We start from the raw sequence: 53,877 nt of genomic DNA on the forward strand, positions 1-53,877 counted from the left end.
GCGAGTTCATCGCCAGGCGCCTGCCGGTGTTCGGCATCTGCCTGGGCCACCAGATCCTGGGCCTGGCCAGCGGCGGCGTCACCAGCAAGATGAAGTTCGGCCACCACGGCGCCAACCACCCGGTGCAGGACCTGGATACGCGCCACGTGATGATCACGTCGCAGAACCACGGCTTCCAGGTGGACGAGACCAGCCTGCCCGGCAACGTGCGCGTGACCCATCGCTCGCTGTTCGACGGCACCGTCCAGGGTATCGCCCTGACCGACGCGCCGGCGTTCAGCTTCCAGGGCCACCCGGAAGCCAGCCCCGGCCCGCACGACGTGGCGTACCTGTTCGACAAGTTCATCGCCATGATGGGCGCGACCAACGAGTAAGGAGTGAGGCGTGAGGTGTGAGGGGGGAACCCCTCGGTCCACGCACTCGGCTCGGAAATACCTATGTGACGCCGTTTCGGGTTTGACCGTGAACGGGGTCTTGCATTCGATAGCGATACAAGGAGGGTGGTGTCAGGTTGAAGCTGCGCGGGGTACGCCTCACGCCTCACACCTCACACCTCACACAAATGCCCAAGCGTACAGACATCAAGACCATCCTCATCATCGGCGCCGGCCCCATCGTCATCGGCCAGGCGTGCGAGTTCGACTACTCCGGCGCCCAGGCCTGCAAGGCGCTGCGCGAAGAGGGCTACAAGGTGGTGCTGGTGAACAGCAACCCGGCCACCATCATGACCGACCCCAACATGGCCGATGTGACCTACATCGAGCCTATCACCTGGCAGGTGGTCGAGAAGATCATCGACAAGGAACGCCCTGATGCGATCCTGCCGACCATGGGCGGCCAGACCGCGCTGAACTGCGCGCTGGACCTGTGGCGCAACGGCGTGCTCGACAAGTACAAGGTCGAGCTGATCGGCGCCACGCCCGAGGCCATCGACAAGGCCGAGGACCGCCAGAAGTTCAAGGCGGCGATGGACAAGATCGGCCTGGGCTCGGCCCGCTCGGCCATCGCCCACACCCTGGAAGAAGCGCTGGCGGCGCAGGCCAATATCGGCTTCCCGGTCATCATCCGCCCGTCGTTCACCATGGGCGGCTCGGGTGGCGGCATCGCCTACAACATCCAGGAGTTCCTCGAAATCTGTACCCGCGGCCTGGATCTGTCGCCGACCAAGGAACTGCTGATCGAGGAATCGCTGCTGGGCTGGAAGGAATACGAGATGGAAGTCGTGCGCGACCGCGCCGACAACTGCATCATCGTCTGCTCGATCGAGAACCTGGACCCGATGGGCGTGCACACCGGCGACTCGATCACCGTGGCCCCCGCCCAGACGCTGACCGACAAGGAATACCAGATCATGCGCAACGCCAGCCTGGCGGTGCTGCGCGAGATCGGCGTCGATACCGGCGGCTCCAACGTGCAGTTCTCGGTCAATCCGGCCGACGGTCGCATGATCGTGATCGAGATGAACCCGCGCGTGTCGCGCTCGTCGGCGCTGGCCTCCAAGGCCACCGGCTTCCCGATCGCCAAGGTCGCCGCCAAGCTGGCGGTCGGCTACACGCTGGATGAGCTGAAGAACGAGATCACCGGCGGCAAGACCCCGGCATCGTTCGAGCCGTCGATCGACTACGTGGTCACCAAGGTGCCGCGTTTCGCCTTCGAGAAATTCCCCCAGGCCAACGACCGTCTCACCACCCAGATGAAGTCGGTGGGCGAAGTGATGGCGATCGGCCGCACCCAGCAGGAGTCGCTGCAAAAGGCGCTGCGCGGGCTGGAAACCGGCATGTCCGGCTTCGACGAGATCACCACCGACCGCCAGGCCATCGAATCGGAACTGGCCGCGCCCGGCCCGAACCGCCTGTGGTACGTGGCCGACGCGTTCCGCATCGGCCTGACGCTGGACGACGTGCATCGCCTGTCCAAGATCGACCCGTGGTTCCTGGCGCAGATCGAGGACATCGTGCTGATCGAGAACGGTCTGCGCGGTCGCACCGTGGACAGCCTGAGCCGCGACGAACTGTGGAAGCTGAAGCGCAAGGGCTTCTCCGACCGTCGCCTGGGCGCGTTGCTGGGCTGCGACCAGAACGCGGTGCGCAAGGCGCGCCACGCCGTCGGCGTGCGCCCGGTGTACAAGCGCGTCGATACCTGCGCCGCCGAGTTCGCCACCAACACCGCCTACATGTACTCGACCTACGAGGAAGAGTGCGAATCGCAGCCGACCAACGCCAAGAAGGTGATGGTGCTGGGCGGCGGTCCGAACCGCATCGGCCAGGGCATCGAGTTCGACTACTGCTGCGTGCACGCCGCGCTGGCGCTGCGCGAGGACGGGTACGAGACCATCATGGTCAACTGCAACCCGGAAACCGTCTCCACCGATTACGACACCTCCGACCGCCTGTACTTCGAGCCGCTGACGCTGGAAGACGTGCTGGAGATCGTCGAGGTCGAGAAGCCGTTCGGCGTGATCGTGCAGTACGGCGGCCAGACCCCGCTGAAGCTGGCGCGTGCGCTGGAGGCCAACGGCGTGCCCATCATCGGCACCAGCCCGGACATGATCGACGCCGCCGAGGACCGCGAGCGCTTCCAGAAGCTGCTGCAGGACCTGGGCCTGCGCCAGCCGCCCAACGCCACTGCGCGCAACGAGAAGGACGCGCTGGCGCTGGCCGCGCGCATCGGCTACCCGCTGGTGGTGCGCCCGTCCTACGTGCTGGGCGGCCGCGCGATGCAGATTGTGCATAGCGAGGAAGACCTCACCCGCTACATGCGCGAGGCGGTGAAGGTATCCAACGACAGCCCGGTGCTGCTGGATCGCTTCCTCAACGACGCCATCGAAGTGGACGTGGATGCGCTGTCCGACGGCCAGCAGGTCATCATCGGCGGCATCATGGAGCACATCGAACAGGCTGGCGTGCACTCGGGCGACTCCGCCTGCTCGCTGCCGCCGTACTCGCTGTCCAAGGAATTGCAGGACGAGCTGCGCCGCCAGACCGTGGCGATGGCCCGCGCGCTGAACGTGGTCGGCCTGATGAACGTGCAGTTCGCCATCCAGGGCCAGGGCGAGAACGCCGTGGTCTACGTGCTGGAAGTGAACCCGCGCGCCTCGCGCACCGTGCCGTATGTGTCCAAGGCCACCGGCATGTCGCTGGCCAAGATCGCCGCGCGCTGCATGGCCGGCCAGAGCCTGGCCAGCCAGCAGGTCACCGCCGAGGTGATCCCGCCGTTCTTCTCGGTGAAGGAAGCGGTGTTCCCCTTCGTCAAGTTCCCAGGCGTCGACACCATCCTCGGCCCGGAGATGAAGTCCACCGGTGAGGTGATGGGCGTGGGCGACACCTTCGCCGAAGCCTTCGTCAAGAGCCAGCTCGCCGCCGGCGTGGTGCTGCCCGCCAGCGGCAACGTGTTCATCTCGGTGCGCGAGAGCGACAAGGCCGGGGCCGTCGAGTGCGCGCGCATCCTGACCGGCCTGGGCTTCAAGGTGATCGCCACCCGCGGCACCGCGGGCGCCATCGCCGCCGAAGGCATCGCCGTCACCCCGGTGAACAAGGTGACCGAGGGCCGGCCGCACATCGTCGACATGATCGTCAACGGCGAGATCGCCATGATCGTGAACACGGTGGACGAGCGCCGCCAGGCGATCCAGGACAGCTACTCGATCCGTCACGAGGCGCTGAAGGCCAAGTTGCCGCTGTACACCACCATCGCCGGCGCCAAGGCGGCATGCGTGGGTCTGCGCGACCTGGGCGAGATGCGGGTCTACGACCTGCAAGGCTTGCACCGCCTGCTCGAAGCCTGATACCGTAACCCGGTGCAGCCGCCGTCCCTTCGTAGACGGCGGCTGTCCTTTTTCCTGACCGCAGCCGGTCCCGCCAAAGCGGAGGGCGGAGCGGGGAACAGTCGGCCAAGCGCAGTCTTGGCCCTTTGATTTTGCGGGGCGCCGGGTGGCGGCCCGAGGGAGTGAACGATGATCAAGATTCCGTTGACCGTGCTCGGCGCGGAAAAGCTGAAAGCCGAGCTGCAACGCCTGAAGAGCGTGGACCGGCCGGCGGTGATCGCGGCGATCGCCGAAGCGCGCTCGCACGGCGACCTGTCCGAGAACGCGGAATACGATGCCGCCAAGGAAAAGCAGGCCTTCGTCGAAGGCCGTATCGCCGAGCTGGAGGGCAAGCTCTCCAACGCCCAGGTGATCGACCCGCGCGATCTGGCGAACACCGCCGAAGGCCGCGTGGTGTTTGGCGCCACCATCGACCTGGAAGACCTGGACGCCGCCGCCAAGGTCACCTACCAGATCGTCGGCGACGACGAAGCCGACCTGAAGGATGGCAAGATCTCGGTCTCCAGCCCCATCGCGCGCGCGCTGATCGGCAAGTACGCCGGCGACATCGCCGAAGTGGTGGCGCCGGGCGGCATCCGCGAATACGAAGTGCTGGACGTGCGTTATCTGTGAGGCCGGCAACGGCCCCGTTCCAACCCGACTGACCTTGCGTGGCGATTGACATGGCCAACGGCTTCAAATCCATCTTCACGGTGCTCTGGATCGGCGGATTGTGGGTGATCGGCGTGATGGTCGCCCCCATCCTGTTCAAGTCGCTGGACAACCGCGTGGCGGGGCAGGTGGCGGGGCAGCTGTTCCGCGCCATCGGCTGGGTCGGCATCGTGGCCGGCATTTACCTGTTCGTGTACTGGCTGTGGGCCGAAGGGCTGCGTGCCTTCCAGGAGGCGAAGCTGTGGCTGGTGATCGGCATGCTCGCCTGCACTCTGATCAACCAGTTCGCGGTGTTCCCGATCATCGCCGGCATCAAGCCCGGCATCTCGCAGGCGGCCACCGGCATGTTCGGCGGCGGCCTGGAGCAATGGCACACCATCTCGGCGCTGATCTATCTGGTGCAGTCGGTGTTCGGGGTGATCTACGTCTGGCGCGACGCGCGCTGAGCGGCAAGCCGGGCTCGGGTGTTCGTTGCGGAAGATGCAACCTCGTATTGGCGGGGCGCCCTGGGCGGGTACAAGAAAAAAGGACGGCCTCGGCCGTCCTTGTCGCGCGGATCCGCAACCGGGATCAGCCGTTCTTCTTCTTGGCCTTGGGCAGCGCGATGCGCGGCTTGTCCAGGCTGGACGGGCGATAGACGATCAGCAGCTTGCCCAGGTGTTGCACCGGGGCGGCGCTCAACTCGTCGCAGATCTGTTGCAGGAACTGCTCGCGCTGTGCGCGGTCATCGCCCAGCACGCGGATCTTGATCAGTTCGTGCGCGTCCAGGTTGATAGCGATTTCGCGGACCACCGCTTCGGTCAGGCCGTTGTTGCCGATCATGACCACGGGGTTCAGGCTGTGGGCCAGGCCGCGCAGGTATTGGCGCTCGACCGGGGACAGTTCGATTTTCATAAGGGTGCTTGGTTTTTCTAAAACCCGGATTTTACTTGAATTTACCGGCCCGGGCGGCGCGTTTTCCGTAGTGTTTTGAATTGTCTGTCTGCCCCCGATTGGGCCGGCATGATGTCGTGAAGAAAGGATAGGCCGATGGCCCGCAGCAAATCGAGCAACGCCTGGTTGCAGGAGCACGTGAACGATCACTACGTGCACATGGCGCAGAAGGACGGCTACCGCGCGCGCGCCGCCTACAAGCTGCTGGAGATCAACGAGAAGGACCGGCTGATCCGTCCCGGCATGTGGGTCGCTGACCTCGGCGCGGCGCCCGGCAGCTGGTCGCAGGTGGCGGCCAGGCTAGTGGGCGACAAGGGCCGCGTGTTCGCGATGGACCTGCTGGAAATGCCGTTCATCCCCGGGGTGGAATTCATCCAGGGCGACTTCCGCGAGGACGAAGTACTGGCGCGCTATGCCGCACTGCTCGGCGAGCGCGAGGTGGACCTTGTGATTTGCGACATGGCCCCCAATATCACTGGCAATGCCGTGACCGATCAGGCCCGCAGCATCTACCTGTGCGAACTCGCCCTCGCGTTCGCGCAGGAACACTTGAAACCCGGCGGCGATTTCCTGGTCAAGGTATTCCAGGGTTACGGCTACACCGAATTCATGGCCGCCATGCGGGACACCTTTGCCCAGGTCGTCACCCGCAAACCCAAGGCATCGCGCGACCGCAGTGCCGAGATGTACTTGTTGGGAAAGCAGAAAAAGGGCTGAGGGGATTGCTGTCGATCATCTTTCGCATTCGCGTCCAAAGGTCGATTCGCCCTAGAATGCACATCGTGATTTCGCGCTCGCGCAAGGAGTAAGCCGTGAACAATCTCGGCAAGAACATCGCCATCTGGCTGATCATCGGTCTGGTGCTGATGACCGTGTTCCAGCAGTTCACCAAGCAGCAGGATACCGCTGGGCAGGTGCCGTACTCGCAGTTCATGAAGGACGTGGAGACCAACCAGGTCACCGACGTCACCATCGAGGGCAATCTGCTGCGCGGCTACATCATCCGCGGGCAGCGCACCGACGGGCAGAAGTTCTCCACGCTGGCGCCGTTCGACTTCCGCATGGTCGATACGCTGATCAAGCACAACGTGAAGTTCGCCTCCAAGGCCGAGGAAGAACCCAGCATGCTGATGAATATCTTCATCAGCTGGTTCCCGATGATCCTGTTGATCGGCGTGTGGATCTTCTTTATGCGCCAGATGCAGGGCGGTGGCCGTGGCGGCGCGTTCAGCTTCGGCAAGAGCCGCGCCAAGATGCTGGACGAGAGCAACAACGCGGTGACCTTCGCCGACGTCGCCGGCTGCGACGAGGCCAAGGAGGAAGTCACCGAGATCGTCGATTACCTGCGCGATCCTTCCAAGTACCAGAGCCTGGGTGGCCGCATGCCGCGCGGCATCCTGATGGTCGGCTCGCCCGGCACCGGCAAGACGCTGCTGGCCAAGGCCATCGCCGGCGAAGCCAAGGTGCCGTTCTTCTCGATCTCCGGCTCGGACTTCGTCGAGATGTTCGTCGGCGTGGGCGCGGCCCGCGTGCGCGACATGTTCGAGAACGCCAAGAAGAACGCGCCCTGCATCATCTTCATCGACGAAATCGACGCGGTCGGCCGCCAGCGTGGCGCCGGCCTGGGCGGCGGCAACGACGAGCGCGAGCAGACGCTGAACCAGATGCTGGTGGAGATGGACGGCTTCGAGGGCAACTCGGGCATCATCGTCATCGCCGCCACCAACCGTCCCGACGTGCTCGACCCGGCGCTGCTGCGTCCGGGCCGCTTCGACCGCCAGGTGGTGGTGCCGCTGCCCGACATCCGCGGCCGCGAGCAGATTCTGGGCGTGCACATGCGCAAGGTGCCGATCTCCAACGACGTGGACGCCACCATCCTGGCGCGCGGCACCCCGGGCATGTCCGGCGCCGACCTCGCCAACCTGGTGAACGAGGCCGCGCTGTTTGCCGCGCGCCGCAACAAGCGCCTGGTGGACATGGACGACTTCGAGTCGGCCAAGGACAAGATCTACATGGGGCCGGAACGCCGCACCATGGTGATGACCGAGGACGAGCGCCGCGCCACCGCGTACCACGAGTCGGGCCACGCCGTGGTCGCCGAGCTGCTGGAAGGCACCGACCCGGTCCACAAGGTGACGATCATGCCGCGTGGCCGCGCGCTGGGCCTGACCTGGCAACTGCCGGAGCGCGACAAGTTCTCGCTGTACAAGGACCAGATGCTCAACGAGATCACCATCCTGTTCGGTGGTCGCGTGGCGGAAGACCTGTTCGTGCACCGCATCTCCACCGGCGCGTCGAACGACTTCGAGCGCGCCACCCGCATGGCGCGCGACATGGTCACGCGCTACGGCATGAGCGACAAGATGGGTCCGATGGTCTACGGCGAGAACGACGGCGAGGTGTTCCTCGGCCGCTCGGTTACCACGCACAAGAACGTGTCCGAGGCGACCATGCAGCAGGTCGACGCGGAAATCCGCCGCATCATCGACGAGCAGTACGCGCTGACGGTGAAGCTGCTGGAAGGCCATCGCGAGAAGGTCGAGAAGATGACCGCCGCGTTGATGGAATGGGAAACCATCGACCGCGACCAGGTGCGCGACATCATGGAGGGCCGCGATCCGCGCCCGCCGAAGTATCCGCCGCCGCCGCGTCCGCAGGCGCCTTCCGACCAGCCCAGCGGCGACGCGCCGAGCGCCACCACCACGCCGGCCACCGAAGGCTGATCGGTGGCCTGACCCCCAAGGCGGCCCTCGGGCCGCCTTTGCTTTTTCGAGACCAATCCATGCAAACCCTGCAATGCGGCCGCTTTGCGCTGCCGCTGTCCCGGCCGCTGGTCATGGGCATCATCAACGTCACCCCCGATTCGTTTTCCGATGGCGGGCGCTACGATTCGGTGGCGCGCGCCGTGGCCCACGCCGAGCGGCTGGTGGCCGACGGCGCGGACCTGCTCGACATCGGCGGCGAATCCACCCGGCCGGGCGCGGCGCTGGTGACCGAGGACGAGGAAACCCGGCGCGTGGTGCCGGTGCTGGCCGCGCTGCAATCGCTGAACGTGCCGTTGTCGGTGGATACCCGCCGCCCCGCGGTGATGCGTGCCGCGCTGGAGGTCGGCATCGATCTGATCAACGACGTATCGGCGCTGGAAGGGGAGGGCGCGCTGCCGCTGGTGGCCGCCTCGCCGGCGGCGGTATGCCTGATGCACAAGCAGGGCGAGCCGCAGACCATGCAGAGCGAGCCGCACTACGACGACGTGGTCGCCGAGGTGAGCGCCTACCTGGCGGCGCGGCGCGACGCGGCGCTGGCATGCGGCATCGCGCGCGAACGCATCGTGCTCGATCCCGGCTTCGGCTTCGGCAAGCTGCTGGAACACAATGCCGCGCTGTTCCGCGCGCTGCCCGACATCATCGCGCAACTCGGCTGCGCGATGCTGGTCGGCGTCTCGCGCAAGACCATGCTGGGCCAGATCACCGGCCGTCAGGTCGACGAACGCCTGGCCGCCAGCCTTGGCGCCGCCCTGGTGGCGGCCCAGGCGGGGGCCCACATCGTGCGGGTGCACGATGTTCGGGAAACAGTGGATGCATTCAAGGTGTGGGCCACCTTAAAATAGTCGCCAACCTTTCATTTACTTTGCATAGGAGTGGCGGGATTCATGACTCGCAAGTATTTCGGCACTGATGGTGTCCGTGGCCTGGTCGGCGAACACCCGATCACCCCTGACTTTGCCATGAAGCTGGGCTACGCCGCCGGGCGCGTGCTGGCCGCCTCGGAAAAGCGCCAGCGCGGTGAGCACGCCGCGGTGCTGATCGGCAAGGACACCCGCGTCTCCGGCTACATGCTGGAGGCCGCGCTGCAAGCCGGCCTGAACGCCGCCGGCGTCGATGTGCACCTCACCGGCCCGTTGCCCACGCCGGGCGTGGCCCACCTGACGCGGGCTTTGCGCCTCTCCGCCGGGGTGGTGATCTCCGCTTCGCACAATCCCTACTACGACAATGGCATCAAGTTCTTCGGCGCCGGCGGCAAGAAGTTGCAGGACGAAGTGGAGCTGGCCATCGAGGACGCCATCGACGATCCGCAACCGTGCGTGTCGTCCAAGCAGCTGGGCAAGTCGTGGCGCGTCAACGATGCCGACGGCCGCTACACCGAGTTCTGCAAATCCACCTTTCCCAACGAGCTGGACCTGCGCGGCCTGAAGCTGGTCATCGACTGCGCCCACGGCGCGACCTACCACGTGGCGCCGCAGGTGTTCCACGAGCTGGGCGCGGACATCATCACCATCGGCAATCAGCCGAATGGCTTCAACATCAACGAGGAATGCGGCGCCACCCATGTCGAGCTGCTGCGCAAGACCGTACTGGCGCAGGGCGCCGACTATGGCATCGCGCTGGATGGCGACGGCGACCGGCTGATCATGGTCGATGGCGACGGCACGGTGATCGACGGCGATCTGTTGATCTATGTGCTGGCGCAGTATCGCCAGGCGCGCGGCACGCTGGTCGGCGGTGGCGTGGTCGGCACCTTGATGACCAATCTGGGCGTCGAGAACGGCCTGAAGGCCCAGGGCATCGCCTTCGAACGCGCCAAGGTGGGCGACCGCTATGTGCTGGAGCGCTTGCAAGCGCGTGGCTGGATGCTGGGTGGCGAGGGTTCGGGCCACATCCTCAGCCTGGATCGCCATACCACCGGTGACGGCATCGTCTCTGCGTTGCAGGTGCTGGAGGCGATCATCGAGCAGGGCAAGACGCTGTCGGCGTTGACCCAGTCGCTGGTACTGTCCACCCAGGTGCTGAAGAACGTGCGCATCGCCAAGGGCTTCGACGCGATGGCGTCGGCGGCGATCAAGGAGTCGGTACAGCAGGCTGAAACCGCGATGGGTTCGTCCGGGCGGGTGTTGTTGCGTGCTTCGGGCACCGAACCGGTGATCCGGGTGATGGTCGAGCACGTCGATCGCGGCGTGGCCGACGATTGGGCGCAGCGCATCGCCAGCGTGGTGACCAGCGAGGCGGATACCGAATAGTCCACCGCTTGCCCGGGCAAAACGAAACGCCACCGCATGCGGTGGCGTTGTCGTTGGTGGCTCAGCCGGCGCAGCCGCAGTCGGCGTTGTCCAGCCCGCAACTTGCTGCGTCGCCGGCGGTGGCGTAGCCGTCGCGCTTCCACCAGTCGAGGCCGCCGATCAGTTCCTTCACCTTGAAGCCGAGTTGCGCCAGCCTGTAGGCGCCCTTGGTCGAGGCGTTGCAGCCGATGCCATCGCAATAGCTGACATAGAGCGCCTCGCGGTCCAGCGCGCCGGTGGTGGCCGTATCCATGGTGCGGTGGGGCAGGTTGACGGCGCCGGGGATGTGCTCCTGCGCGTAGGCGCTGGGCGAGCGGGCATCGATGACCACGATGCGCTCGCCGGCGCGGAGCGCCTCGGACAGATCCCAGGCGTCGATTTCGTAGGCGAGCTTGTCGGCGTAGTGCTGGAGTTGGGCGTTCATGGTGCGCTTGCGAGTGGTTGTCGAGCGCTCAATGTAAAGCCGGGGTGGCGGCGGCAGGCAGACACAGATTTCGTGCGAAGGGCCAGGACAGTTGGATGGCCGATAGGGAAACGGCCCCGCAGGGCCGTGTGTATCAGTGTCGATTCAGCCAGCCGACCACTTCGGCGCTGGTCGGCACCCGCCCGCAGCTGACGATGTACCCGTCCACTTCGATTTCCGGCGGCGCCGTCACGTGGGCGGCGCGGATGTGCGCGGCGTCGTGCACCATTTCCAGCTCGACCTGGGCACCCATGGCGCTCAAGGTTTGCCGCAGGACGACTTCGGCGCGATGGCAGACCTTGGTGTTGGGTCCGTAGAGCGTGACTTTCATGCTGCCCTCCTCGGTGCGTATCGCATTGTTCACCATACGCCCGGCCGGGAGATGCCGCACCTTCCGCCGACGACCGAACGGGGTCGGGACACCAGGTTCGGGTTTTGCAAACGGACAGGGCACCGCCGTGGCGATGCCCTGTCCGGATGCGGCGGCTCGGCTCAGCCGAACTTGCCGGTGATGTAGTCTTCGGTGGCCTTCTTCTTCGGCGTGGTGAAGATGCTGTCGGTGGGGCCGACCTCGATCAGCTCGCCCAGGTACATGTAGGCGGTGTAGTCGGACACGCGCGCCGCCTGCTGCATGTTGTGGGTGACGATGGCGATGGTGTAGTCCTGCTTCAGCTCGTGCACCAGTTCCTCGATGTGCGCGGTGGAGATCGGGTCCAGCGCCGAGGTCGGCTCGTCCAGCAGCAGCACTTCCGGCTTGACCGACACCGCGCGCGCGATGCACAGGCGTTGTTGCTGGCCGCCGGACAGGCCCAGGCCCGACTGCTTGAGCTTGTCCTTCACCTCGCCCCACAGCGCTGCCTTCTGCAACGCCCATTCCACCCGGTCGTCCATGTCGGACTTGTTGAGGTTTTCGTAGAGCTTCACGCCGAAGGCGATGTTGTCGTAGATCGACATCGGGAACGGCGTCGGCTTCTGGAACACCATGCCCACCTTGGCGCGCAGCATGTTCAGGTCCACGCCGGAATCGAGGATGTTGCGGCCGTTCATGTTGATCTCGCCCTCGGCGCGCAGCTTGGGATAGAGGTCGTACATGCGGTTGAAGGTGCGCAGCAGGGTGGACTTGCCGCAACCGGACGGGCCGATGAAGGCGGTGACCTTGCCCTCGTCGATGTCCAGGTTGATCTGCTTGAGCGCGTGGAAATTGCCGTAGTAGAAGTTCAGGTTGCGAACGGCGATCTTCGGCTGCTTGTTTTCTGCGGTCATTGCTGGGTCTCGGTAGCGGGTTCGGGGCCGATCAGTTCTGCGACGGGTTGCGCACCAGGGTGCGCGCCAGGATGTTGATGCCGAGGACGAAGACGCCGATCAGCAGCGAGCCGGCCCAGGCCAGCGCGTGCCAGTCTTCGTACGGGCTCATCGCGTATTGGAAGATCACCACCGGCAGGTTGGCCATCGGCTGGTTCATGTTGGAGAAGAACTGGTTGTTCAGCGAGGTGAACAGCAGTGGTGCGGTTTCGCCGGAAATGCGCGCCACCGCCAGCAGCACGCCGGTGACGACGCCGGCCTTGGCCGCGCGCAGCGACACCAGCAGCACCATCTTCCATTGCGGCGCGCCCAGCGCGTAGGCCGCTTCGCGCATCGCGTTGGGCACCAGGCGCAGCATGTTCTCGGTGGTGCGCACCACCACCGGGATCACCAGCAGCGACAGCGCGAACGCGCCGGCCCAGCCGGAGAAGTGTCCCACCTGGCGCACGTACACCTCGTAGATGAACAGGCCGATCACGATCGATGGCGCGGACAGCAGGATGTCGTTGATGAAGCGGGTGGTGGGCGCCAGCCAGCCGCGATGGCCGAATTCGGCCAGGTAGGTGCCGGCCAGGATGCCGATCGGCGTGCCGATCAGCGTGCCCATCCCGGCCATCGCCAGGCTGCCGACGATGGCGTTGGACAAGCCGCCATGGCTGCCCGGCGCGGGCGTTTCCAGGTACAGCAGCGCGGGGGTGAGGCCGCCCAGGCCGTTCTTCAGCAGGGTGTAGAGAATCCACAGCAGCCAGAACAGGCCGAAGGCCATCGCCAGCAGCGACAGGGCCAGGCTGATGTAGTTGACTAAGCGACGACGGAAATAAAGGTTCATGGTCTGAGAGCCTGTTCAAGATCTTTTCGCGACAGCGTTCGGGGCAGTGCCGGTGTGCAGCAAGGCGCAGGACGCGCGGCGGTATGGATACCGTGAGCGGCGTGCAACGCCGTCGCGTGCCGGCAATGCCCCGAACCCCTCGGGCCGGGCCGGAAAAAGGTCATCCACTGCGTTGTACTCCTTGGAAATAACCGGTTATTACCTGCGTCGCACGCCTTGCGCCTGACCTTTTTCCGGCCTGGCGCTGCCGTGAAAAGATCTTGAACAGGCTCTGAGCTCCGTTCAGGAATTGGCGCCTTCGTTGCGCTGCAACCTGAGCAGCAACAGCTTGGAGAGCGAGAGCACGATGAAGGTGATGACGAATAGCAGCAGGCCCAGCTCGATCAGCGCGCCGGTGTGCAGCTCGCCGGTGGCTTCGGTGAATTCGTTGGCCAGCGTGGCGGCGATCGAGGTGGCCGGGTCGAACAGCGACTCGATCGAACGCTGCGCATTGCCGATGACGAAGGTGACCGCCATCGTTTCGCCCAGCGCGCGGCCCAGACCCAGCATCACGCCGCCGATCACGCCGTTCTTGGTGTACGGCAGCACCACGTTCCACACCACCTCCCAGGTGGTGCAGCCCAGGCCGTAGGCCGATTCCTTGAGCATGGCCGGTACCACCTCGAACACGTCGCGCATCACCGAGGCGATGAAGGGAATCACCATGATCGACAGGATCAGGCCGGCGGTGAACATGCCGATGCCCATCGGCGGGCCCTGGAACAGCGGGCCCAGCAGCGGGATGCCCTCGGTCCAGCCGGAGAGCTTGGGCTGGATGTTGTCGGCGAACCAGGGAGCGAAGATGAACAGGCCCCACATGCCATAGATGATCGACGGCACGCCGGCCAGCAGCTCGATCGCCATGCCCAGCGGGCGGCGCAGCCATACCGGCGACAGTTCGGTCAGGAAGATGGCGATGCCGAAGCTGACCGGCACGCCGATCAGCAACGCGATGAACGAGGAGAGCAGGGTGCCGACGATGGAGTTCAGGCCGCCGAACTGCTCGGTCACCGGGTTCCATTCCCCGTTGAGCAGGAAGTGGAAGCCGAATGCCTTGAGTGCCGGCATGGCGCCCCAGATCAGCGAGGCAATGATGCCGGCCAGCAGGACCAGCACCAGGAAAGCGAAAAAGCGGGTGGAACCGCGGAAGATCTGATCTTGGGTTTTCTGCGCGCTGAGGCGCTGTTCTTGCGATGTCATTCATCGTCTCCGGATTCATCTCTGGGGGCCGGGCGGCCCGCAAGCGTGTGCGCGGCAGCATACACCGTGGCGGGCGTGCTGAGAGCCCATGGAGCCGGCCCGATCCGGCGCTTCCGGCCAGTGCGGCGCTGTCGCGTTCGCGTGGTCGGGCACGTGCCGATCATGGCGGTTCCTAGCGCAACAGGAGCCGCGTGGGCTCCTGTCGCAAACCGCTGCCAACCGGGGTATCGGTCGGCCGCGGTCGATTGCCTTACTTCCAGACCGGGCTGTTGCCGGAATCGGTGATCTGCTTCCACGACGCGCGGATGGTGTCCTTCACGTTGGCGGGCATCGGCACGTAGTCCATGTCCAGCGCGACCTTGTCGCCTTCCTTGTAGGCCCAGTCGAAGAACTTCAGCGCTTCGGTGGCCTGGGTCGGCTTGTCCTGCTTCTTGTGCATCAGGATGAAGGTGGCGCCGGTGATGGGCCAGGCATCCTTGCCGGCCTGATCGGTCAGCACCACGGCGAAGCCGGGGGTGGCGGCCCAGTCGGCGGACGCGGCGGCGGCCTTGAACGAGGCGTCGTCCGGGTTCACGAAGGAGCCGGCCTTGTTCTGCAACTGGGTGTGGGTCATCTTGTTCTGCTTGGCGTAGGCGTATTCGACATAGCCGATGCCGCCCTTGATGCGCTGCACGTACTGCGCCACGCCTTCGTTGCCCTTGCCGCCCACGCCGGTGGGCCATTGCACGGAGGCTTCGTTGCCGACCTTGCTCTTCCAGTCGGCGGAAACCTTCGACAGGTAGTTGGTGAAGATCCAGGTGGTGCCCGAGCCGTCGGCGCGGTGGACCACGGTGATGGCCTGGTCGGGCAGGGTCACGCCCGGGTTGGCCTTGGCCAGCGCCGGATCGTTCCACTTCTTGATCTTGCCCAGGAAGATGTCGGCCAGCAGCGTCGGGGTCAGCTTCAGGCTGCCCGGCTTGATGCCCTGGACATTGATGACCGGCACCACGCCGCCCATCACGGTCGGGAACTGGGTCAGGCCACCCTTATTCAGTTCCTCGGCGGTCAGCGGCTTGTCGGAAGCGCCGAAATCGACGGTCTTGGCCTGGATCTGCTTGATACCGCCACCGGAGCCGATCGACTGATAGTTGAGGCCGTTGCCGGTCTTGCCCTTGTATTGTTCAGCCCACTTCGCATACAGCGGGTAGGGGAAAGTCGCACCGGCGCCGGTGATGTCGGCGGCGTTAGCATGGGCGACGGTCAGGCCGGCGGTCGTGCCGATGATCACGAGCAGATTGCGCGCGAACGTCATGGTCGGGTTCTCCAAGTATGAAAGGCGGTCGGTTGACACGCTGCGCATGCTATCGGCGGTGTGTTTCCGAAATATTACAAGTGCCCGGTTTTGCAACCGGGCTGAAATCTTCCGGCCGCCGGGCGGCGGGCCGCGGTTTGACGGAGGAATAGCGTGAGCCTAGAATCCACAGCTTTTGCGAACAGGATGCCTGCACGGATGCCCAAGCAAACCGTCATCGGCAACTGGAAGATGCATGGCAGCATCGGGCAGATCCGCTCGGTGGTGCCGGAGCTGTTGCGGGCCGGGCTGGGAGCCAATGTCGCGCTATGCGTGGCCTATCCCTACCTGGCGCTCGCCAAGTCGATGCTGAGCGAGGCCGAATCGGCGATCCAGCTGGGCGCGCAGGATGTCTGCGAATACCATATCGGCGCGTATACCGGCGAAGTCTCGGCCGGCATGCTGGCCGACGTGGGCTGCGAGATGGTGATCGTCGGCCACTCCGAGCGGCGCCGTTTTTTCGGCGAGACCAGCGAGACCGCAGCGCGCAAGGTGCGGGCGACGCTCGATGCCGGCTTGCTGCCGGTGTACTGCGTCGGCGAGACGTTGCAGCAGCGCGATCAAGGCATCGCGCGCGACATCATCGCAGAGGAATTGCAGGTGCTGGCCGGCGTGCCGACCAGCCTGTACGCGGTGGCTTACGAGCCGTCGTGGGCGGTGGGGACCGGGATCGTGGCCACGCCCGAGCAGATCGCCGAGATGCATGCCTTCATCAAGCAGACACTCGATGTGCGTACACGGGTGCTGTATGGCGGTAGCGTCAAGGGTGGCAATGCGGCCCAGGTGCTGTCCGTGGACGGTGTCGACGGCGTGCTGGTCGGGGGCGCGGCACTATCTGCAACCGAGTTTCTTGAGATATGTCATGAGGCCGGCTAAGGCTCTGTGGCATTGCAATAACCCCTTTACGGCGCTAGAATGCGCGCCTGTCTGAAGAGAGAAGATGGAACTGATTCATAGCCTCGTTTTGGTCCTCAATGTGGTGTCCGCCCTGGCGGTCATCGTGTTGGTCCTGATGCAGCACGGCAAGGGTGCGGACATGGGCGCTGCCTTCGGTAGCGGTTCTGCCGGTAGCCTTTTCGGTTCGTCGGGTTCGGCCAACTTCCTGAGTCGCTCCACGGCTGTCTGTGCCACGCTGTTCTTCGCAACCTGCCTCGCCCTGGTGCTCATCACGTCGCCGCGGCAATCCGCCTCCCTCGGTGTCATGGGCGATGTCAAGCAGGATGCCGCGGTTCAGCAACCGGCGTCGGCGCCCGCCCAGAGCAAGATTCCCGAATAAGCTCATCCTCGCTGTTCAGATTGCAAACAAAGCCGACATGGTGAAATTGGTAGACACGCTATCTTGAGGGGGTAGTGGCTGCGGCCGTGTGAGTTCGAGTCTCACTGTCGGCACCATATTCAAAAAACGCCGGGTTTGCCCGGCGTTTTTGCGACCAATAAACATAACAATAACTTTCAGTAGTTTTCCTGTCGTTGTCATAGAAACTGTCGGGGATCCGAATGCTGCAGAACTACTTCCCCATCCTACTGTTCCTGGTGGTGGGTATCCTGGTCGGCGTGCTGCCGATGTTGCTTGGCTGGGGGGTGGGCAAAGTGCTCGGTACCAACCGGCCCGACGCGGCAAAACTCTCCCCTTACGAGTGTGGCTTCGAAGCCTTCGAAGATGCGCGCATGCAGTTCGACGTGCGCTATTACCTCGTCGCCATCCTCTTCATCCTTTTTGATCTCGAAGTGGCCTTCCTGGTGCCTTGGGCCGTGGTGCTCGACGACATCGGCATGTTCGGGTTCGTGTCCATGATGATTTTCCTCGCGGTTCTCGTGGTCGGGTTTGTGTACGAGTGGATGAAGGGCGCGCTGGAGTGGGAATGATGGAAGCTCAAAGCCTCGAAAAAGGATTTATCACCACCACGGTCGATACCGTGGTCAATTGGACCCGTACCGGTTCGCTGTGGCCCATGACCTTTGGTCTGGCCTGTTGCGCGGTCGAGATGATGCACGCGGGCGCCGCGCGCTATGACCTCGACCGATTCGGCATCGTGTTCCGTCCCAGCCCGCGTCAGTCCGACCTGATGATCGTTGCCGGCACGCTGTGCAACAAGATGGCGCCGGCGCTGCGCAAGGTCTACGACCAGATGCCCGAGCCGCGCTGGGTGTTGTCGATGGGCTCCTGTGCCAACGGTGGTGGCTATTACCACTACTCGTATTCGGTGGTGCGCGGCTGCGATCGCATCGTCCCGGTGGACGTTTATGTCCCGGGCTGCCCGCCGACCGCCGAGGCGCTGCTCTACGGCCTGATCCAGTTGCAGAACAAGATCAAGCGCACCAACACCATCGCTCGTGGCAAGACGCTTGCCGCGGCGCGCGCGTGAGGTAGTCGTTCATGGCAATCACGCTCAATACCCTCGTCGATCAATTGCGCGCCACGCTGCCCGAGGCGGCCATCGGCTCGCTCAAGGTGGCGCTGGACGAAGTCACCGTCGAGATCCCCGCGGCCGAGTGGCCCGCGGCTTCGCTGATCCTGCGCGACCAGCTTGGTTTCGAAGCCTGTGTCGATGTCTGTGGCGTCGACTACAGCGCCTACCAGGACGGCCTGTGGGAAGGCCCGCGCTTCGCCGCCGTCTACCAGTTGCTGTCCTACGCCCACAACGTGCGCCTGCGGGTGCGCGTCTACTGTCCGGACGACGATTTCCCGGTGATCGCCTCGATGGTCGACGTCTGGCCGGGCCTGAACTGGTACGAGCGCGAGGCGTTCGACCTGTTCGGCATCGTGTTCGAAGGCCACCCGGACCTGCGCCGCATCCTCACCGACTACGGTTTCGTCGGCCACCCGTTCCGCAAGGACTTTCCGGTTTCCGGCTATGTCGAGATGCGCTACGACCCCGAGCAGGGTCGGGTGATCTACCAACCCGTGACCATCGAACCGCGCGAAGTCACACCGCGCATCATTCGCGAGGAGAACTACGGTGGCCGCTGAAATCCGTAACTACACGCTGAACTTCGGTCCGCAGCACCCGGCCGCGCACGGTGTGCTGCGCCTGGTGCTCGAACTCGACGGCGAAGTGGTCGAGCGCGCCGACCCACACATCGGTCTGCTGCACCGTGCCACCGAAAAGCTGGCCGAGACCAAGACCTTCATCCAGTCGCTGCCGTACATGGACCGCCTCGACTACGTGTCGATGATGGCCAACGAGCACGCCTACGTGATGGCGATCGAGAAGCTGGCCGGCATCCAGGTGCCGATCCGCGCGCAGTACATCCGCGTGATGTTCGACGAGATCACCCGCATCCTGAACCACCTGCTGTGGATCGGTTCGCACGGCCTCGACTGCGGCGCGATGACCATCTTCCTGTACGCCTTCCGCGAACGCGAAGACCTGATGGATTGCTACGAGGCGGTATCCGGCGCGCGCATGCACGCCGCCTACTACCGCCCGGGCGGGGTCTACCGCGACCTGCCGGACACCATGCCGCAGTACCAGGCGTCCAAGGTGCGCAACGCCGCCGCGATCAAGAAGCTGAACAGCAACCGCGAAGGCTCGCTGCTCGACTTCATCGAAGATTTCACCAACCGTTTCCCGACCTACGTCGACGAATACGAAACCCTGCTCACCGACAACCGCATCTGGAAGCAGCGTACCGTCGGCATCGGCGTGCTGACGCCGGAGCGCGCCAAGGCCCTGGGCCTGACCGGCGCCATGCTGCGCGGCTCTGGCGTGGAATGGGATCTGCGCAAGAAGCAGCCGTACGAAGTGTACGACCGCCTGGACTTCGATATCCCGGTCGGCAAGAACGGCGACTGCTACGACCGCTACCTGGTGCGCGTGGAAGAGATGCGCCAGTCCAACCGCATCATCAAGCAGTGCGTGGACTGGCTGCGCAAGAACCCCGGCCCGGTCATTGTCGACGACCACAAGGTGGCGCCGCCTTCGCGTCTGGACATGAAGTCCAACATGGAAGAGCTGATCCACCACTTCAAGCTGTTTACCGAAGGGATGCACGTACCCGCCGGCGAGACCTACGCCGCCATCGAGCATCCCAAGGGCGAATTCGGCATCTACATGGTGGCCGACGGCGCCAACAAGCCTTACCGCCTGAAGATCCGCGCCCCCGGTTTCGCGCATCTGGCCGCCCTCGACGAGATGGCGCGCGGCCACATGCTGGCCGACGTGGTGGCGATCATCGGCACGCAGGACATCGTATTTGGGGAGATCGACCGCTAATGCTTACCCCGGAATCCCTCGCGCAAATCGACCGGGAACTGACCAAGTACCCGGCCGACCAGCGTCGCAGCGCCACCATGAGCGCCCTGCGCATCGCGCAGGTCGAGCATCGCTGGCTGAGCAACGAACTGATCGAGTTCGTCGCCAACTACATCGGCATCCCGCCGGTGGCCGCCTACGAGGTCGCCACCTTCTACAACATGTTCGACCGCAAGCCGGTCGGCCGTCACAAGCTCACCGTCTGTACCAATCTGCCCTGTGCGTTGTCGGGCGGCGCGGACGCCGGCAAGTACCTGCAGCAGAAGCTGGGGATCGGCTACGGCGAGACCACCGCCGACGGCCGCTTCACCCTGATGGAAGGGGAGTGCATGGGCGCGTGCGGCTATGCCCCGGTGATGCTGGTGAACAACCACAGCATGTGCAATCACATGACGCCGGAAGCGATCGACAAGAAACTGGCGGAGCTCGAATAACATGACCGTATATGTGAAGGGCGTCGTGTTCGAGGGCGTCGATTTCGACGATCCGAACAGCTGGAAGCTGGACGCATACGTGGCGCGCGGCGGTTACGCGGCGCTGAAGAAGATCCTGCAGACCGGCATGACGCAGGACGAGATCATCGCCGAGATGAAGACCTCCAGCCTGCGCGGCCGTGGTGGCGCGGGCTTCCCCACCGGCCTGAAGTGGTCGTTCATGCCGCGCAATTTTCCGGGCCAGAAGTATCTGGTCTGCAATACCGACGAGGGCGAGCCGGGCACCTTCAAGGACCTGGACATCATCGTCAACAACCCGCACGCGCTGATCGAAGGCATGATCATCGGCGGGTTCGCGATGGGTATCACCGTCGGGTACAACTACATCCACGGCGAGGTGTTCGAAGCCTATGAGCGCTTCGAGGCCGCGCTGGAAGAAGCGCGCGCCGCCGGCTTCCTCGGCGACAACATCCTCGGCACCGATTTCTGCTTCCAGCTGCACGGGCACCATGGTTACGGCGCCTACATCTGCGGCGAGGAAACCGCGCTGCTGGAATCGCTGGAAGGCAAGAAGGGCCAGCCGCGCTTCAAGCCGCCGTTCCCGGCGAGCTTCGGCCTGTACGGCAAGCCGACCACCATCAACAACACCGAGACGTTCGCCTCCGTACCGTACATCATCCGCGAGGGCGGCCAGAAATTCCTTGAGCTGGGTAAACCGAACAACGGCGGCACCAAGCTGTTCTCGATCTCCGGCCACGTCAATCGTCCCGGCAACTACGAGATCCCGCTCGGCACCCCGTTCAGCGAACTGCTGGAAATGGCCGGCGGCATGCGCGGCGGCAGGAAGCTGAAGGCGGTGATCCCGGGCGGTTCGTCCGCGCCGGTGCTGCCGGCCGACATCATGATGGACTGCACCATGGATTACGACGCCATCGCCAAGGCCGGCTCCATGCTGGGCTCGGGCGCGGTGATCGTCATGGACGAGAGCGTCTGCATGGTCAAGGCGCTGGAGCGCCTGTCGTACTTCTATTTCGAAGAATCGTGCGGCCAGTGCACGCCTTGCCGCGAAGGCACCGGCTGGCTCTACCGCGTGGTCCATCGCATCGAACACGGTCAGGGCCGTCCGGAAGACCTGGACCTGCTGTTGTCGGTGGGGGCCAATATCGCCGGTCGCACCATCTGTGCGCTGGGCGATGCCGCGGTGATGCCGGTCCAGGGGATGCTCAAGCATTTCCGCGCCGAATTCGAACACCACATCGAACACAAGAACTGCCTGGTTCGCGGCTACTAAGCCGCGGAAGGTGGTTCCTGGGTTCGTCGAAGACTTTGCAATTGGGATCGAATCGATATGCTCGAAATCGAAATCGACGGTAAGAAACTGACAGTGCCGGGTGGCAGCACGGTGATGGACGCGGCGAATTCCGTCGGCGTGCACATCCCGCATTTCTGCTACCACAAGAAACTGTCGATCGCGGCCAACTGCCGCATGTGCCTGGTCCAGGTGGAAAAAGCGCCCAAGCCGCTGCCCGCCTGTGCCACGCCGGTGACCGACGGCATGAAGGTCTACACGCACTCCGACATGGCCGTGAAGGCGCAGAAGGGCGTGATGGAATTCCTGCTGATCAACCACCCGCTGGATTGCCCGATCTGCGACCAGGGCGGTGAATGCCAGTTGCAGGATCTGGCGGTCGGCTACGGCCAATCGTCGTCGCGCTACGAAGAAGAAAAGCGCGTGGTGCCGAACAAGAACCTCGGCCCGCTGATCTCCACCGACATGACCCGCTGCATCCATTGCAGCCGTTGCGTGCGTTTCACCGAGGAAATCGCCGGCTACCAGGAGCTGGGCATGCCCGGCCGCGGCGAGCACACCGAGGTGATGAGCTTCATCGGCAAGACGGTGAATTCGGAAATCTCCGGCAACGTCATCGACCTGTGCCCGGTGGGCGCGCTGACCAGCAAGCCGTTCCGCTACAGCGCCCGTACCTGGGAATTGTCGCGCCGCAAGAGCGTCAGCCCGCACGACGGCCTCGGCGCCAATCTGGTGGTGCAGGTCAAGGATCACCGCGTCAAGCGCGTGCTGCCGCTGGAGAACGAAGCCATCAACGAATGCTGGCTGGCCGACCGTGACCGCTTCAGCTACGAGGCGCTCAACAGCGAGGAACGCCTGACCAAGCCGCTGATCAAGCAAGGCGGCGTGTGGCAGGAAGCCGACTGGCAGAGCGCGCTGGAATACGTGGCCAACGGCCTGAAGGACATCGTCGATGCGCATGGCGCCGGCAGCATCGCCGGCGTGGCCACCGAGCACGCCACCGTCGAAGAGCTGTACCTGCTCAAGCAACTGTTCGCCGGGCTGGGCAGCCACAACGTGGAAACCCGCCTGCGCGCGGCCGATCACGGTCTGAAGACCGCCGGCGCCACCTGGCTGGGCCAATCCATCGTCGACGTGGCGACCGCGGAGGCGGTGCTGGTGATCGGCTCCACCCTGCGCAAGGAACAACCGCTGCTGGCGCAACGCCTGCGCCAGGGCGTGAAGAAGGGCCTCAAGCTGTCGGTGGTGAACCCGCATGCCGACGACCTGCTGACCGCGCTGGCCGGCCAGGTGGTGGTGCGTCCCGACCAGCTGGTCGAAGGCGTGCTGGCCGTGGTCAAGGCCGTGGTCGACGCCAAGGGCGTTGCCGCACCGGCGCAGATCGACCTGAGCGGCGTCGAAGCCGACGACGCGGCACGTGCCATCGCCGCTTCGTTCGCCGACAAGGAAAAGACCGCCATCGTGCTGGGCAACGTCGCGCAACAGAACCCGCGCTACGCCGAGTTGTACGCCGCCGCCGCCGCGCTGGCCGAACTGACCGGTGCCAAGCTGGGCGTGCTCGGCGCGGCCGCCAACTCGGTCGGTGCGCAACTGGTTGGCGCCACCGGCGCCGGCAACGTGTTCGCCGAGCCGAAGAAGGCCTATGTGCTGCTGAACACCGAAGTGGAATTCGACGTTGGGGACAGCCTCCAGGCACTGCGCGCGGTGCAAGGCGCCGCGATGGTGGTGGCGTTGTCGTCGTTCGGCAGCTGCGCGCTGGAACACGCCGACGTGATCCTGCCGGTGTCGCCGTTCTCCGAGACCTCGGGCACCTTCGTCAACATGGAAGGCAAGGCGCAGAGCTTCAACGGCGTGGTGCGTCCGCTGGGCGAAACCCGTCCCGCCTGGAAGGTGTTCCGCGTGCTGGGCAACCTGCTGGGCCTGGAAAACTTCAACTTCAACAGCTCGGAAGAAGTGCGCGACATCGCGCTGGCGGGCGATCTGGCCGCCAAACTCTCCAATGCGCTGGCCGCGCCGGTCGCCGTCAAGGCGCAGGCCGCCTCGGGCGTGGTGCGCCTGGGCGAAGTGCCGATCTACCAGGCCGACCTGCTGACCCGCCGTGCGCCTTCGTTGCAGGCCACCGTGGATGGCGCTGCCCCGCAACTGAAAGCCAATGCCGCTACCCTGGCCAGGCTGGGCCTGTCCATCGGTGGTCAGGCGCTGGTCAAGCAAGGGCAGGGCGATGCGCAACTGGCGGTCGAGCTGGACAACGGCCTGGCCGACGACGTGGTGCGCGTCCCCGCTAACCACCCGCTGACCCGTGCACTGGGCGCCTTTGTCGGCCCGGTCGACGTGACCCAGGCATAAGGACGAGACCAAGATGGAACTGTTGCAAAGCTATCTCGGCACCGAGCTGGGTTACGTGGTCTGGACGCTGCTCAAGATCGTCTGCATCGTCGCGCCGCTGATGGGCGCGGTCGCCTACCTCACGCTGGCCGAACGCAAGGTGATCGGCTTCATGCAGATCCGGATCGGCCCGAACCGCGTGGGCCCGTTCGGCCTGCTGCAACCGGTGGCCGACGGCGTGAAGCTGCTGCTCAAGGAGATCATCTCCCCCAGCGCGGCCAGCGGCGGCCTGTTCTTCCTGGCGCCGGTGTGGGTGCTGGTGCCCGCGCTGGCCGCGTGGGCGGTGGTGCCGTTCTACCCCGGCTTCGTGCTGGCGGATGTGAACGTCGGCCTGCTGTACGTGATGGCCATCACCTCGATGGGCGTCTACGGCGTGATCCTGGCCGGCTGGGCCTCCAACTCCAAGTACGCTTTCCTGGGCGCGATGCGCGCCGCGGCGCAGGTGATCTCCTACGAACTGGCGATGGGCTTCGCGCTGGTCGGCGTGATCATGGTGAGCGGCTCGCTCAACCTGTCCGACATCGTGAACCAGCAGGGGCACGGCATCGGCGGCGGATCGATCCTGTCGTGGAACCTGATTCCGCTGCTGCCGCTGTTCGTGGTGTATTTCATCGCCGGCGTGGCGGAAACCAACCGCGCCCCGTTCGACGTGACCGAAGGCGAATCGGAAATCGTCGCCGGCCACATGATCGAATACTCGGGCATGAGCTTCGCGCTGTTCTTCCTGGCCGAATACGCCAACATGATCCTGGTGTCGGCGCTGGCTTCCACGCTGTTCCTGGGCGGCTGGCTGTCGCCGTTCCCGGCGAGCTGGGCCTTCATCGGCGCGCCCAGCTTCATCTGGTGGGTGCTCAAGGTCGGCTTCCTGCTGTTCTGCTTCCTGTGGTTCCGCGCCACATTCCCGCGTTACCGCTATGACCAGTTGATGCGCCTGGGCTGGAAGATCTTCATCCCCGTCACCCTGGTGTGGATCGTCTTGATCGGCGCGTGGATGCAGACCCCGCTGTCGCTGTGGAAGTAAGGAACCGCCACATGGAACGAATCAATCATTTCTTCAAGACCTTCCTGCTCGTCGAGCTGGTGAAGGGCCTGATGCTGACCGGGCGCCATTTCTTCCAGCGCAAGATCACCGTGCAATTCCCGGAAGAGAAGACGCCGCTGAGCCCGCGCTTCCGCGGCCTGCACGCGCAACGCCGCTACGCCAACGGCGAGGAGCGCTGCATCGCGTGCAAGCTGTGCGAGGCGGTGTGCCCGGCGATGGCGATCACCATCGAGTCCGACCAGCGCGATGACGGCACCCGCCGCACCACGCGCTACGACATCGACCTGACCAAGTGCATCTTCTGCGGTTTCTGCGAGGAAGCCTGTCCCGTCGACGCCATCGTCGAGACCCACATCCTCGAATACCACGGCGAGAAGCGCGGCGACCTGTACTACACCAAGCCGATGCTGCTGGCGGTGGGGGACAAGTACGAAGCCGAGATCGCGGCGCGCAAGGCCGCCGATGCCCAGTATCGCTAACCGCCAACGGATGAAGTCATGACCGAAGTGCTTTTCTATGTCTTTGCCGCGGTACTGCTGATCGCCGGGCTGTTGGTCATCACGGCCAAGAACCCGGTGCACGCCGCGCTCTACCTGGTGTTGTCGTTCTTCACCGCAGCCATGCTGTGGATGCTGATGAAGGCCGAGTTCCTCGCCGTGTCGCTGGTGGTGGTCTACGTCGGCGCGGTGATGGTGCTGTTCCTGTTCGTGGTGATGATGCTGGACATCAACTTCGAGGAACTGCGCAAGGGCTTCTGGAAGTTCGTGCCGCTGGCCGCTCTGGTGGCCGCGATCATGGCGGCCGAGATGGTGGCGATCCTGCTGCACCCGGCCGCGCAGATCCCCGGTGCGCAACTGGTCGAGCCGCCCCCGGGCTACAGCAACGTGCACGAGCTGGGTCGCCAGATCTACACCACGTACTTCCTGCCGTTCCAACTGGCCGCCGCGCTGCTGCTGGTGGGCATGGTGGCCGCCATCGCGCTGACGCTGCGCAAGCGCAAGAACAGCAAGTACCTGAACCCGGCCGACCAGATCAAGGTGAAGCGCAACGACCGCGTGCGCATGGTCAAGATGTCGGCCGAAGCCAAGCCCACCTTCGAGCAACCGAAGGCGGACGGCGAGTCGCAGAGCTGAGAGAGAAGATACCGTGCTGACACTCAATCATTACCTGGTGCTGGCGGCGATCCTGTTCGCGATCTCCGTGTTCGGCATCTTCATGAACCGCAAGAACCTGATCGTGCTGCTGATGGCGATCGAGCTGATGCTGCTCGCGGTCAACATGAACTTCATCGCTTTCTCGCAGTTCCTCGGCGATTCGGCCGGCCAGATCTTCGTGTTCTTCATCCTGACCGTCGCGGCTGCGGAATCCGCCATCGGCCTGGCGATTCTGGTCGTGCTGTTCCGTAACCTGCGCTCGATCAACGTCAAAGACCTCGATCACCTCAAGGGTTAACCGGAAAATCTACGGGTATACGCAATGGACATGAAAACAATCTACCTGCTGATTCCGCTCGCCCCGCTGTTCGGCGCGATCATCGCAGGTCTCTTCGGCTGGGCCATCGGCCGGCGCGCGGCGCACTGCGTCACCATCGGCGGCGTCGCGGTCTCGTTCGCGCTGTCCGCCTACGTGCTGAACCACCTGCTGTCCGGTGGCGAGGCGTTCAACGGCACGGTCTACACCTGGCTGACCATCAATGGCGTCGACTTCAACGTCGGCTTCCTGGTGGACAAGCTCACCGCGATGATGATGTGCGTGGTCACCTTCGTCTCGCTGATGGTGCACATCTACACCATCGGCTACATGCAGGAAGACCCGGGCTACCAGCGCTTCTTCAGCTACATCTCGCTGTTCACCTTCTCGATGCTGATGCTGGTGATGGCGAACAACTTCGTGCAGCTGTTCTTCGGCTGGGAAGCGGTGGGCCTGGTGTCCTACCTGCTGATCGGCTTCTGGTTCAAGCGCCCGACTGCCACCTTCGCCAACCTCAAGGCGTTCCTGGTCAACCGCGTCGGCGACTTCGGCTTCCTGCTCGGCATCGGCCTGGTGCTGGCCTACTTCGGCAGCCTGGACTACGCCACCGTGTTCGCCAAGGCGCCGGAGCTGAAGGACACCACCATCACGCTGATGACCGGCCATACCTGGTCGCTGATGGCCGTGACCTGCATCCTGCTGTTCGTCGGCGCCATGGGTAAGTCGGCGCAATTCCCGCTGCACGTGTGGCTGCCCGACTCGATGGAAGGCCCGACTCCGATCTCGGCGCTGATCCACGCCGCGACCATGGTCACCGCCGGCATCTTCATGGTGGCGCGCATGTCGCCGATGTTCGAACTGTCGGATACCGCGCTCAACTTCGTGCTGGTGATCGGCGCCATCACCGCGCTGTTCATGGGCTTCCTCGGCATCATCCAGAACGACATCAAGCGCGTGGTCGCGTACTCGACGCTGTCGCAGCTCGGCTACATGACCGTGGCGCTGGGCGTGTCGGCCTACTCGGTCGCCGCCTTCCACCTGATGACCCACGCGTTCTTCAAGGCGCTGCTGTTCCTCGGCGCTGGCTCGGTGATCATCGGCATGCACCACGACCAGGACATCCGCAACATGGGCGGCCTGCGCAAGTACATGCCCATCACCTGGATCACCTCGCTGCTGGGCTCGCTGGCGCTGATCGGCACGCCGTTCTTCGCCGGCTTCTACTCCAAGGATTCGATCATCGAGGCCGTGGAGTTCTCCACCCTGCCGGGCGCCGGCTTCGCGCACTTCGCCGTGCTGGCGGGCGTGTTCGTCACCGCGTTCTATTCCTTCCGCATGTACTTCCTGGTGTTCCACGGCAAGGAACGCTGGATGGAGAAGGGCCATCACGATCATCACCATGACGATCATGGCGACGATCATCACCATGGCCTGGGCCCGAACGACAAGCCGCACGAGTCGCCGTGGGTGGTGACGCTGCCGCTGATCCTGCTGGCCATCCCCTCGGTGGTGATCGGCTATCTGGCGATCGAGCCGATGCTGTACGGCGGCTTCTTCGACGGCGTGATCAGCGTGAACCACGAATCGCACCGCGCGATGGAAATGATGAAGGAAGAGTTCCACGGCCCGCTGGCCATGGTGACCCATGCCTTCAGCACGCTGCCGCTGTACCTCGCCATCGCCGGCGTGGCCGCCGCCTACGTGTTCTACCTGGTGAAACCGTCCATCCCGGCCGCCATCGACCGCTTCTTCAGCGCCATTGGCGTGCGCAAGGTGCTGGAAGAGAAGTACTACATGGATCACCTGTACATCAACGGCTTCGCCGCTGCCGGCCGTGCCGTGGGCACCGTGCTGTGGAAGGTGGGCGACGCGCTGCTGATCGACGGTCTGATCGTGAACGGCGCGGCCAAGCTGGTCGGCTTCGTCTCCAGTGCCGTGCGTCGGGTGCAGACCGGTTACATCTACCACTACGCCTTCGCCATGATCATCGGCGCCCTGGGCTTCATCACCGTGTGGCTGGGCGCCAGACTGGGCTGGTTCGGCCCCGAGGTGTTCCAGTGGGTGGTGGGTCTTCTGTATCCGCAAGCCTGATCGCGGCATTGAATCGATAACAAGCAGGTAGATTATGACGGGACAACTTCTGAGCTACGCGATCTGGGTGCCGATTGTGGCCGGCCTGATCGTGCTTGCCACTGGCGGCGACAAGCACGCCGGGATCCAGCGCTGGCTGGCGCTGATCGGCGCCTTGCTGGGCTTTCTGGTCACCCTTCCGCTGTATGCGGGCTTCGATGTGGAAAGTGCCGGGATGCAGTTCGAAGAGCTGCGTCCGTGGATCGAGACCTTCAACATCAACTACCACCTGGGCGTCGACGGCCTGTCGGTGTGGTTCGTGATCCTCAACGCCTTCACCACGCTGATGGTGGTGCTGGCGGGCTGGCAGGTGATCGAACGCCGCGTGGGCCAGTACATGGCCGCCTTCCTGATCATGTCGGGCCTGATCAACGGCGCCTTCGCCGCGCTGGATGCGATCCTGTTCTACGTGTTCTTCGAAGCGATGCTGATCCCGATGTACCTGGTGATCGGGATCTGGGGCGGCCCGCGCCGCGTGTACGCGTCGATCAAGTTCTTCCTGTACACCTTCCTGGGCTCGCTGCTGACGCTGGTCGCCTTCGTCTACCTGTACTACCAGGCCGGCCACAGCTTCGACATCCAGGCATTCCATCGCCTGCCGCTGGGCATGACCGCCCAGGCGCTGGTGCTGGTGGCGTTCTTCTTCGCCTTCGCGGTCAAGGTGCCGATGTGGCCGGTGCACACCTGGCTGCCCGACGCCCACGTCGAAGCACCCACGGGCGGCTCGATGGTGCTGGCGGCGATCACCCTCAAGCTGGGTGCGTACGGCTTCCTGCGGTTCGCGCTGCCGATCGCGCCGGATGCCTCGCGCGAATACGCCTGGGTGTTCGTGCTGCTGTCGCTGATCGCCGTGGTCTACATCGGCTTCGTCGCGCTGGTGCAGACCGACATGAAGAAGCTGGTGGCGTACTCGTCGATCTCGCACATGGGCTTCGTCACCCTGGGCTTCTTCATGTTCGCCCGCGGCACCGACCTCAACTCGTTCGCCGTCGAAGGCGCCATCGTGCAGATGATCTCGCACGGCTTCGTCTCCGCCGCGATGTTCTTCTCGATCGGCGTGATGTACGACCGCGTGCACAGCCGCAAGATCGCCGACTACGGCGGCGTGGCCAACAAGATGCCGATCTTCGCCAGCTTCTTCATGCTGTTCGCCATGGCCAATGCGGGCCTGCCGGGCACCAGCGGTTTCGTCGGCGAGTTCTTCGTGGTGCTGGGTGCGGTGCAGGTGAACTTCTGGTACGCCGTGCTGGCCGCCACCACGCTGATCTTCGGCGCCGCCTACACGCTGTGGATGTACAAGCGGGTGATCTTCGGCGACGTGGCCAACCAGCACGTGGCCGAACTGTCCGACGTGAACAAGCGCGAGTTCCTGGTGCTGGCGATCCTCGCCGTCGCCGTGCTGGGCATGGGCCTGTATCCGAAGCCGTTCACCGACCTGATGCACTTCTCGGTCAACGACCTGATCTGGCATGTATCGCAGACCAAGCTGCCCCAATAACGCATTGAAAGAATCAAAGGGTTGAAAGCATGACCTGGACCAGTCTCAACGCCTGGGTGGCGGCACCGGAAATCTTCCTGTTCTGTGCCACCTGCGCCATCCTGCTGCTCGATCTGTTCGTCAGCGATGCCAAGCGCGGCTTCACGCATTGGCTGTCACTCGCCGTGCTGGTCGTGACCGGCGCGCTGCTGGTGCGCGGCTACCACGCGGCGCCGCAGTACGCCTTCAGCCACATGTTCGTCGCCGATCCGCTGGCCACCCTGGCCAAGGTGGGCATGGTGGTGGGCGTGGCGCTGGTGCTGATCTACGGTCGCAGCTACGCGGCCGATCGCGGCATCTTCAAGGGCGAGCTTTATTCGCTGGCGCTGTTCTCGCTGCTGGGCATGATGGTGATGGCCTCGGCGATCAACCTGCTCACGCTGTACGTCGGCCTGGAACTGCTGTCGCTGTCGCTGTATGCGCTGGTCGCGCTGCGCCGCGATTCGGTGGAATCCACCGAGGCCGCCATGAAGTACTTCGTGCTGGGTGCGCTGGCGTCGGGCATGTTGCTGTACGGCATGTCGATGCTCTACGGCGCCACCGCCAGTCTGAACGTGCTGGAAATCAGCCAGCGGCTGATGGTCGAGCAGAGCGGCAACCCGTTGCTGGCCACCTTCGGCCTGGTGTTCGTGGTGACCGGCATCGCCTTCAAGCTGGGCGCCGTACCGTTCCACATGTGGGTGCCCGACGTCTATCAAGGCGCGCCGACCCCGATCACCCAATTAATCGGTTCCGCGCCCAAGCTGGCGGCGTTCGCCTTTACCATCCGCCTGCTGGCGCAGGCGATGGAAGGCTTCACCCCGGAATGGCGTTCGATGCTGGTGGTGCTGGCCGTGCTGTCGCTGGCCATCGGCAACCTGACCGCCATCGCCCAGACCAACATCAAGCGGATGTTCGCCTACTCGACCATCTCGCACATGGGCTTCCTGTTGCTGGGCATCCTGGTGGGCAACGTGGTTGGTTACTCCGCCGCCTTCTTCTATGCCGTGACCTACATGCTGACCGCCGCCGCCGGCTTCGGCGTGGTGATGCTGCTGGCGCGGCAGGGCTTCGAGGCCGACCGCCTCGACGACTACAAGGGTTTGGCGCGTACTCATCCTTGGTTCGCCGGCATGTTGCTGCTGGTGATGTTCTCGATGGCCGGTGTGCCGGTGTTCGTGGGCTTCTTTGCCAAGCTGGCGGTGCTGAAGGCCGTGGTTGACCTGGGCATGGTGTGGCTGGCGGTGTTCGCGGTGGCGATGTCGCTGATCGGTGCCTTCTACTACCTGCGCGTGGTCAAGCTGATGTATTTCGACGAGCCGGAAGGCGCCGCCGCGCCGTTGTCCGGCTGCATGTTCACCCGGGTGGTGCTGTCGCTGAATTGCCTGGCGTTGCTGGGCATCGGCCTGTTCCCGAACGATCTGCTGCTGCTGCTGACCAACGCGGTCGAGTTCTCGTTGCCCATCTGACATGGTCGAACTGTATGTGCTGTACGGATTGGCGGTCGTGGCCGCCAATCTGCCTTTTCTGACCGAGCGCATCTGCTTCGCGGTGCAGCCCTCATCGGGCCGCAAGGCGTTCGGCTGGCGGGCGCTGGAACTGGCGGTGCTATACCTGCTGGTCGGCGCCCTGGCGTTGGCACTGGAGCAACGGCTGTCGCCGATCCATGCGCAGAAGTGGCCGTTCTACGTCACCACGCTGTGTCTGTTCGTGGTGGCGGCGTTCCCGGGCTTCGTCTGGCGCTATTTCTGGCGCAAGCCGGGGCTCTGAAAGTTTTTGCGCAAAAGCTTGCCAAGGCAGGCCGGAGCGGCTAATATTCGCGCTCTTCGACAGGCACGTAGCTCAGCTGGTTAGAGCACCACCTTGACATGGTGGGGGTCGTTGGTTCGAGTCCAATCGTGCCTACCAACGAATACAAGGAATCAGACGATGTTCCGAACTCGCACTACTACCCAAAGATAACCCGGGTAGCCGTGCGCTGGTCAGAACCAGTCGATTCGATAAAAGTGCGGCCCAGGCCGCACTTTTTTTTTGCCCCGCGGGGCGACAACTTCATATTCCAGATACAGGTGGCCACGATGCCAGTGATTACGCTTCCCGATGGTTCGCAACGCCAATTCGATGCGCCGGTGACCGTGGCTGGCGTGGCCGCGAGCATCGGCGCCGGCCTGGCCCGCGCCGCACTCGCCGGCAAGGTGGACGGCAAGCTGGTCGATACCAGCTACCTGATCGACCGCGATGTGCAGCTGGCCATCGTCACCGAGCGCGATGCCGACGGGCTGGACGTCATCCGCCACTCCACGGCCCACTTGTTGGCCTACGCGGTGAAGGAGCTGTTTTCCAGCGCCCAGGTCACCATCGGCCCGGTGATCGAGGACGGCTTTTACTACGACTTCAGTTACGAGCGCCCCTTTACCCCGGAAGACCTCGACGCCATCGAGAAGAAGATGTTCGAATTGTCCAAGAAGGACATCCCGGTCGAGCGCTACGAGCTGTCGCGCGACGACGCCGTGGCGTACTTCAAGGGCATCGGCGAAGCCTACAAGGCGGAGATCATCGAGAGCATTCCGCAGAACGAAGTGCTCAGCCTGTACCGCGAGGGCGATTTCACCGACCTGTGCCGCGGCCCCCACGTGCCGTCCACCGGCAAGCTCAAGGTGTTCAAGCTGATGAAGGTGGCTGGCGCCTACTGGCGTGGCGATTCCCGCAACGAGATGCTGACCCGCGTCTATGGCACGGCCTGGGCGAAGAAGGAGGATCTCGACGCCTATCTGCATCGCCTGGAAGAGGCCGAGAAACGCGACCACCGCAAGATCGGCAAGGCGCTCGACCTGTTCCACATGCAGGACGAAGCGCCCGGCATGGTGTTCTGGCACCCCAAGGGCTGGAGCCTGTGGCAGTCGGTGGAGCAGTACATCCGCCGCCGCCTGGCCAAGGCCGGCTACCAGGAAGTGCGCACGCCGATGATGATGGACCGCTCGCTGTGGGAGAAATCCGGCCACTGGGAGAACTACCAGGAAAACATGTTCATCACCGAGTCGGAAAAGCGCACCTACGCCGTCAAGCCGATGAACTGCCCCGGACACATCCAGATCTTCAGCAGCGACCTGCGCTCCTACCGCGACCTGCCGTTGCGCCTGGCCGAGTTCGGCGCCTGTCACCGTAACGAGCCGTCCGGCGCGCTGCATGGCCTGATGCGGGTGCGAGGCTTCACCCAGGACGACGCGCACATCTTCTGTACCGAAAATCAGCTGATCGACGAAGCCAGGATCTTTCATGCGCTGGCGATGAGCGTCTACGACGACTTCGGCTTCGAAGGCATCGCCATCAAGCTGGCGCTGCGTCCGGACAAGCGCGCCGGCAGCGACGAAGGCTGGGACAAGGCCGAGCATGGCCTGCGCGAAGCGCTGCGCGCCTGCGGCGTGGAATGGGAAGAACTGCCGGGCGAGGGCGCTTTTTATGGCCCGAAGATCGAATACCACATCAAGGACGCCATCGGTCGTTCCTGGCAATGCGGCACGCTGCAGCTCGATTTCGTACTGCCCGAGCGCTTCGGCCCCGAGTACGTGGCCGAGGACAATTCGCGTCAGCGTCCGGTCATGCTGCACCGCGCCATCGTCGGTTCGATGGAGCGTTTCCTCGGCATCCTGATCGAGAACTTCGCCGGTTCCTTCCCCACCTGGCTGGCCCCGGTGCAGGCAGTGGTGATGAATATCTCCGAATCGCAGCGCGAATATACGGATCAGGTGGCGCAAACGTTGCGCCAGGGCGGCCTGCGGGTGGATGCCGACTTGAGAAACGAGAAAATAACCTATAAAATCCGCGAACATAGCTTGCAGCGCCTGCCGTACCAATTGATTGTCGGCGAAAAGGAAAAAGCTGCGGGCCTGGTGGCCGTGCGTAGCCGTAGCGGCGAGGATCTCGGACAGATGACGGTGCAGGCGTTCCTGGAGCGCGTGCAAGCCGAACACCCGGGGACCTGACCGCGCTCCAGCGCACGGTTTTTCTTTTGTCTGATTTGGAGAATAGCGATAGCTGCTCAGGATAAAGAGCCGCGGATCAATGGTGAGATCACCGCGCGCGAAGTTCGTCTGCAAGGGCTGGATGGTGAACAGCTCGGTATCGTGAGCCTGGCGCAAGCCATGGCACTAGCCGAAGAGGCGGAAGTCGATCTGGTCGAGATCGCTCCCACCGCGACGCCCCCCGTGTGCCGCATCATGGACTACGGCAAGTACAAGTACGAAAAGTCCAAGAAGGAACACGCGGCCAAGCAGAAGCAGAAGCAGATCCAGGTCAAGGAAGTGAAACTGCGCCCTGGCACCGACGAGAACGACTACCAGGTCAAGCTGCGCAATCTGGTGCGCTTCCTGGAAGAAGGTGACAAGTGCAAGGTCACGTTGCGGTTCCGCGGCCGTGAAATGGCCCACCAGGAAATCGGTCTGGCCCAGTTGAAGCGGGTCGAGAGCGATCTGACCGAACTGGCCGTGGTCGAGCAGTTTCCCAAGCTGGAAGGCCGTCAGATGGTGATGATGCTGGCGCCGAAGAAGAAGGCCTGATTTCCGGCCTTCGAAGATTTCAGCGGGGTGGCGACAGCCCCCGCCAAGGCCGCAAGGCCGGTTGTCGCACAAAAGCGTGGTGCCAGGCTTCAAGTTCCGGTTGTTCGGACGCCTGTCGCCAGATCCAACTCATACGGAGCATTTTTCCATGCCCAAGATGAAAACCAAGAGCAGCGCCAAGAAGCGCTTCAAGGTTCTCGGCGGCGGTGGTGTAAAGCGCAGCCATGCGTTCAAGCGCCACATCCTGACCAAGAAGACCACCAAGAACAAGCGCCAGCTGCGCGGCACCTCGATGGTCGATGCGACCAACATGGGCCACGTGCGCGCAATGTTGCCCTACGCGTAACTGAAGGAGATCGAACATGCCTCGCGTTAAACGTGGTGTAACCGCACGCGCTCGTCACAAGAAGATTCTGGACCTGGCGAAGGGCTATCGCGGCCGTCGCAAGAACGTATACCGTGTTGCCAAGCAGGCGGTGATGAAGGCAGGCCAGTACGCCTACCGCGACCGTCGGCAACGCAAGCGTCAATTCCGCCAACTGTGGATCACCCGGATCAACGCCGCGTCGCGTGAACTGGGCCTGGCCTACAGCCGCTTCATGAACGGTCTGAAGAAGGCCGGCATCGAAGTGGACCGCAAGGTGCTGGCCGACCTGGCCGTGTTCGACAAACCGGCTTTTGCCAAGTTTGTCGAGCAAGCCAAGGCGAGCCTCGCTGCCTAAGCGGCAAGTCCTTGAAAGGGGAGGCTCTCAGCCTCCCTTTTTTATTCTCCAGACGCAGGCAGAACCGATACCCAAGCACCCAAGGCTTCGGTATCGCTTTTGACCAGAGAACCGGGACCCCCATGGTTGCCAACGTACAAAGCATTCTCGATGAAGGGATCGCGGCGCTGAATGCCACCAGCGATCCGGTCGAGCTGGAAAACGCCAAGGCGCGCTACACCGGCAAGGAAGGCGCGATCACCGCGCTGCTCAAGCAACTGGCGACGCTGCCGCCCGAGGAGAAGAAGACCTTCGGCGCCACCGTGAACCAGGCCAAACAGGCGTTCGAGGCGGCGCTCGCCGCCCGGCGCGAGGCGCTTGCCGCCGAGAAGTTGGCCCGCCAGTTGGCCGCCGAGGCGCTGGACGTCACCCTGCCCGCGCGGGGGCGCGGCACCGGCAGCCTGCATCCGGTGACGCTGGTGCAGCAGCGCATCGAAGCGCTGTTCCGCTCTGTCGGCTTCGAAGTGGCGGACGGCCCGGAAATCGAAACCGATTTCCATAATTTCGAAGCGCTCAACATGCCCAAGGATCACCCGGCGCGGGCGATGCAGGACACCTTCTACGTCGAAGGCGGTGAAGTGCTGCGCACCCATACCAGCCCGATCCAGGTGCGCTACATGCTCGACCACCAGCCGCCGATCAAGATCGTCGCGCCGGGCCGGGTCTATCGCGTCGATTCCGACGCCACCCACTCGCCGATGTTCCACCAGATGGAAGGGCTGTGGGTCGAGGAGGGCGTCTCGTTCGCCGACCTCAAGAGCGTCGTCACTGACTGGTTGCGCAACTTCTTCGAGGACGAAACGCTGCAGGTGCGGTTCCGTCCCTCGTTCTTCCCCTTTACCGAACCGTCCGCCGAAGTGGACGTGCTCGGCCAGCGCGGCTGGCTGGAGATCGGCGGTTGCGGCATGGTGCACCCCAATGTGCTGCGCAACGTGAACATCGATCCCGAGCGCTACACCGGCTTTGCCTTCGGCTTCGGGCTGGATCGCTTCGCCATGCTGTACTACGGCGTGAACGACCTGCGCCTGTTCTTCGAAAACGATCTCTCCTTCCTCGGCCAGTTCAAGTGATGGCCGGCCGGGCCCGTTGCCGGCCCGGCGCGTAACGCGAGCCGCCCCGACGCGTGGGGCCGCTGCAACCGAACACCGACGGAGTTTGTCCGATGAAATTCTCTGAACACTGGCTGCGCACCTGGGTGAACCCGGAGCTGAACTCCGAGGCGCTGGCGCATCTGCTGACCATGTCCGGCCTCGAAGTCGAAGAGGTCGAAAGCGCCGCGCCGGCCTTCGACAACGTCTTCGTCGCTGAAGTGCTCTCCACCACCAAGCACCCGGATGCCGACCGGCTCAACGTCTGTTCGGTGAACGTGGGCGAAGCCGAGCCGTTGCAGATCGTCTGTGGTGCCCCCAATGTGAAGCCGGGCCTGAAAGTGCCGTGCGCGCGCATCGGCGCCAACCTGCCCGGCGACTTCAAGATCAAGCGCGCCAAGGTGCGCGGTGTCGAATCGTTCGGCATGTTGTGTTCGGGCGACGAACTGGGGATTCCCGATGGCGTCGATGGTCTGCTGGTCCTGCCGGCGGACGCACCGGTGGGCACGCCACTGCGCGACTACCTGAACCTGGACGACCAGCTCTTCACCATCAAGCTCACCCCCAACCGTGCCGACTGCCTGTCGATCAAGGGCGTGGCGCGCGAGGTCGCCGCATTGACCGGCGCCGTGGTCAATGCCGGCGCGACGCCGCCGGTGCCGCCGCAGGCCGACGATCGCCGCGGTATCCATCTGGCCGCGGGCAGCGCCTGCCCGCGTTACGTCGGCCGCGTGATCCGCAATGTGAACCAGGCCGCGCCGACGCCGGACTGGATGAAACAACGCCTGGTGCGCGCCGGACTGCGCCCGATCTCGGCCATCGTCGACGTCACCAACTATGTACTGCTGGAGCTTGGTCAGCCGCTGCATGCCTTCGACCACGGCAAGCTGCAAGGCGACATCACCGTGCGCTTCGCCCGCGAAGGCGAGCGCATCACCCTGCTCAACGACAAAGAGATCGCGCTCGACAGCGACATGCTGGTGATCGCCGATGACAGCGGCCCGGTCGCGCTGGCCGGCATCATGGGCGGCGCGCATAGCGCCGTCGAAGCCGGCGCCACCGATGTGTTCCTCGAATCCGCCTATTTCGCTCCGGAGGCCATCGCCGGTCGCGCCCGCCGCCTGGGCTTCTCGTCGGACGCCAGCCATCGTTTCGAGCGCGGCGTGGATTTCGGCGAATCGCGCGACGCCATCGAACGCGCCACCCGCCTGATCCTCGACCTGTGCGGCGGCGAGCCCGGCCCGGTGGTCGAAGCCGTCGAACCATTGCCCGCTCGTCCGCCGGTGTCGCTGCGCGTGTCGCGCGTGGCGCGCGTGCTCGGTGTGGCGCTGCCCGAAGCCCACATCGTCTCGATCCTGGAACGACTCGGCCTCGTGGTCGCCGCCGATGGCGACACCCTGACCGTCACGCCGCCGTCGTACCGCTTCGACATCCAGATCGAGGAAGACCTGATCGAAGAGATCGCTCGCGTCTACGGCTACGACAACATCCCCGTCGGCACCTCGATCGCCCGCACACCGATGCTGCCGCAGCCGGGCAACGCCCGGCCCAAGGCCGCGCTCAAGCACCTGCTGGTCGCCCGCGACTACCAGGAGGCGGTGAACTACGCCTTCGTCGAAGAACAATGGGAAGCCGACTTCGCCGGCAACGGCCAGCCGGTAAAACTGCTCAACCCCATCGCCAGCCAGATGAGCGTGATGCGCTCCACCCTGTTCGGCGGGCTGGTGAATTCGCTCAAGCACAACATCAACCGCAAGCAGGATCGCGTGCGGCTGTTCGAGATGGCGCGCGTGTTCCACGGCAAGGGCGCCGAGCAGCAACCGGAGAAGATCGCCGCGCTGGCCTGGGGCCCGCGTGAAGCGGAGCAGTGGGGCATCGGACGCGAGCGTGTCGATTTCTTCGACGTGAAGGCGGATATCGCCGCCTTGCTGGCGCCGCGCGTGGCGAGCTTCGAGCGCGCCGACCATCCCGCGCTGCACCCGGGGCGTGCCGCCACCGTGCTGCTCGACGGCCAGCCCATCGGCGTGCTCGGCGAACTGCATCCCAAGTGGGTGCAGGCCTACGAATTGATCCACGCGCCGGTGCTGTTCGAACTGGACGTCGCGGCGTTGACCAAGGTCGATAAGGCGCGCGTCGAGGCGGTGTCGAAGTTCCAGCCGGTGCGGCGCGATCTGGCGCTGATCGTCGACGAAGCGCGTCCGGCCGCCGAAGTGCAGGCCGTGCTGCAACAGGCCGCCGCATCGTTCGTGACCGAGATCGCACTGTTCGACGTGTATCGCGGAAAGGGTGTCGCGGAAGAGAAAAAGAGCCTTGCTTTCAAGGTGTTAATGCAAGATACTCACAAAACTCTGACCGATGAAGAAGTCGATGCTGCGGTGGCGAAACTCATTCGCCAAGCGGAGGCCGCGGGCGCGACATTGCGAGTTTGAGATATCCAGACATGAATTTTCCCTTTCGCCCAAGTACCGACACGAGCGGTACCGAGAAAACAACAATGACGTTGACCAAAGCCGACCTGGCCGATTTGCTTTTTGACAAGGTGGGCCTGAACAAGCGAGAAGCGAAAGACATGGTCGAAGCGTTCTTCGAGGAAATCCGAAGCGCGCTCGAGACCGGCGACGCCGTCAAGTTGTCCGGTTTCGGCAACTTCCAGCTGCGCGACAAGCCCCAGCGCCCTGGGCGCAATCCCAAGACCGGGGAAGAGATCCCCATCTCGGCCCGTCGCGTCGTCACATTCCATGCGAGTCAAAAGCTGAAGGGGCTGGTGGAAATCCACTATGCAAAGCAACAGCAACGTCGTACCGACAAGTGAACTTCCCCCCATCCCGGCCAAGCGCTACTTCACCATCGGCGAAGTCAGCGAGCTGTGCGGCGTAAAGCCGCACGTGCTCCGGTACTGGGAACAGGAATTCACCCAGCTCAAGCCGGTGAAGCGTCGCGGCAACCGGCGCTACTACCAGCACCACGAAGTGCTGCTGGTGCGCCGCATCCGCTCGCTGCTCTACGAGCAGGGCTTCACCATCAGCGGCGCGCGCAACCAACTCGCCCACCCCGGCGAGGAAGGGCGCGACGAGATCGATCCGTTGTCCGAAGTGCGCGCCGAGCTCAAGGAACTGCTGGCTTGGCTGGAAGACAGCGAAAGCGCGATAAACAGCTAGGCAAGCGCGACGACCCTCGTTATAATCGCGGCTCTTCTTCGGAGCGTAGCGCAGCCTGGTAGCGCACTTGCATGGGGTGCAAGGGGTCGCGAGTTCGAATCCCGCCGCTCCGACCATATAAAACAAGGGGTTAGCGAAAGCTAACCCCTTGTTCGTTTCCGCTGATATTAGAAGAACTTCTAATATTCATCTGCTAGGCGCGCTTCGGAAGAGGCAGCGTCACCTCACTAATAGGCACCTCGCGCCGCTTGATGTACGTCTCGGTCATGCTGATGTCCGTATGGGCGGCGCCAATGCTGATTTGCTCGATTTCATAGCCTAGTTTTTTGGCGTCGGTCATGGCTTTTGCCCGCAAATCCTTCAGCGTTGCGTCATCCCCCCCCCCCCCCCCCGAGCACGTGCCCGCTTCCACAGGGATCCAATACCATTGGCTGTGTACGGCTGGCCATGCTGAGTATGGATCACATAGACGGAGCGTATCGGGTAGGCGATCCTTGCCTTTTCAAGCACCTCGGCAATGGCTGCGGTAAGCGGGACGATGACTTGCGCCCCACTCGATCTTTCTGTCTTGGTGGGCTTGAAGTGGATGCCATCATCTTTGATCTGATCCCAGCGTAGCAGGCGAATTTCAGTAGTTCGCTGGTAGATCATGTAGCAGAGGTCGACGTAGCACTGGACCATTGCCCCGCTTCGGGTAGGGCGTCCATCATCGCCAACGAGTAGCGCATCCCGGATGGCGTGGAACTCTGCGTCGGTGATGTACCGTTCTCGCCCAGGTGGTTTTTCAACCGTGACTTCGCGTGTCGGATTATCGCTACGCAGACCTCGCCGGCAGCGCCAGCGGAAGAAGTCAGAAAGGCGCGACAGGTAAACCTGGGCCATTCGTTGACCGGACCATTGGTCCACGAACTCAGCGATGTCCACTGGGAGTACCTGGGTGATGTCAAACGCCCTGAAGCCATCCTCAATCTGTTGGCAGATGTAGCGCAGGTTCTGGATATTTCCGTCATGGATTTTCCGCCGTGCGGGATCCTTTGGCGCTGATTTGTCCTTCTTGGTGATGAGTTCTGCAACATACCGCCGCCAAGTTGCGGCGAAGTTGCCCGCGTCGCCGTTGGCGGTATTGTGTTCTTGAATCCGTTTCGCCTCTTCGCGCGCTTGAGCTTCCCCATCCGCAATGGCGCAGAGCGAGTGCCATTTCCTGGCTTTGCCATCGCGAGGATTGATGGTTGCTTCAGCGGTAAAGGGGTAGAAGCGTTTTCCCTTCCTGTAAATCCGCGTTTCGGACAGGCTGCGCAGCGTGGAGCGATGTCTACTCATCGCGACCTCGGATGTACTCGTGGGCGAGCAGATTGAACCCCTTCCGCGCCGGCGAAGATGCCGCATCGTTTGTTCGCCAATGCCTCGAAGGCTTGCTCCGTGAGGATGGGACCGGCTTGATCGCAGGGAAGCTCCACCCCGAAGTGGCGCTTGAACCAACGCACTTGGGCCCCCCTTTGTTGCAAACCGGTGATCTCTCGAAGTCGCTCGCGATCCAGACGAATCATCACGCTTCCCCACCATCAGATTCGACCATATCAGCCGGGTAGCGCGAGGCCAGCGGCCACGGCTCCGAAAAGTCATCGTGTCCGGCCTGATCGAGCCCGCACGCAGGCTGCCGAGGCCTCACATGAAAATCGGCATATTCGAGGTAATCCATCATTTCGCTCCGCTGATGATGGCCGCCCGGCGTTCGCGGGCGTGGTGCGCCTGCCAGTCGCTGGCGCACTCGGCGCCGCAGAAGGTTGCGCTGGCTGGCGCGATGTCCTCGCACCAGGGGCAGACGCCGGATGGCGCCGGCGTTTCTCGCTGGGCGGTTGCTCGGGTCGACGCAAGTGCGTCCTCTCGAGCCTGCAGCTCCAGATCGCTGGCGAGATCAAATTGACGGGACATGACACTCCCCCTGTTCGTAGTTGTGTCGCCGCGCGACGGTGGCGACGACGACCCAGGCGCCGGCCTGGCTGGCGCACCAGTGGCGCCAGCGCAGCCAGAGCAAGACGTGGGCGTTATGCAGCGGGTGGTTCAAGATCCGACCCCGGAACGCTTTGGGCGGTCATTGGCATGCAGCGCAGGGAAAAACCATCGGTCCATCACCAGCAGCGTCCAGCAGGCCCCCAGCAACACCGCCAGCGCCAGCAGGGCGGCGACGCAACCCTGGGCGAACACCAAGGCGGCGCTGATGGCGCAGATCGCCAGCGCCAGCACGGTGATCCCGGCCGCGCCGTAGGCCAGCAGGCGCAGCACGATCCAGGCCGGCCTCATGCCACCACCCCATACGGCACGGTTTTCGAGGCCCGGTAGCTGTCGATGCCGATGGCCACCACGCGGTAGCCCATCGCCCGGAACAGGCGCACCACATCAAACAGCTCGGTGGCGTCGACGAATTCGATGGCGCGGATCTGGCTACGCATGGGCCACCTCGTCCGGCTGGCCCGATTCGCCTTCCGCAGCAGGCAGGCTGGCCGCTTCTTCGCGGCGCTTGGCACCTCGCTCGATGTCGTAGCCCGACAGCACGTCAAGGCGGCAATCGGCGATGCGCAATCCGCCTTCTGCGCTCGGCTCCAGGCGCAGCAGTGCCACGCCTTCGCCCCGAAAATTCGGGACGGCGACGTATTCACCCTGAAATAGGCCCTGATCGCGCGCTGCGGCCAGCAGCTGGCAAAGTGCCCCGCCCGCGCTGCTTTCCTCCATTTCGGCTTCACGTAGCGCTTTCTGCATCGCGTAGGCGGCTCAACGCCCAGCCGTAGGCGTTGAACGCGTTTTCGATGGCTGCGGACGTAACTGTGTCTTGATGGTGCTGATCCATGGTCGATTTCCTCAGTGCTGGGATGGCCGCGGGCGGTCCGGCGGGGTGCGCGGCGGGGAGTTTCCGGGCGAATCGACGATGGCCGGCCCGGATGCCGGTACAGATCGCCAGCGGCCAGCCCGATCCCAGGTGCCGCCGGCGAGTGCGAGGTGCAGATCCCGGCGCCAGGTGGCGGCGGAATCGGCGTTTTGGCGTTCCAGCCGGGCCACTTCGCGGGTGGTGGCTTCGGGCTGGTTACAGTTATTCACACAGGTCCAAGTGCTCGCGGCTGCGCCGCTGCGCTGAAAAACATCGACCTGCTGGCGCTGGCTGTCCTGCGCCAGTTCCTTGGTGCGGCCCCAATCAATGGTCCAACTGTGCAGCTTGGTCTGGACGCGCTCGATGACCTCGCCCAGCACCATGCGTCGACCGCACATCACCCGTTCGCGCACCACGACCGCGGCGCGGCGCAACACCGGCTCGCCGAAGCGGTTGGAAGGCAACACCTGCTCGCCCGACTCGGGGCACGGCTCTTGTTCGTACTCGAACGTCACCTTATAGCCACTGCCGATGGCGCACCAACCACGCATGAAGTCGGCGAAATCGCCCAGGTCCGCAGCACGATGTAACGCGCGCAGCATGATCTCGTTCTCGCTCGCGAACAGATCGGCCCGGCGCAGCTCGCGCCATACCGTCACCGGCGGCGTGCCCATGGCCTGAAACTGGCGGATGCGGTGGTTGCTGGCCCACTTGGCTACGCGGTCGGCGCCGTGCTCGGCGGACAGGCCGGACTCGTCGTCGGTGTCCATGCGATGGCCGTCGATGTTCTTGGCTAGGTACTTCGAGATGTACCCAACGGCGCTACCCTTGCGCGGGTCGATTTCCTCGACCGTCATGCGATGCTCGGCGGCCCCGGCCTCGGTACCGTCCTCTTCCAGCGCCTTGGCGCGCAGGATGGCCAGCATCTTGGTGGCGCGATCCTTGGCCACCCACAGCAGCAGATGCCAGTGCGGGCACCCGTCGTGATGCGGCTCCGTGACGCGGATGCCGAACGGGGTGATGCCGTGCTTTTTGAACTGCGCGCGTGCCCTGGCCCACAACCTGCAGAGGTAGTCCTGCACATCCCGAGCGGTAAAGCGGGGCGAGCAGTTCGGCGAGCCCCTGACCTCGCGCGGAACCGAAAATGCTGCAAGCCCCGCAGCGCGGAAGGTCGAAATAGCCCTATGCCACTGGCGCGTCACAAATTGGCGTCGCGCCTGCCGCGATAGGCTTCCGCGCCATACAGGCGCCCCGTATTTCCAACTGCTGGGGTGGTATTTGCTCGGCGCCGTCAGCGTCACAAACCAGGCCGACAGGCCCGCCGCCTTGGCGACCTCTTCCATCCCGCGAGCACGCACCATCAGCTCGGTGCGCCGAATGGCTGGATTGCTCACGCTCCACTGGCTGAGTGCTTCCAGCGTGGCGGTGTAGCCAGATTCATTGGTCGCCTCCGCCGCGGCCAGCATGCGCTGATTGCGGCGCTGCCGAGCGCGCAGCCGGCGATAGGTCGGGGCGGACAGATAGGCCGAGCGCTTGCGCCGCACCTCGCCGAGGCACACTAGGCATGCTCCAGCACGCCGGTGACGCGGCGTTTCAGCCGGCCGCGCCAGAATTTTTCATCGCCCAGACGCCGGACCACATAGGCGCGTTGACGCTCATCCAGCTCGTGGTTCGGCGCCACGATGCTGGCCTCTTCGGCGCGCAGGCACGCCTCGAACACATAGCGCGGCCGGCGCACGAATCGACTGCCATCGCGCACCTTGAACACCTCGCCCGTCTCTGCCTGGGCCAGGATGCGCGCGCACTCGTCGGCGGCAACCCGCGCGAAGCTGGCCAGATCATCGTCATCCCTGTCGAGCGGCAGGCCCGTCGCACGCAGCTCGCTGGCGAATTCCCGCGCCCAACGGTTTGCGGCGACCAAGCAGCGGTTAGATTCGACCCCATCGATATGGTCCGCATTCGGCAGCACCTCGACCGTGCCACGGCGCTTGATCCAAGCGCCCATGGCCGCGTAAACCAACTCATCGGGCAGGCCATGCAACAGCGCCCGCGCCGCAGCGCGTTCCTGGCGTGTCACACGCTCGCGCAGCTGGACGATGGCGCGCGGTAATGGGCGGGGGATGTGCAAGGTCATACCACCCACCACCCTGGAGTGAGGTGGTGGCTCGCAATGCTAAGATCATTTCGCAGTCTCCCCAGACCGACGAAATCACCCAGCAAAGGAGCCACCATGGACAAGGAAAATTTCAAGAACCAGCGTCCACCGAAGCCGGCGCCGCCGGCACCCAAACCGAAAGCCAAAGGACCATAGAAATGAACGCAGCCAACCGCACGCCGTTTGAAATCAAATTCGATATCCAGTACGGGCTTTGTCTGAACGAGCGGCACCAGCGCCTGTATCGGCATCTGAAAAAGTGGTTGGCTGGCATCAACCTGTTGGCGGGGGCCGGCGCAGTGGTAACTCTTGCTGCACAGATCTCCGCCCTGGGGATTGCCGTCGGGCTGATGGTGGCGATCACCACCGTGCTGGAGAACCAGATCTCGCCCACCGAGAAAATCTACGAATTCCGCGATTGGCATGTTCGATGGGGGCAACTGCTGAAGCGCTTCGTGGCTGGTGAAGACCCGGCGGCCCTGGAGGCCGACATCGCCGAGCTGCATGCGGCGTGCTGCCCCTGGATCGAAGGATTGCGTCCGGTCGCCTACAACGACGCGGCCACCGAACTGGGCTGCGGCGAGGGCCTGTATGTCTTGAGCCGCTGGCAACGATTCATGGCGACGCTTGCTTGAAATGCTGTTCATGCCGCCGTCCTCGACACCGGCGCCGGCTCAGCGCGCGTCAGCGGCGAGTGCACCATGCCGCGCTGCCGCGCCGCCTCGTCTTGATCCAGCCGGCGATTGATCGCGGCCGGCGGCAGGCCGATGGACACCGACACACTGCGTAGCGTCGGCAGCTCCAGGCCGGCGACATTGGCCAGGGCCAGCGCCTGCAGCTTGGGCTGGATGTGCTCCGCGAAGGCATAGACTTCGTCCGCGACAGTGGCGATGGCGTCGCGCTGGCGCTTGGTCAGCGGTCGCTCGGTGCCGCGCACCTGCGCCGACACCCCAGGCGGCAGGCGCCAACCGTTTTCCTGGCAACGTTCGACGGCCTGATCGTGGGCGAGGATTTCCTCGGGCGTCATCATGGTGGCGCCTCGAATCAGCCCTGCGCTGGCTGGCGTGACGTGATGGCCGCCATCCCCACCCGCAGCCTGCGCCACAGGCTGGCGCCCACATCCCGGGCCCGGTGCCAAACACCTGCAGGCGGCTGGCCCATACGGGTATCGCCGATCAGCACCAAGGGACGGATCTGCCAGCGGGCATACCAGGCGACCTGACGGAAGGACTCCGGGCGGCCGAGAAACTTCACCAAGTAATCGACCGCACTGATTCGGCGGCCATCCACCGGCTCGATATACACGCGGTGTTTTACCGCGCCAGCTTCATTCCCGGCATCCGCCAGCGCACACTGGCGCAGTCCGGCCAATGCCTCCGCAGCCCGATCTGTCGGCAGCCACAGCAGCAGGTGCCAGTGCGGACAGCCATCACGATGGGGCTCAACGCAGCGCACTCCGGCCGCACGTATTCCCTGCTGCAACCAGCGGCGACGAACCCTGACCCATACCTCGATCAGCCACGCCGGGGCGTGGGCGGGCGTCATGCCGCCATAGCATGGCGACTGCGCATGAAAGCGGGCGGGCAGGGAGAGGGTGATCAAGAACGCGCTCAGGCCCTCGCGTTGGGCGCGACCCTCCAACGTGCGCAAAGCCTGTACCAATCGAGCGAAGCTGTCGTAGCTCATGCGATTCCTCCGGGCGTAACTCGCCCCTCGCCGCCCGGATTGGGCACGATGGGCAGAGATGAAAAAGGGAAGGAGAGCGGTGCGCCGACGCGCCGCGGGGCGCTAGCTACCCGGGCTGAAATTCAGGCCCGGCTGGCTGTCATCGTTGGCGGCACCCTGGCGCTCGGTGTGCATGAACACCGAGCGGTTCGGCACGAAATTCGCCTCCAGGAACGCGGCGACCTGGCAATCGATGACCATGCGACTGCCGCAGCACTTGCACTGGTTGGTGGCGCGCTTGGCGGTCGGCTACACGTAGCAGCTGCTGCGCGTGACCGTATGGCCACCGCATTTGGGGCGGAGGAACTGCGTATTGCCGCTGTCTTTCTGGGGGACGGACGGAGTCGACATGGCGACCACCTCAAGCGGAGGGGTTGTGATGCGGAGCACGAACACTGCCGCCGTCAGCGTGTGCGGTGGCTTTGTTCACAGGCAGCATGCGGCTTTTACGACTAGCTTTCATGCTGCACCTCCAGTAAGTGCGCCAGCCCCGCGAGCGCGGCGGCTTCGCACAGGCCGGGCAGCATCAGGCGGCGGCCGAGTTCGCTGTCGGAGTAGCCCTCCTGGGCGTTGAGCGCGTCGAAACACGCGCGCTCATTGGGCAGCAGCCGGGTCCAGATCGGCTTACCGGTGACGACACCTTTAGGCGCACGTCGGCGTGGCTGTCGCAAAGCTGTCATGGTGGTATGATCGACCGAGATTAATTGAGCACAACCGCAGCATTCAACCCATTTGAGTGGAAATAAAGGATTTTTGAACTCGAATGAGTGGAGTTGGTAAGCGCCTTCTGGAAGAGCGAAAGCGGCTGAACCTAAGTGCAGAGCGGTTTGCAGCACTTGGCGGCCTGAAGGGGAATGCGCAGTACAAGTATGAGTCCGACGAACGGTCACCTGATGCTGCCTACTTGGCTGCGCTGTACCGCGCGGGTGTTGATGTCATGTATGTGCTCACGGGGCGCCGTGATCCATACGTTAACGAGGCAGAGCATCAGCAGTTGGTTGCGGCGTATGACGCCGCGCCGCCCACGGTACGAGCTGCGGCTCTCGGAGCTTTGATCGCTGGCCTGGGGCCGGCGGCCACAGTCCACACAACACCCTGCAAGGCACCAACACCACGGCGCCGGTTGAACTGCCGCCGGGTGCGTTTTCGTTCGACGACGCCGGCAAGAAAAAGAAATAGCGGGCACCGCCCGCGCACTGGGGTACTTCAGACGTAACAGGGGGCCGGTCTTGCCGACCGGTCGGCGTAGAAGTGAAGTGCGGGGCGGCCACCAGCGCCGGGCCCCCACTTTACACATACATACGTGATTGAAGGGGGTTCCATGAGTGCCACGTCTAATGCGGCCGGCAAGGCGTTATGGCTGGACAAGGCTGCGCTGAAGAAAGCCACCGAACACCTGCTGGGCATCTGCCAGGGCATCACCGCGGATGATCATCTCAACGACCAGGAAGTGCATTTCCTGTCGGCTTGGCTGGCTCAGTACCCCGAGGTCACCCAGGCCTGGAGCGGCAAGGAGATCAGCTGACGGGTGAACGAGATCCTGCGCGATGGCGTGATCACCGACGAAGAACGCCGTGACCTGCTGATCACCCTGAAGAGCATCGCCGGCGATGAGTTCGCCGAAACCGGCAGCGCCGAGTGCGTCCCGGCCGATCTGCCCTTCGACGACGACCCACACATCCTGTTCCCCGAGCGACGCTTCTGCTTCACCGGTCAATTCATCTACGGTACGCGCAAGGCGTGTCACCGGGCCATCGAGCAATTCGGCGCTATCTCCTGCGAGGGCGTGACCACCCAGCTCGACTACCTCGTCGTCGGCAGCATGATCGAGCCCGATTGGGCCCATACCACCTACGGTAGAAAGATCGAAACCGCGCTGCGCCACATCGACAACGGCCATGGCATTGCGCTGATTTCCGAGCGGCAATGGACGGCGGCGTTGGCGCAAGCGAATGCGCGTGCTGCATAGGCCGTCGGCAACACCTTGACGGAGCGATGAGAAAGTCGTGATGAACCCGGATCAGAGAGGGAGTCTTTGATGGCCTTTGATTTCAAGAATGCCGCGCCGGCAGAGCGCAATGTCGAATACAAGCGCTTGGCTGCGGAAATTGGTGATGACCAGTTCTTTACCAAGAAAGAACTCAACCATTTGCCTGAAGTATTGGCCGATGGTGAGCAGGTGTTGGGGTTCTGTTCAGGGCTGATGGATGGCAACACCTGGCTGATCGCATTGACGGATCGCCGGGTGATCTTCCTCGACAAAGGGCTGCTGTATGGCCTGAAGCAAACCACCATCAACCTGGACAAGATCAATGCCGTCACGGGGGAAACGGGCCTCCTGCTCGGTCGGATCCGGATTCAGGATGGGGCTGCCGAGCGGACCATCGACAATGTGGTGAAGAAGGTGGTGGTGCCATTTACCAATCGCGTGCGCGATGCCATCGCCGCCCATCAGGCCCAAAGCAAAGCCGCTGCCATTGTTGTGGCTCCGCAGCCTACCTCGGCGAGCAGTGGCGACGAGATCATCGAGAAGCTCGAACGCCTGGCATCGTTGAAGGAACGTGGCATTTTGTCGCAAGAAGAATTCGAACAGCAGAAGGCCCGGATCCTGGGCTGACAGGTGCCTCCGGTGGTGAGGGGCAAATTGAATGTGCAATGGATGAATCGATGAAACGGGAGTCACTCCACATCAACACGGTGCAGGGCATCGTGACGCCGCAGGTTTTGCAGACCGGTAATACCATCCGCATGGCGGTCGATCCCAATCCGGATTCGGCGGTGCCAATGGTCCCGGCCCAGCGCGCCAAGCTGCATGAGCTGGTCGGCGACCTGCTGGCCGCGTGGGATAGCCTGGGCGACGCGGGCGAAGCCAAGCGGGCGTGGCGCATCGTGCACGAGGCGGCGGACGTGGAAACCATCGACCAACTGACTGGCGATGGCTATCGGTTGGGCGTCGCCGCCTTGCAGCGCGAGCTGGGCAACGCCGAGGAAGCCAAGCGCACCCGCAAGCTGTTGTCGATGCTGCTGACCGTGACCGAAGGCGACCCGACCCAGCGCGATCGCGCCAAGCTGTACGCCGCGCGCGAGTTCGGCATCAGCTTTTTCAAGGATCTGTCGTTCACGCAGATCAAGCAGGTGCTGACCTTCCTGGAAACCCCCACCTGTACCCACGACTGCACCAGCTGCCGCGCCGACACGGCCGCCCAGCACCGCAACGAACTCAACCGCGCGAAGGCGGAAGCCAAGCTCAAGGCGGACGACCTCAGCACTCAGGCGATGGCAGTGATTGCCCAGGCGAAAGCGCAGACCGAGATGTACCGGGAGCGGGTGGGGAAGCTGCGGCAGGAGCTGATCGACCTCCGGACCGAGTTGGCGGCGCGCACAGCCACTGCGCGTCAACGCTGGATAACAGTGACTGCGATGGCTGCCTTCGTCGGCATCCTCTTTGGGGCGTGGGCGTTTTAACGCACTGGATGGACCCGCATCGACGGATGTAACTAAAATATAGTTACTAAAAATATCAGCTTTGCTAATATCCCATGACCAAAAACGACAAGCGCCTCCAGCGACTGAAGTCCTGCCCCTCCGACTACCGGTTCGAGGAGCTGGTAGCCTTGTTGGAATCGTTGGAATGGACGTTGGTCCAATCAGGCGGCGGCTCTCACTGCTTCTTCGAGCATGTGACGGGCCGCCGCCTGAACACTTACCGACCGCATCCCAGCGGCATCATGAAGCGCTACCAGCTTAAAGAAGTGCTGGTGGTGCTCGATGAGATGGATGTGTGAGTGATGATGAAAGGAAGATGACGATGGATAACGTGCTGGAGTACCGAGGGTACAGTGGCTCGGTGGAGTTCAGCGCCGAGGACCGCTGCTTTTTTGGGAAGCTGCTGTTCATCAACGACGTGATCATGTACGACGGCGTGAGCGTCGATGAGGTTGAAAAGGCATTCAAGAGCCAAGTGGATGCCTATCTTGCTCACTGCGAGGAACGTGGGGTGGAGCCGAACAAGCCATGCAGGGGTTTGTTCAATGTGCGCATATCGCCGGCGCTGCATCAGCAACTCTCGCTGCTCGCTGTGAGTAAACGTACCTCGCTGAATGATGTGGTGAAAGACGCCCTGGAGTGCTATGTACGCAAGCCAGATACCGTTGAGCATCGCCATATTCACAGCTTTGAGACGCAACCCACCATGGGGCAAATCTCTGAGTTCCCGTCGAACCATCCGACACTGAAGGCGAGTGTTGAACCAAATGAAGCATTCCCAGGAGGAGCGAAGTGGCTGTCCCCACGTTTGCAATAGTTTCGTTCCGGGTCACTGAATGTGCCCTGAGGAACACGATGGATGAGACTCATGGCTTTCAGATTGATCTTGCCCCGGCCTGCTCAATCGAGGTGAAGAATGGCAAGCGCCCCTATGCGACCCTAACCAATACGATCTCGGTACGAAACGATGGGGCAACTGATGAGCAAATTGAAAGTGAAGGTGCCCCTCATTTCATCGCTACACTAACCACCCAAATCAATGTGGTGCTGCCTGAAAGCAAGAGTGAAGATGACCTTTGTGAACGATTGAAGGACCCACAAATTCGAGTGGATATCGTTTCTTCCGGCATGCCATTGACGCTTCGTCAGCTCCGATTACTGATGGAGGGGGCCGGGTTAAGTACGAAAGGTATCCCGCTCAATATGGTCCCCGAGGATGTTGAGCTGGTTATCGACGGCACGCCGAGTAAGTAAACCTATTCTTATTCAAGAAGAGCCAGGCCCGGAATTTCCGGGCTTTTTTTTGCCTCAGCGGGCGCTGTGGCGGATGGCATGGCATAGCTCGGATGCTGCAGTGGTGGGTGAAGCGGCGTGTGGTGGTTGGAATGGCTATCGGATAAATTAAAACTGGTCTATATCGGAAATCTGCCTATGTTTTTTCCGAGGTGGGGAGGCTAAAGAAGCTGAAGGAAGGTTCAAAAAATAAAATTTTTATGTGAATTTGAAATTTCTGAATTTTTACAAAAATACAGCTTGCGGCTAACAAAGAGGGATACATGAATTCTTGGCCTATATTTATCATCGTATGGTTCTGTATTGTATTGTTCGTTGCGACGGGAGTACTCTCGTTTTTAGATACTGCGGGGCTTCGGAAGATACCCTTTCCTTCAAGATCCAGGATACTTTTTTTTGCGTTACTAGTTGAAGTGGTTGGAGCTGGGGTGACTGTATTTAAGCACTATGTGGAGCAAGGGAACATTCCGTTGTTTTTCACAAACTCTTCTGAAGTTCTTATAGAAAAAGTAAAGGAGCACCCAATCTCTGAACAGCATTCCATTGATGTCAAAGGAAAAAACGGGGCTATGCTTCATATTTTTTGTCGAGATGTTAAGGTTGGCGCGCAGAAGATTTATGTGACTCTTAGTGGTGATGAAGTCGCCGAGCAGACATTTGAAGTCCCCATTCACACTTTGCATAAATTCAATTTTGAAGGTGGTGTCTACCGACTCCGCCTTGATGGGGTTGTAGATTGGAAGGAAAGGGCGGATGAGGCTTTTATTTCTATTGTTCCTCTAAGGTAGCTTGGCGTTGAAATTGAAAGATGAAAAAGCCTTTTTGAAAGTGATTTTGTAAAATAAAATCGTTGTTTCTATTTATAAAAAGGAGATATGGTATGAAGATTTTGGCGCTGTGTAGTCGGCTTGTGCTTTGTTGGGCGGTGAGCTTGTTGGTTGGGTGTTCATCAATTACGCCCTTTAGCCAGAAAGCCTATGAGCAAGCCACATCACTCAAGGTTGAGGCGCTTGCGATAATGGACAAGGCTACCGAGCCTTATGATAGTCAACGGCAAGCAGTTGATGCCTTGAAGCTGAACGTCGAAAAGGCTTATGAATATTCGAAGGGCCTTCCCAAGAATGAAATAACCACAAAGCAATGGACTATTATTAAAGACCCGTCTCGCAATTCGTTGGGTGGGTTTCTGAAGCGGTGGGAAGAGAAAAAAACTCTAGATGGGCAGTTTATTCTGCAGGCTAAGGGCCTGGTGTCTGATGGTTTTGATATGGTTATCGGGCTTGAAAGCGGAAAAATTAAGCCGGGTGATGGTCAAAATTAATAAAGGAGGATGTCATGGCTGACTTTGATGGATTTGTTGAGGCACTGAAAACGGAATTGATTGAATTTGCAGAGTATAGCTGGAAAGCATACAAAAATTCTGCAATTGACGATGGGGGGGCGTTCATCGAAAGATCGAAAGATGATTTGGAGCGATGGACAAAAATGCTGGCAAATGGCGGTTTGACCCGAGATGATTTTGAATGGCTTATGGCCGGGAAGAAGGACTTGGTCGAGCTCGCAGCTTTAAAGCAAAAAGGGCTGGCCAAAGTTGCACTTGATCGCTTTGTAAATGGCCTAATTGACACGATTGTTTCTACTGCATTCAAGGTATTTTTGTAAGTAGGTTGCGCTTGGGGACTGAGTGAGCAGTATGTACGAAATGTCGTTCGCGCCGTGGCCGAATATGTCGCACTGGCCAGGCAGCTCGGCCTGCCTGCAACGCCACCCTCCAGCTGAGTCTACGAGTGCAGCCAACAAACGAAGCCCGGAAACTGCGGGCTTCCCTCACACTTCGGCTATCGGTCGCAATTCCAGCTCCAGTGCCGTGGTGAACCCGCCACCGCCGAGAGCATGAACCACCCGCACCACCAGCCACCCCTCGCCATCGATCTCCGACTTGAACCCCGCCACGGTCACCGGCGTTTCCGGGAACAGATCCGGCCGGCCCTGGGCCAGGGTCAGTGCGAACTGCGCCACGCCGCGCTGCAGGCGCTCCCATTCGGCTTTCGCGGCGCGGGTCGCGGTGGCCTTGGTGGCGTAGGTGTGGCGCAGCACCCGCACGCTGTCGCTGCTGGGGTTGGTACCCTTGCCGGAGGTTGCCCCTTTGCCATTGACGGTGATCGCCCGTTTCCTGGCGGCCTTGCCGTCGTGGTAATAGGCGGTGACGGCCGAATAGGCGTCGCGGTCGGCGAAGGTGAAGCGGTGGCTGTCGCCGCTGGCGCGGGTGATGGTCACGGTGGGGAGCGGATCGCCGGTGGCGGTTGCCGCCTGGCCGGCCCGGCAGAACAGCAGCCGGTCGGCTTTGACGGTGGCGATGGCGTCGCATTGCTGGGCCAACCGGGTGAGCAGGTTGGCGTCGGATTCGTTGGTCTGGTCCAGGTGCTCGATCTGCTCGTCGGCCAGCCCCTCGCCGAGCACCGGCTGCAGCTGGTTGCGGGCGGCGACGGTGCGGACGATGGCGCCCACGGTCTGGCGGTGGTAGCTGTGCTCGCGCTGGGTGGTGAGCCCGGCGCGCAGGTCGGCGCTGCGGGCGCGCAGGGTGAGCTTGTCCGGGCTGCCGCTGTGCTCCACTTCGTCGACGAGGT

General features: G+C 63.1%; 65 protein-coding genes and 3 tRNA genes (2 of these 68 running past the window's edge). 47 read left to right on the plus strand and 21 right to left on the minus strand.

Annotated elements, in window-relative coordinates:
- From carA to C556_RS0113320, 4 genes are all read left to right on the plus strand, one after another.
- Positions 1-374, plus strand: partial view of a glutamine-hydrolyzing carbamoyl-phosphate synthase small subunit gene (gene carA, locus C556_RS0113305; RefSeq protein WP_018748751.1) — the 3' end only. It extends 757 nt beyond the left edge of the window; only the last 374 of its 1,131 coding nucleotides appear in the window; its start codon lies off the left edge, out of view; it ends in the stop codon at positions 372-374.
- A gap of 188 nt (positions 375-562) precedes the next feature.
- Positions 563-3,784: a carbamoyl-phosphate synthase large subunit gene (gene carB, locus C556_RS0113310; RefSeq protein ID WP_018748752.1), complete on the plus strand. Its 3,222-nt coding sequence runs from the start codon at positions 563-565 to the stop codon at positions 3,782-3,784.
- Positions 3,785-3,952: 168 nt separating this feature from the next.
- A complete protein-coding gene (greA, locus tag C556_RS0113315; protein ID WP_018748753.1) occupies positions 3,953-4,435 on the plus strand; it encodes a transcription elongation factor GreA in 483 nt (160 codons plus the stop codon).
- 50 nt (positions 4,436-4,485) lie between these two features.
- A complete protein-coding gene (locus C556_RS0113320; RefSeq protein ID WP_018748754.1) occupies positions 4,486-4,920 on the plus strand; it encodes a DUF4149 domain-containing protein in 435 nt (144 codons plus the stop codon).
- Positions 4,921-5,044: 124 nt separating this feature from the next.
- Here C556_RS0113320 and C556_RS0113325 read toward each other — a convergent pair whose 3' ends face one another.
- The gene (locus tag C556_RS0113325; protein ID WP_018748755.1) at positions 5,045-5,368 is read right to left on the minus strand and encodes a YhbY family RNA-binding protein; all 324 of its coding nucleotides are present in this window, start codon (positions 5,366-5,368) and stop codon (positions 5,045-5,047) included.
- A gap of 135 nt (positions 5,369-5,503) precedes the next feature.
- Between C556_RS0113325 and C556_RS0113330 the strand changes: the two genes are divergently transcribed.
- From C556_RS0113330 to glmM, 4 genes are all read left to right on the plus strand, one after another.
- A complete protein-coding gene (locus tag C556_RS0113330) occupies positions 5,504-6,124 on the plus strand; it encodes an RlmE family RNA methyltransferase (RefSeq protein WP_018748756.1) in 621 nt (206 codons plus the stop codon).
- 95 nt (positions 6,125-6,219) lie between these two features.
- Positions 6,220-8,130 carry an ATP-dependent zinc metalloprotease FtsH gene (gene ftsH, locus C556_RS0113335; RefSeq protein WP_018748757.1) on the plus strand — a complete coding sequence of 637 codons (1,911 nt, stop codon included), beginning with the start codon at positions 6,220-6,222 and terminating at the stop codon, positions 8,128-8,130.
- Positions 8,131-8,189: 59 nt separating this feature from the next.
- Entirely contained in the window at positions 8,190-9,014 is an 825-nt protein-coding gene (folP, locus tag C556_RS0113340; protein WP_018748758.1) for a dihydropteroate synthase, read from the plus strand.
- Between the two features lie 42 nt (positions 9,015-9,056).
- Positions 9,057-10,421 carry a phosphoglucosamine mutase gene (glmM, locus tag C556_RS0113345; protein ID WP_018748759.1) on the plus strand — a complete coding sequence of 455 codons (1,365 nt, stop codon included), beginning with the start codon at positions 9,057-9,059 and terminating at the stop codon, positions 10,419-10,421.
- A gap of 61 nt (positions 10,422-10,482) precedes the next feature.
- On the opposite strand, the gene C556_RS0113350 is transcribed toward glmM, so the two are convergent.
- From C556_RS0113350 to pstS, 6 genes are all read right to left on the minus strand, one after another.
- Positions 10,483-10,884, minus strand: a complete 402-nt coding sequence (locus C556_RS0113350) for a rhodanese-like domain-containing protein (protein ID WP_018748760.1) — start codon at positions 10,882-10,884, stop codon at positions 10,483-10,485.
- Between the two features lie 133 nt (positions 10,885-11,017).
- Positions 11,018-11,254 carry a thioredoxin family protein gene (locus tag C556_RS20405; protein WP_018748761.1) on the minus strand — a complete coding sequence of 79 codons (237 nt, stop codon included), beginning with the start codon at positions 11,252-11,254 and terminating at the stop codon, positions 11,018-11,020.
- 161 nt (positions 11,255-11,415) lie between these two features.
- Positions 11,416-12,186, minus strand: coding sequence for a phosphate ABC transporter ATP-binding protein PstB (gene pstB / locus C556_RS0113365; protein ID WP_018748762.1), 771 nt, complete (start codon positions 12,184-12,186; stop codon positions 11,416-11,418).
- 31 nt (positions 12,187-12,217) lie between these two features.
- Complete coding sequence (gene pstA / locus C556_RS20410) at positions 12,218-13,054, minus strand: phosphate ABC transporter permease PstA (protein WP_018748763.1); 837 nt, start codon at positions 13,052-13,054, stop codon at positions 12,218-12,220.
- 282 nt (positions 13,055-13,336) lie between these two features.
- Positions 13,337-14,293, minus strand: a complete 957-nt coding sequence (pstC, locus tag C556_RS0113375) for a phosphate ABC transporter permease subunit PstC (RefSeq protein ID WP_018748764.1) — start codon at positions 14,291-14,293, stop codon at positions 13,337-13,339.
- Between the two features lie 250 nt (positions 14,294-14,543).
- Positions 14,544-15,584, minus strand: a complete 1,041-nt coding sequence (pstS, locus tag C556_RS0113380; protein ID WP_018748765.1) for a phosphate ABC transporter substrate-binding protein PstS — start codon at positions 15,582-15,584, stop codon at positions 14,544-14,546.
- Between the two features lie 198 nt (positions 15,585-15,782).
- On the opposite strand from pstS, the gene tpiA reads away from it, so the two are divergent.
- The 28 genes from tpiA to C556_RS0113520 all read left to right on the plus strand — a co-directional run bounded on the left by tpiA (position 15,783) and on the right by C556_RS0113520 (position 39,844).
- A complete protein-coding gene (tpiA, locus tag C556_RS0113385; RefSeq protein ID WP_018748766.1) occupies positions 15,783-16,499 on the plus strand; it encodes a triose-phosphate isomerase in 717 nt (238 codons plus the stop codon).
- Between the two features lie 64 nt (positions 16,500-16,563).
- Complete coding sequence (gene secG / locus C556_RS0113390) at positions 16,564-16,899, plus strand: preprotein translocase subunit SecG (RefSeq protein ID WP_018748767.1); 336 nt, start codon at positions 16,564-16,566, stop codon at positions 16,897-16,899.
- 31 nt (positions 16,900-16,930) lie between these two features.
- Positions 16,931-17,015 (plus strand) — tRNA-Leu (locus C556_RS0113395).
- Between the two features lie 105 nt (positions 17,016-17,120).
- Positions 17,121-17,489, plus strand: a complete 369-nt coding sequence (locus C556_RS0113400) for an NADH-quinone oxidoreductase subunit A (RefSeq protein WP_018748768.1) — start codon at positions 17,121-17,123, stop codon at positions 17,487-17,489.
- The gene (locus tag C556_RS0113405; protein ID WP_026263084.1) at positions 17,486-17,989 is read left to right on the plus strand and encodes a NuoB/complex I 20 kDa subunit family protein; all 504 of its coding nucleotides are present in this window, start codon (positions 17,486-17,488) and stop codon (positions 17,987-17,989) included. The genes C556_RS0113400 and C556_RS0113405 overlap by 4 nt, the downstream gene beginning before the upstream one ends.
- Positions 17,990-18,000: 11 nt before the next feature.
- The gene (locus tag C556_RS0113410; protein ID WP_018748770.1) at positions 18,001-18,594 is read left to right on the plus strand and encodes an NADH-quinone oxidoreductase subunit C; all 594 of its coding nucleotides are present in this window, start codon (positions 18,001-18,003) and stop codon (positions 18,592-18,594) included.
- Complete coding sequence (locus C556_RS0113415) at positions 18,584-19,840, plus strand: NADH-quinone oxidoreductase subunit D (RefSeq protein ID WP_018748771.1); 1,257 nt, start codon at positions 18,584-18,586, stop codon at positions 19,838-19,840. Before C556_RS0113410 ends, C556_RS0113415 begins: the two co-directional genes overlap by 11 nt.
- Positions 19,840-20,313 (plus strand): NADH-quinone oxidoreductase subunit NuoE, encoded by a 474-nt coding sequence (gene nuoE / locus C556_RS0113420; RefSeq protein ID WP_018748772.1) that lies wholly within the window; start codon positions 19,840-19,842, stop codon positions 20,311-20,313. Before C556_RS0113415 ends, nuoE begins: the two co-directional genes overlap by 1 nt.
- A 1-nt stretch (position 20,314) precedes the next feature.
- Positions 20,315-21,604 (plus strand): NADH-quinone oxidoreductase subunit NuoF, encoded by a 1,290-nt coding sequence (gene nuoF, locus C556_RS0113425; protein ID WP_018748773.1) that lies wholly within the window; start codon positions 20,315-20,317, stop codon positions 21,602-21,604.
- 57 nt (positions 21,605-21,661) lie between these two features.
- Positions 21,662-23,968, plus strand: coding sequence for an NADH-quinone oxidoreductase subunit NuoG (gene nuoG / locus C556_RS0113430; protein ID WP_018748774.1), 2,307 nt, complete (start codon positions 21,662-21,664; stop codon positions 23,966-23,968).
- 13 nt (positions 23,969-23,981) lie between these two features.
- Positions 23,982-25,028, plus strand: a complete 1,047-nt coding sequence (nuoH, locus tag C556_RS0113435; RefSeq protein WP_018748775.1) for an NADH-quinone oxidoreductase subunit NuoH — start codon at positions 23,982-23,984, stop codon at positions 25,026-25,028.
- An 11-nt stretch (positions 25,029-25,039) separates the two neighbouring features.
- Positions 25,040-25,528: an NADH-quinone oxidoreductase subunit NuoI gene (gene nuoI, locus C556_RS0113440; RefSeq protein WP_018748776.1), complete on the plus strand. Its 489-nt coding sequence runs from the start codon at positions 25,040-25,042 to the stop codon at positions 25,526-25,528.
- A gap of 18 nt (positions 25,529-25,546) precedes the next feature.
- Positions 25,547-26,182 (plus strand): NADH-quinone oxidoreductase subunit J, encoded by a 636-nt coding sequence (locus C556_RS0113445; RefSeq protein WP_018748777.1) that lies wholly within the window; start codon positions 25,547-25,549, stop codon positions 26,180-26,182.
- Positions 26,183-26,195: 13 nt separating this feature from the next.
- Positions 26,196-26,501: an NADH-quinone oxidoreductase subunit NuoK gene (nuoK, locus tag C556_RS0113450; RefSeq protein WP_018748778.1), complete on the plus strand. Its 306-nt coding sequence runs from the start codon at positions 26,196-26,198 to the stop codon at positions 26,499-26,501.
- A 24-nt stretch (positions 26,502-26,525) separates the two neighbouring features.
- The gene (gene nuoL, locus C556_RS0113455; protein ID WP_018748779.1) at positions 26,526-28,610 is read left to right on the plus strand and encodes an NADH-quinone oxidoreductase subunit L; all 2,085 of its coding nucleotides are present in this window, start codon (positions 26,526-26,528) and stop codon (positions 28,608-28,610) included.
- 34 nt (positions 28,611-28,644) lie between these two features.
- Positions 28,645-30,147, plus strand: a complete 1,503-nt coding sequence (locus tag C556_RS0113460; protein WP_018748780.1) for an NADH-quinone oxidoreductase subunit M — start codon at positions 28,645-28,647, stop codon at positions 30,145-30,147.
- Between the two features lie 29 nt (positions 30,148-30,176).
- Positions 30,177-31,634 carry an NADH-quinone oxidoreductase subunit NuoN gene (nuoN, locus tag C556_RS0113465; RefSeq protein ID WP_018748781.1) on the plus strand — a complete coding sequence of 486 codons (1,458 nt, stop codon included), beginning with the start codon at positions 30,177-30,179 and terminating at the stop codon, positions 31,632-31,634.
- A gap of 1 nt (position 31,635) precedes the next feature.
- Positions 31,636-31,935 carry a DUF2818 family protein gene (locus tag C556_RS0113470; RefSeq protein ID WP_018748782.1) on the plus strand — a complete coding sequence of 100 codons (300 nt, stop codon included), beginning with the start codon at positions 31,636-31,638 and terminating at the stop codon, positions 31,933-31,935.
- Between the two features lie 61 nt (positions 31,936-31,996).
- Positions 31,997-32,073: transfer RNA gene (locus C556_RS0113475), tRNA-Val, on the plus strand.
- A gap of 170 nt (positions 32,074-32,243) precedes the next feature.
- Positions 32,244-34,148: a threonine--tRNA ligase gene (gene thrS / locus C556_RS0113480; protein ID WP_026263085.1), complete on the plus strand. Its 1,905-nt coding sequence runs from the start codon at positions 32,244-32,246 to the stop codon at positions 34,146-34,148.
- Positions 34,149-34,196: 48 nt separating this feature from the next.
- Positions 34,197-34,721 (plus strand): translation initiation factor IF-3, encoded by a 525-nt coding sequence (gene infC, locus C556_RS0113485; RefSeq protein ID WP_211214731.1) that lies wholly within the window; start codon positions 34,197-34,199, stop codon positions 34,719-34,721.
- A 148-nt stretch (positions 34,722-34,869) separates the two neighbouring features.
- On the plus strand, positions 34,870-35,067 hold the full coding sequence (rpmI, locus tag C556_RS0113490) for a 50S ribosomal protein L35 (RefSeq protein ID WP_018748785.1): 198 nt from the start codon (positions 34,870-34,872) through the stop codon (positions 35,065-35,067).
- A gap of 16 nt (positions 35,068-35,083) precedes the next feature.
- On the plus strand, positions 35,084-35,443 hold the full coding sequence (gene rplT / locus C556_RS0113495; RefSeq protein WP_026263087.1) for a 50S ribosomal protein L20: 360 nt from the start codon (positions 35,084-35,086) through the stop codon (positions 35,441-35,443).
- A 122-nt stretch (positions 35,444-35,565) separates the two neighbouring features.
- Entirely contained in the window at positions 35,566-36,552 is a 987-nt protein-coding gene (gene pheS, locus C556_RS0113500) for a phenylalanine--tRNA ligase subunit alpha (RefSeq protein WP_018748787.1), read from the plus strand.
- 92 nt (positions 36,553-36,644) lie between these two features.
- Complete coding sequence (gene pheT, locus C556_RS0113505) at positions 36,645-38,999, plus strand: phenylalanine--tRNA ligase subunit beta (RefSeq protein WP_018748788.1); 2,355 nt, start codon at positions 36,645-36,647, stop codon at positions 38,997-38,999.
- A gap of 65 nt (positions 39,000-39,064) precedes the next feature.
- Positions 39,065-39,382, plus strand: coding sequence for an integration host factor subunit alpha (locus tag C556_RS0113510; protein WP_018748789.1), 318 nt, complete (start codon positions 39,065-39,067; stop codon positions 39,380-39,382).
- Positions 39,348-39,728: a MerR family transcriptional regulator gene (locus C556_RS0113515; RefSeq protein ID WP_018748790.1), complete on the plus strand. Its 381-nt coding sequence runs from the start codon at positions 39,348-39,350 to the stop codon at positions 39,726-39,728. The genes C556_RS0113510 and C556_RS0113515 overlap by 35 nt, the downstream gene beginning before the upstream one ends.
- Before the next feature lie 39 nt (positions 39,729-39,767).
- A tRNA-Pro gene (locus tag C556_RS0113520) sits at positions 39,768-39,844 on the plus strand.
- 77 nt (positions 39,845-39,921) lie between these two features.
- On the opposite strand, the gene C556_RS23085 is transcribed toward C556_RS0113520, so the two are convergent.
- From C556_RS23085 to C556_RS21745, 9 genes are all read right to left on the minus strand, one after another.
- A complete protein-coding gene (locus C556_RS23085; protein ID WP_157236175.1) occupies positions 39,922-40,068 on the minus strand; it encodes a hypothetical protein in 147 nt (48 codons plus the stop codon).
- Positions 40,069-40,088: 20 nt separating this feature from the next.
- Positions 40,089-41,048 (minus strand): site-specific integrase, encoded by a 960-nt coding sequence (locus C556_RS21735; protein ID WP_051083241.1) that lies wholly within the window; start codon positions 41,046-41,048, stop codon positions 40,089-40,091.
- Positions 41,049-41,274: 226 nt separating this feature from the next.
- Positions 41,275-41,427 (minus strand): hypothetical protein, encoded by a 153-nt coding sequence (locus tag C556_RS23095; RefSeq protein ID WP_211214727.1) that lies wholly within the window; start codon positions 41,425-41,427, stop codon positions 41,275-41,277.
- Positions 41,427-41,660 (minus strand): hypothetical protein, encoded by a 234-nt coding sequence (locus C556_RS23100; RefSeq protein ID WP_157236178.1) that lies wholly within the window; start codon positions 41,658-41,660, stop codon positions 41,427-41,429. The genes C556_RS23095 and C556_RS23100 overlap by 1 nt, the downstream gene beginning before the upstream one ends.
- Positions 41,661-41,789: 129 nt before the next feature.
- Complete coding sequence (locus tag C556_RS0113535) at positions 41,790-42,029, minus strand: hypothetical protein (RefSeq protein WP_018748791.1); 240 nt, start codon at positions 42,027-42,029, stop codon at positions 41,790-41,792.
- Positions 42,026-42,178 (minus strand): hypothetical protein, encoded by a 153-nt coding sequence (locus C556_RS23105; protein WP_018748792.1) that lies wholly within the window; start codon positions 42,176-42,178, stop codon positions 42,026-42,028. Before C556_RS23105 ends, C556_RS0113535 begins: the two co-directional genes overlap by 4 nt.
- On the minus strand, positions 42,171-42,485 hold the full coding sequence (locus C556_RS0113545) for a hypothetical protein (protein WP_157236179.1): 315 nt from the start codon (positions 42,483-42,485) through the stop codon (positions 42,171-42,173). Before C556_RS0113545 ends, C556_RS23105 begins: the two co-directional genes overlap by 8 nt.
- A 99-nt stretch (positions 42,486-42,584) precedes the next feature.
- Positions 42,585-44,150: a replication endonuclease gene (locus C556_RS23630; protein ID WP_083930596.1), complete on the minus strand. Its 1,566-nt coding sequence runs from the start codon at positions 44,148-44,150 to the stop codon at positions 42,585-42,587.
- A complete protein-coding gene (locus tag C556_RS21745) occupies positions 44,150-44,725 on the minus strand; it encodes a hypothetical protein (RefSeq protein WP_018748795.1) in 576 nt (191 codons plus the stop codon). The genes C556_RS23630 and C556_RS21745 overlap by 1 nt, the downstream gene beginning before the upstream one ends.
- Before the next feature lie 179 nt (positions 44,726-44,904).
- On the opposite strand from C556_RS21745, the gene C556_RS0113560 reads away from it, so the two are divergent.
- On the plus strand, positions 44,905-45,381 hold the full coding sequence (locus C556_RS0113560) for a hypothetical protein (protein WP_026263089.1): 477 nt from the start codon (positions 44,905-44,907) through the stop codon (positions 45,379-45,381).
- Between the two features lie 8 nt (positions 45,382-45,389).
- Here the strand turns inward: C556_RS0113560 and C556_RS0113565 are convergent, their stop codons facing one another.
- From C556_RS0113565 to C556_RS23120, 4 genes are all read right to left on the minus strand, one after another.
- On the minus strand, positions 45,390-45,776 hold the full coding sequence (locus C556_RS0113565) for a hypothetical protein (RefSeq protein WP_018748797.1): 387 nt from the start codon (positions 45,774-45,776) through the stop codon (positions 45,390-45,392).
- A 14-nt stretch (positions 45,777-45,790) separates the two neighbouring features.
- Positions 45,791-46,432, minus strand: a complete 642-nt coding sequence (locus C556_RS0113570; RefSeq protein ID WP_018748798.1) for a replication endonuclease — start codon at positions 46,430-46,432, stop codon at positions 45,791-45,793.
- A gap of 102 nt (positions 46,433-46,534) precedes the next feature.
- Positions 46,535-46,672, minus strand: a complete 138-nt coding sequence (locus tag C556_RS23115) for a hypothetical protein (RefSeq protein WP_018748799.1) — start codon at positions 46,670-46,672, stop codon at positions 46,535-46,537.
- Positions 46,673-46,923: 251 nt separating this feature from the next.
- A complete protein-coding gene (locus C556_RS23120; RefSeq protein WP_157236180.1) occupies positions 46,924-47,307 on the minus strand; it encodes a hypothetical protein in 384 nt (127 codons plus the stop codon).
- 485 nt (positions 47,308-47,792) lie between these two features.
- On the opposite strand from C556_RS23120, the gene C556_RS21750 reads away from it, so the two are divergent.
- From C556_RS21750 to C556_RS0113625, 10 genes are all read left to right on the plus strand, one after another.
- Positions 47,793-47,996, plus strand: coding sequence for a hypothetical protein (locus C556_RS21750; protein WP_051083242.1), 204 nt, complete (start codon positions 47,793-47,795; stop codon positions 47,994-47,996).
- A gap of 3 nt (positions 47,997-47,999) precedes the next feature.
- The gene (locus tag C556_RS20420; protein ID WP_051083243.1) at positions 48,000-48,440 is read left to right on the plus strand and encodes a BRCT domain-containing protein; all 441 of its coding nucleotides are present in this window, start codon (positions 48,000-48,002) and stop codon (positions 48,438-48,440) included.
- A gap of 69 nt (positions 48,441-48,509) precedes the next feature.
- On the plus strand, positions 48,510-49,088 hold the full coding sequence (locus C556_RS0113590; protein WP_018748801.1) for a PH domain-containing protein: 579 nt from the start codon (positions 48,510-48,512) through the stop codon (positions 49,086-49,088).
- Between the two features lie 38 nt (positions 49,089-49,126).
- Positions 49,127-49,936 carry an SH3 domain-containing protein gene (locus C556_RS0113595; RefSeq protein WP_018748802.1) on the plus strand — a complete coding sequence of 270 codons (810 nt, stop codon included), beginning with the start codon at positions 49,127-49,129 and terminating at the stop codon, positions 49,934-49,936.
- A gap of 74 nt (positions 49,937-50,010) precedes the next feature.
- Complete coding sequence (locus tag C556_RS0113600; protein ID WP_018748803.1) at positions 50,011-50,256, plus strand: type II toxin-antitoxin system HicA family toxin; 246 nt, start codon at positions 50,011-50,013, stop codon at positions 50,254-50,256.
- Between the two features lie 23 nt (positions 50,257-50,279).
- Positions 50,280-50,774 carry a type II toxin-antitoxin system HicB family antitoxin gene (locus C556_RS20425; RefSeq protein WP_018748804.1) on the plus strand — a complete coding sequence of 165 codons (495 nt, stop codon included), beginning with the start codon at positions 50,280-50,282 and terminating at the stop codon, positions 50,772-50,774.
- A gap of 38 nt (positions 50,775-50,812) precedes the next feature.
- Positions 50,813-51,211 carry a hypothetical protein gene (locus C556_RS0113610; RefSeq protein ID WP_018748805.1) on the plus strand — a complete coding sequence of 133 codons (399 nt, stop codon included), beginning with the start codon at positions 50,813-50,815 and terminating at the stop codon, positions 51,209-51,211.
- A gap of 302 nt (positions 51,212-51,513) precedes the next feature.
- Positions 51,514-52,038 (plus strand): hypothetical protein, encoded by a 525-nt coding sequence (locus tag C556_RS23125; RefSeq protein WP_157236181.1) that lies wholly within the window; start codon positions 51,514-51,516, stop codon positions 52,036-52,038.
- Between the two features lie 92 nt (positions 52,039-52,130).
- Complete coding sequence (locus tag C556_RS0113620; RefSeq protein WP_018748807.1) at positions 52,131-52,571, plus strand: hypothetical protein; 441 nt, start codon at positions 52,131-52,133, stop codon at positions 52,569-52,571.
- 14 nt (positions 52,572-52,585) lie between these two features.
- Positions 52,586-52,912, plus strand: coding sequence for a hypothetical protein (locus tag C556_RS0113625; RefSeq protein ID WP_018748808.1), 327 nt, complete (start codon positions 52,586-52,588; stop codon positions 52,910-52,912).
- Between the two features lie 165 nt (positions 52,913-53,077).
- Here the strand turns inward: C556_RS0113625 and C556_RS0113630 are convergent, their stop codons facing one another.
- Positions 53,078-53,877: the 3' portion of a phage late control D family protein gene (locus C556_RS0113630; RefSeq protein ID WP_018748809.1), read on the minus strand. 244 nt of this gene lie beyond the right edge of the window; only the last 800 of its 1,044 coding nucleotides appear in the window; the start codon falls outside the window, past its right edge; the stop codon is at positions 53,078-53,080.

The organism is Chitiniphilus shinanonensis DSM 23277 (assembly GCF_000374805.1).
In the GTDB taxonomy this organism is placed as follows: Bacteria; Pseudomonadota; Gammaproteobacteria; order Burkholderiales; family Chitinibacteraceae; genus Chitiniphilus; species Chitiniphilus shinanonensis.

What these genes read in the sequence shown, in the direction of transcription:
- carB (WP_018748752.1), top strand. Translation starts at nt 563, where the DNA reads ATGCCCAAGCGTACAGACATCAAGACCATCCTCATCATCGGCGCCGGC.
- greA (WP_018748753.1), top strand. Translation starts at nt 3,953, where the DNA reads ATGATCAAGATTCCGTTGACCGTGCTCGGCGCGGAAAAGCTGAAAGCC.
- C556_RS0113320 (WP_018748754.1), top strand. Translation starts at nt 4,486, where the DNA reads ATGGCCAACGGCTTCAAATCCATCTTCACGGTGCTCTGGATCGGCGGA.
- C556_RS0113325 (WP_018748755.1), bottom strand. Translation starts at nt 5,368, where the DNA reads ATGAAAATCGAACTGTCCCCGGTCGAGCGCCAATACCTGCGCGGCCTG.
- C556_RS0113330 (WP_018748756.1), top strand. Translation starts at nt 5,504, where the DNA reads ATGGCCCGCAGCAAATCGAGCAACGCCTGGTTGCAGGAGCACGTGAAC.
- folP (WP_018748758.1), top strand. Translation starts at nt 8,190, where the DNA reads ATGCAAACCCTGCAATGCGGCCGCTTTGCGCTGCCGCTGTCCCGGCCG.
- glmM (WP_018748759.1), top strand. Translation starts at nt 9,057, where the DNA reads ATGACTCGCAAGTATTTCGGCACTGATGGTGTCCGTGGCCTGGTCGGC.
- C556_RS0113350 (WP_018748760.1), bottom strand. Translation starts at nt 10,884, where the DNA reads ATGAACGCCCAACTCCAGCACTACGCCGACAAGCTCGCCTACGAAATC.
- C556_RS20405 (WP_018748761.1), bottom strand. Translation starts at nt 11,254, where the DNA reads ATGAAAGTCACGCTCTACGGACCCAACACCAAGGTCTGCCATCGCGCC.
- pstB (WP_018748762.1), bottom strand. Translation starts at nt 12,186, where the DNA reads ATGACCGCAGAAAACAAGCAGCCGAAGATCGCCGTTCGCAACCTGAAC.
- pstA (WP_018748763.1), bottom strand. Translation starts at nt 13,054, where the DNA reads ATGAACCTTTATTTCCGTCGTCGCTTAGTCAACTACATCAGCCTGGCC.
- pstC (WP_018748764.1), bottom strand. Translation starts at nt 14,293, where the DNA reads ATGACATCGCAAGAACAGCGCCTCAGCGCGCAGAAAACCCAAGATCAG.
- pstS (WP_018748765.1), bottom strand. Translation starts at nt 15,584, where the DNA reads ATGACGTTCGCGCGCAATCTGCTCGTGATCATCGGCACGACCGCCGGC.
- tpiA (WP_018748766.1), top strand. Translation starts at nt 15,783, where the DNA reads ATGCCCAAGCAAACCGTCATCGGCAACTGGAAGATGCATGGCAGCATC.
- secG (WP_018748767.1), top strand. Translation starts at nt 16,564, where the DNA reads ATGGAACTGATTCATAGCCTCGTTTTGGTCCTCAATGTGGTGTCCGCC.
- C556_RS0113400 (WP_018748768.1), top strand. Translation starts at nt 17,121, where the DNA reads ATGCTGCAGAACTACTTCCCCATCCTACTGTTCCTGGTGGTGGGTATC.
- C556_RS0113405 (WP_026263084.1), top strand. Translation starts at nt 17,486, where the DNA reads ATGATGGAAGCTCAAAGCCTCGAAAAAGGATTTATCACCACCACGGTC.
- C556_RS0113410 (WP_018748770.1), top strand. Translation starts at nt 18,001, where the DNA reads ATGGCAATCACGCTCAATACCCTCGTCGATCAATTGCGCGCCACGCTG.
- nuoE (WP_018748772.1), top strand. Translation starts at nt 19,840, where the DNA reads ATGCTTACCCCGGAATCCCTCGCGCAAATCGACCGGGAACTGACCAAG.
- nuoF (WP_018748773.1), top strand. Translation starts at nt 20,315, where the DNA reads ATGACCGTATATGTGAAGGGCGTCGTGTTCGAGGGCGTCGATTTCGAC.
- nuoG (WP_018748774.1), top strand. Translation starts at nt 21,662, where the DNA reads ATGCTCGAAATCGAAATCGACGGTAAGAAACTGACAGTGCCGGGTGGC.
- nuoH (WP_018748775.1), top strand. Translation starts at nt 23,982, where the DNA reads ATGGAACTGTTGCAAAGCTATCTCGGCACCGAGCTGGGTTACGTGGTC.
- nuoI (WP_018748776.1), top strand. Translation starts at nt 25,040, where the DNA reads ATGGAACGAATCAATCATTTCTTCAAGACCTTCCTGCTCGTCGAGCTG.
- C556_RS0113445 (WP_018748777.1), top strand. Translation starts at nt 25,547, where the DNA reads ATGACCGAAGTGCTTTTCTATGTCTTTGCCGCGGTACTGCTGATCGCC.
- nuoL (WP_018748779.1), top strand. Translation starts at nt 26,526, where the DNA reads ATGGACATGAAAACAATCTACCTGCTGATTCCGCTCGCCCCGCTGTTC.
- C556_RS0113460 (WP_018748780.1), top strand. Translation starts at nt 28,645, where the DNA reads ATGACGGGACAACTTCTGAGCTACGCGATCTGGGTGCCGATTGTGGCC.
- nuoN (WP_018748781.1), top strand. Translation starts at nt 30,177, where the DNA reads ATGACCTGGACCAGTCTCAACGCCTGGGTGGCGGCACCGGAAATCTTC.
- C556_RS0113470 (WP_018748782.1), top strand. Translation starts at nt 31,636, where the DNA reads ATGGTCGAACTGTATGTGCTGTACGGATTGGCGGTCGTGGCCGCCAAT.
- thrS (WP_026263085.1), top strand. Translation starts at nt 32,244, where the DNA reads ATGCCAGTGATTACGCTTCCCGATGGTTCGCAACGCCAATTCGATGCG.
- rpmI (WP_018748785.1), top strand. Translation starts at nt 34,870, where the DNA reads ATGCCCAAGATGAAAACCAAGAGCAGCGCCAAGAAGCGCTTCAAGGTT.
- rplT (WP_026263087.1), top strand. Translation starts at nt 35,084, where the DNA reads ATGCCTCGCGTTAAACGTGGTGTAACCGCACGCGCTCGTCACAAGAAG.
- pheS (WP_018748787.1), top strand. Translation starts at nt 35,566, where the DNA reads ATGGTTGCCAACGTACAAAGCATTCTCGATGAAGGGATCGCGGCGCTG.
- pheT (WP_018748788.1), top strand. Translation starts at nt 36,645, where the DNA reads ATGAAATTCTCTGAACACTGGCTGCGCACCTGGGTGAACCCGGAGCTG.
- C556_RS0113510 (WP_018748789.1), top strand. Translation starts at nt 39,065, where the DNA reads ATGACGTTGACCAAAGCCGACCTGGCCGATTTGCTTTTTGACAAGGTG.
- C556_RS0113515 (WP_018748790.1), top strand. Translation starts at nt 39,348, where the DNA reads ATGCAAAGCAACAGCAACGTCGTACCGACAAGTGAACTTCCCCCCATC.
- C556_RS23085 (WP_157236175.1), bottom strand. Translation starts at nt 40,068, where the DNA reads ATGACCGACGCCAAAAAACTAGGCTATGAAATCGAGCAAATCAGCATT.
- C556_RS21735 (WP_051083241.1), bottom strand. Translation starts at nt 41,048, where the DNA reads ATGAGTAGACATCGCTCCACGCTGCGCAGCCTGTCCGAAACGCGGATT.
- C556_RS23095 (WP_211214727.1), bottom strand. Translation starts at nt 41,427, where the DNA reads ATGGATTACCTCGAATATGCCGATTTTCATGTGAGGCCTCGGCAGCCT.
- C556_RS23100 (WP_157236178.1), bottom strand. Translation starts at nt 41,660, where the DNA reads ATGTCCCGTCAATTTGATCTCGCCAGCGATCTGGAGCTGCAGGCTCGA.
- C556_RS0113535 (WP_018748791.1), bottom strand. Translation starts at nt 42,029, where the DNA reads ATGAGGCCGGCCTGGATCGTGCTGCGCCTGCTGGCCTACGGCGCGGCC.
- C556_RS23105 (WP_018748792.1), bottom strand. Translation starts at nt 42,178, where the DNA reads ATGCGTAGCCAGATCCGCGCCATCGAATTCGTCGACGCCACCGAGCTG.
- C556_RS0113545 (WP_157236179.1), bottom strand. Translation starts at nt 42,485, where the DNA reads ATGCAGAAAGCGCTACGTGAAGCCGAAATGGAGGAAAGCAGCGCGGGC.
- C556_RS21745 (WP_018748795.1), bottom strand. Translation starts at nt 44,725, where the DNA reads ATGACCTTGCACATCCCCCGCCCATTACCGCGCGCCATCGTCCAGCTG.
- C556_RS0113560 (WP_026263089.1), top strand. Translation starts at nt 44,905, where the DNA reads ATGAACGCAGCCAACCGCACGCCGTTTGAAATCAAATTCGATATCCAG.
- C556_RS0113565 (WP_018748797.1), bottom strand. Translation starts at nt 45,776, where the DNA reads ATGATGACGCCCGAGGAAATCCTCGCCCACGATCAGGCCGTCGAACGT.
- C556_RS0113570 (WP_018748798.1), bottom strand. Translation starts at nt 46,432, where the DNA reads ATGAGCTACGACAGCTTCGCTCGATTGGTACAGGCTTTGCGCACGTTG.
- C556_RS23115 (WP_018748799.1), bottom strand. Translation starts at nt 46,672, where the DNA reads ATGGTCATCGATTGCCAGGTCGCCGCGTTCCTGGAGGCGAATTTCGTG.
- C556_RS21750 (WP_051083242.1), top strand. Translation starts at nt 47,793, where the DNA reads ATGAGTGCCACGTCTAATGCGGCCGGCAAGGCGTTATGGCTGGACAAG.
- C556_RS0113590 (WP_018748801.1), top strand. Translation starts at nt 48,510, where the DNA reads ATGGCCTTTGATTTCAAGAATGCCGCGCCGGCAGAGCGCAATGTCGAA.
- C556_RS0113595 (WP_018748802.1), top strand. Translation starts at nt 49,127, where the DNA reads ATGGATGAATCGATGAAACGGGAGTCACTCCACATCAACACGGTGCAG.
- C556_RS0113600 (WP_018748803.1), top strand. Translation starts at nt 50,011, where the DNA reads ATGACCAAAAACGACAAGCGCCTCCAGCGACTGAAGTCCTGCCCCTCC.
- C556_RS20425 (WP_018748804.1), top strand. Translation starts at nt 50,280, where the DNA reads ATGGATAACGTGCTGGAGTACCGAGGGTACAGTGGCTCGGTGGAGTTC.
- C556_RS0113610 (WP_018748805.1), top strand. Translation starts at nt 50,813, where the DNA reads ATGGATGAGACTCATGGCTTTCAGATTGATCTTGCCCCGGCCTGCTCA.
- C556_RS23125 (WP_157236181.1), top strand. Translation starts at nt 51,514, where the DNA reads ATGAATTCTTGGCCTATATTTATCATCGTATGGTTCTGTATTGTATTG.
- C556_RS0113620 (WP_018748807.1), top strand. Translation starts at nt 52,131, where the DNA reads ATGAAGATTTTGGCGCTGTGTAGTCGGCTTGTGCTTTGTTGGGCGGTG.
- C556_RS0113625 (WP_018748808.1), top strand. Translation starts at nt 52,586, where the DNA reads ATGGCTGACTTTGATGGATTTGTTGAGGCACTGAAAACGGAATTGATT.